The organism is Streptomyces sp. E11-3 (assembly GCF_046540415.1).
Lineage (GTDB): Bacteria > Actinomycetota > Actinomycetes > Streptomycetales > Streptomycetaceae > Streptomyces.
Genome location: NZ_JAZGRL010000001.1, coordinates 721,261 through 777,322, shown reverse-complemented (window position 1 = coordinate 777,322; position 56,062 = coordinate 721,261). Strand labels below are relative to the sequence as shown.

Sequence of the window (56,062 nt, the reverse complement as noted above, 5' to 3'; positions counted from 1 at the left end):
CGAGATAGGAGAGTTAGGTAAGGCTACTCTAACTAACAGGGCGTCTGGTGCGTTGACCCTGCGTGACGTATTCGGTTAGCCTTGCCTAACTAAATCCGTTGGTGTGGTGCCGCGTTGTGCCGTCATGTGGGGGGCGTTCCTTGTTGTCGGTCGACGCGAAGGCGGCACCCGGGAGCGAGGCGGGCGGGGCCCCGACGCGGTCGCCGCGCCGGGGTTCCGCGACGGCGCTACGCGGTCTGGGACTGCTCGTCGCCGTCGCCGCACTGGTCGTCATCGCGCTGGTCAGCGTGTGGGTCGGCACCCGCGGCATTCCGTTCACCTCGACGTGGAGCGTGCTGTGGCACCACGACGGGTCCAAGGCCGCCGTCGTCGTCCACGACTACCGCATCCCGCGCACCCTGCTCGGCCTCCTCGTGGGCGTGGCCCTGGGGGTGTCGGGCGCGCTGATGCAGGCCCTGACGCGCAATCCGCTCGCCGACCCCGGCCTGCTCGGGGTGAACCTGGGCGCGTCCACCGGCGTGGTGGTGGCCATCGGCTTCCTCGGCGTGGGATCACCGCTGGGCTATGTGTGGTTCGCCTTCGTCGGCGCGGCGCTCGCGTCGGTGGCCGTCTACCTGCTCAGCTCGGCCGGGCGTACCCCGGCCACGCCCGAACGGCTGGTCATCGCGGGAGCCGCGATGACCGCCGTGCTCTACGCCTTCAACTCGGCGGTGCTGCTGATCGATCCCGAGGCGTTCGACGCCTTCCGGTTCTGGACGGTGGGCACACTCGGTGGCCGGAACATCGAGGTCGTGTACGTGATCCTGCCGTTCGTCGCCGTAGGCCTGGTGATCACGCTGGCGCTGGCCCGGCCGCTCAACGCGCTGGCGCTCGGCGACCAGGTGGGCAAGGCACTCGGCGTCCGCGTCGGCCAGACCCGGGTGCTGGGCGCGGTCGCCGTGATGCTGCTGTGCGGCGCGGCCACCGCCGCGGCCGGACCGATCGGGTTCGTCGGCCTCGCGGTGCCGCACGTGGCCCGGTTCGTCGTCGGCCCCGACCAGCGGTGGGTACTCGCGTACTCGACACTCCTCGCCCCGATCCTGCTGCTCGGCGCGGACGTTCTGGGGCGGGTGATCGGCCGCCCCGGCGAGGTCCAGGTCGGCATCGTCACCGCCTTCCTCGGCGCGCCGCTGTTCATCGCGCTGTGCCGTCGCCGAAAGCTGGTCATGCTGTGAGCGCCCCGAAGCTCGCCTCTGACGCCGCCGCGGAGACCGCCTCGAACGCCGCCCCGGAGACCGTTTTGGACGCTGCGCCGAAGGGCACCGTCCGCGTGGTCCGCGGTCTCGTCGTACGGACGCGAGGCGGTTGGATCTCGCTGCGCGTCCAGGGCCGCGCGGTCGCCGTGTCGGCGGCCCTCCTCGCCACGTTCCTCGTCGTCGTCGGGATCACCCTGACCACAGGGGACTTCGAGCTGTCCATCGGCGAGGTCTTCCAGGCCCTGATCGGCAACGGGTCGGGCGGCGCGGACTTCATCGTCAACACCGTGCGCCTGCCACGGCTGCTGACCGCGCTCTTCGTCGGAGCGGCCCTGGCGGTCAGCGGAGGGATTCTGCAGAGCCTTTCGGGCAACTCGCTGGGCAGCCCGGACATCATCGGCTTCACCAACGGCGCGGCGACCGGCGCGCTGCTGGTCATCATCGTGCTGCACGGCAGCATGACCCAGATCGCGCTCGGCGCGCTGGTCGTCGGGCTGGCCACCGCGGTCGCCGTGTACTTGCTGGTGTTCACCGGTGGCCTGCAGGGATTCCGGCTGGTCGTCGTCGGTATCGGCGTGAGCGCCCTGCTGCTCGCCGTCAACTCGTATCTGATTACCAGGGCCAGCCTCCAGGAGGCCCTGGAAGCGCAGACCTGGCTGATCGGCAGCCTCAACAACCGTGGCTGGACCCAGGCGACCGGCGTGGGCATCGCCGTCGCGCTCCTGCTTCCGCTCGCCTTCCGCTACGCCCGCAGGCTGTCGATGCTGGAGATGGGCGGCGACACCGCCAAGGCGCTCGGCGTGGACGTAGAGCGCAGCCGGTTGATCCTGCTCGTCGTCAGCGTCGCGCTGGCCGCGTTCGCCACGGCGGCGACGGGTCCGATCTGGTTCGTGGCGCTGGCCGCCCCGCAGCTCGCCCGCCGGCTGACACGGTCGTCGGGGCCGGGGCTTGCCTCGGCCGCGCTCATGGGCGCCGTACTGCTGGCCGCGAGCGATCTCGCGGTGCAGCGGATCTTCGCACCCGCCATCCTCCCGGTGGGCACCGCGACCGGCACCATCGGCGGCCTCTACCTCATCTGGCTGCTGGTCACCGAGTCGCGAAAGAGCCGCACATGACCGAAGGGGGCCGCACATGACCGAGCCCACCCGCCTGACGACCGGCCCGACGACCGGCTCGACCGCCCGCCCGACGACCGGCCCGACACCCCGCCCGACAACCCGCCCGACAACCCGGCTGTGGGCCGAGGGCCTGACGCTGTCCTATGACCAGCGGACCGTGGCCACCGACCTCTCGGTCACCATCCCCGACGGCTCGTTCACCGTGATTCTCGGCCCGAACGCGTGCGGCAAATCCACCCTGCTCAAGGCGCTCGCCCGGATGATCAGGCCCAGAGCGGGCGAGGTACACCTGGACGGCGCCCCCATCTCCTCGTACCGGCCGCGCGAGATCGCCCGCAGGCTGGGCCTGCTCCCGCAGAGCTCCACCGCGCCGACCGGGATCACGGTGGGCGACCTAGTGGCCCGCGGCCGGTATCCGCACCAGCGGCTCCTGCGGCAGTGGTCCGTCGAGGACGAGGCCGCCGTCGCCGAGTCGATGCGGCAGACCGGCGTACTCGACCTCGCCGACCGGCCCGTCGAAGACCTCTCCGGCGGCCAGCGGCAACGCGTATGGCTGTCCATGGTGTTGGCGCAGCAGACCGCCATCCTGCTGCTCGACGAACCGACCACCTTCCTGGACATCGCGCACCAGATCGAGGTGCTCGACCTGTGCGCCGACCTCCACGAACAGCGGGCGCACACGATCGTCGCGGTGCTGCACGACCTCAACCAGGCCTGCCGCTACGCCACTCACCTGGTGGTGATGCGGGCCGGAGGGAGCATCGCCGCCGAAGGCGACCCGGCGACGGTGATGACCGCCGAGTTGGTCGAGGACGTGTTCGGCCTGCCGTGCCGGATCATCGACGACCCGGAGACCGGTACGCCGCTGGTCGTACCCGCCGCCCGCAAGCGCCCCGCAGCCCGCAGGCGCCCCGCCGCGGCGAGTGGCATGGCCGCGGCGGCCACCCCGTAGAAGGAACCCGAAGGGACCGCACTATGACTACACGCGCCGACGGCATCGAGGGCTACGCACACCTGTGGCAGGCCCCAGCGGGCCGGTATCGGTGGGTGCTGTGGACCACCGCCGAGGAGACCATGGTCTTCGACAAGGAGATCAACTGCCCTGAGGGCATTGACGAACCGGCCCTGAGTGAGGTCGTCCGCAGAATGCGCGAGGCAGGGGTGCCGGAGACCGACGCGTATCCGGGGCGCTCGTGCGGACAGGGGCGTTCGGACCGCCTGTGACGGGTGGGGCGCACCGGTTTGGCAGGTGACTTAGGTAAGGCTAACCTGAGTTGATCTGGTGTCCCCGGGTGCCACGGTGGCCGAGCCGCGCCCTGTGCACGGTGGGACCGAAGGAAGGGAAACCCTTGACCACGGCCGCCCCACGCCTCGCCGCAGCATCGTTCCGCGCCATCGCGCCCAGCTCAATCCCCGTACGGTCCGCGCATCGCACGGACGCCGCTCAACTTGCAGCCCTGTCCAGGCCGTTCGCGCGCACGGGAGCGCTGCGTGAACGGTCCTACGCCCGCTACGCCTCGGACGCCACCGACTTCCTGGTCGTGGACGCACAGGGCGGCGCCCTGGACGGCTGCCTGGGCCTGCGGGTGCACCCAGCCGAACCGGCCCGCGGCCACGGGCCCACGGGCGTCCTGTACAACTTCTGCGTCGCGCCGCGCAGCCGGGGCCGTGGTGTGGGCGCTCAACTCCTGCGCGCGGCACTGGCCCAGGCGGCCGCCCAGTCACTGCGCGCCCTCTTCACCGCCACGACCGGCGGTGGCGCGCTCTTCCTCCGCTACGGTTTCGCGCCCGCCGATGCCGGTCTCGCTCCTGCCTCCTGGGCGAACTCCCTCGACCCGCGCCGCAATTCGCGGGTACTCGGGCGCGTGCTGTGACAGCCGACAGGGGCTGGACCGCGCGTCGAAGACTCGCGGACCAGCCCCTGTGGTCGGCGGTGCGGCCAGCTTGTTCAGGCGCCGAGGATGCCCGGAAGCACCCCGGCCTGCACCGGCTCCGCCGGTGAAGGCGAGGTACGCGCGCCCGGACTCGTCCCACACCGTGCTGCCCTCACCCCTGACCAGAGCCAGCGGGGGAGTGCCGTAGGTGTCCACCATGACCGTCCGCTGCCTCGGCCTGGGCGGTCATACGTCGACCTCCTCGTCCGGAGCGTCCGGAGCATGCGGAGTGTCCGGGGCGTCCGGAACCACGGTGGTACCGGAGTGCTCGTCGCCGGTGAACACGCCCCGCAGCAGCGCGTGCGGCACGCGGCCGTCCAGTACCTGCGCCATGGGGACGCCCGCGCGGGCGGCCCGCAGGCAGCCCTCCATCTTGGGGAGCATCCCGCCCGCCAGCTCCGGCAGCAGCTTCTCCAACTCGGTGGCGGTCAGGCGGTCGATCACCTCGGTGCTGTGCGGCCAGTTCGCGTACAGCCCCGCCACATCGGTGAGCACCACCAGTCTGTCCGCGCCGACGGCCACCGCCATGGCCGCGGCCGCGAGATCGGCGTTGACGTTGTAGACCTGCCCGTCCGCGCCGCGCGCCACGGGGGAGACGACCGGGATACGGCCCTGGTCGAGGAGGGCCGCCACGGTGTCCGGGTTCACCTCGACGATGTCGCCGACCAGCCCGATGTCCACCGGCTCGCTGTCCACCCAGGCGGTCCGCCGTACGGCCGTCATGGTGTGCGCGTCCTCACCCGACATGCCCACCGCGAACGGCCCGTGGCTGTTGACGAGTCCCACCAGCTCCCGCTGGACCTGACCGGTCAGCACCATCCGGACCACGTCCATGACTTCGGGAGTGGTGACCCGCAGCCCCGCCTCGAAGCGGACCTCCAGGTCGAGCCGCGCGAGCAGCGCGCTGATCTGCGGCCCGCCGCCGTGTACGACGACCGGGCGCACTCCCGCGTGCCACAGTCCCACCACATCCCGGGCGAAGGCCCGCTTCAGGTCCTCGTCCACCATGGCGTTGCCGCCGAACTTGATCACGACCGTACGGCCCCGGAACTCCTCCAGCGCGTGGGGCGCGACCCGTGCCGTCTCCTGTGCCGCGACCCCGCTCACGAGCTGTACGCGCTGTTCTCGTGGACGTACTCGGCGGTGAGGTCGTTGGTCCAGATCATCGCGGACGCGCCGCCGGAGCGCAGATCGACCGTGACCGTGATCCGACGCCCCGACAGGTCGACCTGGTCGCGGGACTCGCCCGCCGCGCTGTCCCGGCACACCCAGACGCCGTTGATGGCCACATCCAGGCGGTCGGGGTCGAACACGGCCGCTGTCGTACCGATCTCCGACAACACTCGGCCCCAGTTCGGGTCTTCCCCGTGCAGCGCGCACTTGACCAGGTTGCTCCGGGCCACGGACCGGGCCACCGCCACCGCGTCCTCCTCGGACGCCGCGCCGACCACCTCCACCCCGATCTCCTTCGACGCGCCCTCCGCGTCCGCGACCAACTGCCGTGCGAGGTCCAGGCAGACTGTGTGTACGGCTTCCGTGAAGTCATCCGGGTCGGGTGCGACCCCGGAGGCTCCCGACGCGAGCAGCAGCACGGTGTCGTTGGTGGACATACAGCCGTCCGAATCCACCTGGTCGAAGGTGGTACGCACCGCTTCCCGCAGCGCCTTGTCGAGGCCGGGGCTGTCGACGGCCGCGTCGGTGGTCACGACGACCAGCATCGTGGCGAGACCTGGGGCCAGCATGCCCGCGCCCTTCGCCATCCCGCCCACGGTCCAGCCGCGTCCGGAACACACCGCCGTCTTGTGCACGGAGTCCGTCGTCTTGATCGCGACGGCCGCGTCCAGGCCGCCGTCGGGCGACAGCCGCCCGGCCGCGGCGTCGACTCCCGCGGTGACCCTGTCCATGGGCAGCGGGACACCGATGAGACCGGTGGAACAGACCGCGATCTCCTCCAGGTCCACTCCCACGGCTCGCGCGGTGTGCTCGGCCATCGCCCGGGTGTCCTCGGCGCCTTGGGGGCCCGTACACGCGTTGGCGCCGCCGGAGTTGAGGACGACCCCGGAGATCCGGCCGTCGGTCAGGGCGCGTCGGGACCAGCGGACCGGTGCGGCCTGGACCCGGTTGGAGGTGAACACGCCGGCAGCCGCACGCGACGGGCCGCGGTTCACCACCAAGGCCAGGTCGGGGTCACCGGATTCCTTGATCCCGGCGGCCACACCGCTCGCGAGGAATCCCTGGGCAGCGGTCACGGTCACGGAGCCACTCCATTCGTGGGCAGGCCACGGCCTTCCGGCAGGCCGAGGGCGATGTTCATGCTCTGCACCGCGCCGCCCGCGGTGCCCTTCGTCAGGTTGTCGAGCGCGCTGACAGCGATCAGCCGGTCGGTCTGCTCGTCCACGGCCACCTGCACCTGCGTGCTGTTGGAGCCCAGTACGGCGGCGGTCGACGGCCACTGTCCGGCAGGCAGCAGCCGGACGAACGGCTCGTCGGCGTAGGCGGCTTCGTACGCCGCCCGTACGCCGCGGGCGTCGACTCCCTGGTGCAGACGGGCGGAGCAGGTGGCGAGGATGCCGCGGGCCATCGGCGCCAGTGTCGGCGTGAACGACACGGCCACCGGCTCGCCCGCGACCCGCGACAGGTTCTGCGTCAGCTCCGGCGTGTGCCGGTGGCCGCCGCCGACTCCGTACGGGCTCATCGAACCCATCACCTCGGAGCCGAGCAGCCGCGTGCTGGCCGTACGGCCCGCTCCCGACGCTCCGCTCGCCGCGACGATCACGGCCTCCGGCTCCACCAGGCGCGCGGCGAAGGCCGGATACAGCGCCAGGGTGACCGCGGTCGGATAGCAGCCGGGCACGGCCACCCGGTCGGTGCCCTTCAACTCCTCGCGTGCTCCGGGAAGTTCGGGCAGTCCGTACGGCCAGGTTCCGGCATGAGGCGACCCGTAGAACCGCTTCCAGTCGGCCGGATCGCGCAGCCGGAAGTCCGCGCCGCAGTCCACGATCAGCGTCTCGCCGCCCAACTGCTCCGCGAGCGTCGCGGACTGGCCGTGCGGCAGGGCCAGGAACACCGCGTCATGCCCGCCGAGCGACGCGGCCGAGGTCTCCCTGAGCACCCGGTCCGCGAGCGCGGCCAGGTGGGGCTGCACTTCTGAGAGGGGCCGCCCCGCGCTGCTGTGCGCGGTGAGCGCCCCGATCTCCACGTCGGGATGCGATCGCAGCAGGCGCAGGATCTCCCCTCCGGCGTAGCCGCTCGCTCCGGCCACCGCGACTCGTACCGTCATGTTCTGCGCCTCTCCCTGCTGGTCAGTTAGCTTAGGCTAACCTAAGTGGTGAGGAATCTGGTTGTCCCGTGCGCGCGTCGCTGAGAGGGTCTCGGGCATGCCTACCTTCTCCTCATACGACGGAACCAAGCTCGCCTACCACGTCTCGGGCGGCGGCCCGCCGCTGGTCTGCCTGCCCGGCGGGCCGATGCAGGCTTCCGTATACCTGGGCGACCTCGGCGGCCTTTCCGCGCACCGGCAGTTGATCCTGCTCGACCTGCGCGGGACCGGCCTGTCGGCGACGCCGGACGACCCGGCCTCGTACCGCTGCGACCGCCTTGTCGACGACGTGGAGGCGTTGCGTGAGCATCTCGGCCTCGACTGCATGGACCTGCTCGCGCATTCGGCCGGTACGAATCTGGCCGCGCGCTATGTGGAGCGCCATCCCGAACGCGTCGGCAAGCTCGCGCTGATCACACCGAGTGCCGTGGGCGTCGGCATCACGGTGGACGGAGACGTCCGGCTCAAGACGGCCCGGCTCCGGCAGGACGAGCCGTGGTTCCCCGAGGCGTTCGCCGCCCTGGAGGACATCGTCGCCGGTTCGGGCAACGCCGACTCCTGGCAGGCCATCGCCCCGTTCGGCTACGGCCGCTGGGACGAGGCGGCCCAGGCCCACCAGGCCGTCAGGGACGAGCAGCGCGACAACGAGACGGCAGCCGCCTTCGGCGCCGACGGTGCCTTCGACCCGGACGCCACACGTGCGGCACTCGCCTCGTTCGGGCGCCCGGTGCTCCTGCTCGCGGGCGAATGCGACCTGAACTCCCCGCCCAGCGCGGTGGCCGAGCTGGCCGGGCTGTTTCCGCACGCCCAACTGGTCGTCCAGCCCGGCGCCGGACACTTCCCGTGGCTCGACGACGCCGACCCGTTCGTCGCGACGGCTGCGACGTTCCTGGCCTGACCGGCCTGACCGGCCTGACCGGCCTGACCGGCCTGACCGGCCTGACCGGCCTGACCGGCCTGACCGGCCTGACCGGCCTGACCGGCCTGACCGGCCTGACCGGCCCGACCGGCCCGACCTGATCGCGGTGTCACTGCTCAAGACCCGTGATCTGGGTCCGTGACGTGAGCCCCAGCTTGTTCAGGATGTGCTCCACATGCGCGTCCACCGTCCGCTTGGACACCACGAGTCGCTCCGCGATCTCCCGGTTGGTCAACCGCTCGGCGACCAGCGCGGCCACCTCGCGTTCCCGGTTGGTGAGCCTGCCCGGCCGTGCGGCGGCGGCCCGGTCCCGCGCCCGCGGAACGGCCGGGTCCGCCGTCGCGGACTGCTCATCCCCGAGGTCGGTCCCGGCCTCGGGGAGCAGGTCCGTGTCCGGCACCGCGAGTACGTCCGTGTCCCGCACCGCGTACGTCACCGCCTGCGTGAGGTCCAGGGTCGCCCCGCGCGCGTACAGCCGCTGATAGATCCCGTCGCCCAGTGCCGCCCGCGCCGTCGCGGCCGCCGCGCGCTGTTCCGCCTGCAGCGGCTCGACACCGAACAGTGCGCAGCCGATCTTGTCCCAGAGCGTCCGCGCGGCGCCCAGCAGCCAGGCGGCCCGCTCGAAGCGCCCGGACTCGGCCGCGGACCAGGCCAGCAGCTCCATGGCGATCCCCGCGCCGAGCCGGTCATCGACGGCCTGCTTGAGAGCGAGCACCTCGCGGCCGAGCCGGTCACGCTCCACAGCGCGATCCGCGGCCCGCGCCCTGGCCGGTCCGCTCGTATCGGCCTCCCGGTCACGGGACTGCCACAGCGCCAACTGCCGGTAGAGCAGGCAGTAGCTGCGGGTCCAGCACTCGCCGGGCACGGAGGCCAGCGCGTCAAGGCCCTCCCCGGACACCTCCCACGCGTGCTCGACGTCCCCAGCCAGCGCAGCGCCGAAGGCCTGCTCGAAGGCGGCGATCGCCAGGCCGTCCAGGTCGCCCAGCTCGCGGAAGCGGCGCCGCGCCTCGTCGAAGTCGCGGTGTGCGGAACGGAGTTGGAGCCGCACCAACGCGAGAGCGCCCCGGTACTGGATGGCATAGGCGGCACCGTGCTTGTCGCCGATTTCCTGGGCCATCGCCAGCGACTGCAGGATGCACGGCTCGGCCTCGTCGTACCGTCCCAGAATCATCAGCATCCAGCTGAGGCGGTGCAACGCCTCCACGCGTTCGGGGCACTCGTACTCCACTTGGGCCAGGGCGTCCCGCAGCCAGCGCACCCCCTCCTGAAAGCGCCCTGCCGTGACCCAGTGCGTCCACAGCCGGGTGGCGAGGGCGAGCCCCCGCAGCGCCAGCTGAGGGCTGCTGGATCCGATGGCGTAGTCCAGGGCGACGCGGAAGTCCTGCAGCCGCTGTCCGACGCCGTTCAGCAACCGCACCTGCTCATCGCAGTGGAAGTGGCTGTCGGCGCGGTACGCGAGCCTCTCCAGATGGGTGAGGTGCTGCATGCGGTACGTGTCCTCCTCGCCGCTCGCGGCCAGCCGCTCGGCGGCGTACTCGCGCAGGGTGTCGAGGAGCCGGTAGCGCGATGGCTGCGCGTCGACGCGGAGCAGCACCGACTTGTCGATCAGCCCGATGAGCGGCTCCAGCACCGCGTCGGACGGCAGCTCGCCGCCCCCGCACACGGCCTCCGCGGCCGCCACGTCGAAATCCCCCGCGAACACGGCGAGCCTTCGCCACAGCAGCCGCTCCTGGGGTGTGCACAGATCGTGACTCCAGTCGAGCGTGGCCCGGAGCGTCCGGTGGTGTCCAGGACCCGCGGCGCGACGGCAGCCGGTCAGCGCCTGGAGCCTGCCCTGCAGCCGGTCGGCCAACTCGCCCAGTGACAGCGCCCGCAGCCGTACGACGGCCAACTCGACGGCGAGTGGCATGCCTTCGAGCGAGCGGCACACGGAGACGACGTCGTCGTGGTTCGCCTCGGTGAGGGCGAAGCCGGGGACCACGGCGGCAGCCCGCTCGGCGAACAGCTGTACCGCCTCGTGGTCGGTGGGCAGCGGCCTGATCGGGAGCGCGAACTCGCCCGGCGCGTCCAGTGCCTGGCGGCTGGTCGCCAGCACCGTGGCACCCGGCGCCCTGCGCAGCAGCAGGTCGACGAGCATCGCGCAGGCGTCCAGCAGGTGCTCACAGGTGTCGAGGACGAGCAGCAGCCGTTTCTCGGCGAGGTAGCTGAGCAGCAGGCCCACGGGGTCCCGGTCACCCTGTTCGGAGAGCCCGAGCGCCGCGGCCACGGTGTGCGGCAGCAGCACCGGGTCGTGCAGTGACGACAGCTCGACGAAGCAGGTGCGGTCGGGATAGTACGGCTGCGCGGTACGGGCGGCCCGCAGCGCGAGCCGCGTCTTGCCGACCCCGGCGGGCCCCGTGAGCGACACCAGCCGGGCCTTGCCCAACAGCGCGCCGATCTCACGCAACTCCTGCGCACGTCCGACGAATCCCGTCACTTCGAGGGGCAGCTCGCCGGCACGTTCTCTGAGGTATCCCAGCCGCATCCTGCGCTCGCCCTCTGCCTGTCGCGCACGCCCGAGTGGTGTTCCCAGGCTACGCGGTGGCCCGCTTTGAGGGGATTGAAGATGTGGCCTCCGTGCCGAGATCCCCGCACGATGGCGGGAATTGACGATCACTCGGGGGCCGTCATGCGTCCGTGCCCCGCGGGTGTGCGGCAGCCCGAGCGTGCACAGGGCGGTGCGGCCAGTCGGTGGTCGCCGCCTGCCCGCACCGCCCTCTCGCCCGCGTGGGGCGTGACGTCAGTCCTCGACGAGCGCGATGTCCTGCTCATGCGCCGCGTGGAAGTACGGCAGCGGGAGGCTGCCACGGTTGCTCCGCAGTTCCATCAAGGTGGCCTTGATATGCGCGTCGCCCGGCGTGAAGGCGCCATCGACGCGACCCGAGTTGGTCCAGGGGTGTTCCGCGCCGTCGCAGACGGCGCGGGTGCCGCCGATGCCGTGGCGGACGCTGGAGTCGCCCTGGGACAGAGAGGAGGAGACGAAGACCGGGCCCGTCCCACCCGAGCAGCGGTAGGTGCCGGAGAGGGTGACCGTGCCGTCGGCCGCGAGACGCCCGGTCGGGTTGACGGTCACCTCCTCGAACGGGGCGGCGAACGCGTCGGCGGCGGGCGCGGTGAGCAGGAGCAGCGCGGTGCTCGCGCCGACACCGATGGCCTTACGCAGTGACATGGAGACCTCTTGGGGTGGGGCTGGAACGGAAAGATCCACGTATATCGGACTCCCGTCACGGTCGGCACCGTCGGTTGGCCGCCAAACGGGTGGCGCGGCACGGGGTTGACGTCCAGGGGTCGCCGCATGTGGTGCCAGGCCGCCGACGGATCGGCGCAATACGCTGGGGGCACCTGTCCACGTCCGCCGCGAAGCCCCGGGCCGACGCCTGCGCACCGGACGTCGGCCGCCGTCGAGCCGTACGCACCCGCTGGAGATCCTCATGGACTACTTCGACCTCGGGACCCTGACCCGGCCCGTGTCGACCCGCTCACCCGAAGCACAGCGCTGGTTCGACCGTGGTCTGGTGTGGAGCTACGCGTTCAACCACGAAGAGGCGGTCACCTGCTTCGAGTCGGCGGCGGCCGCGGACCCTGACTGCGCCATGGCGTACTGGGGTGTCGCGTACGCCCTGGGTCCCAACTACAACAAGCCCTGGGAGTTCTTCGACGACGACGATCTGCAGCGCACCGTGGAACGGACGCACGCCGCCGTCGAACGGGCGCACGCGCTGCGCGAGGGGGCCACACCGACCGAGCGGGCGCTGATCGAGGCGCTGCGCGAACGCTACCCGTCCGCGCGCGCCGCGAAGGACTGCTCGATCTGGAACGAGCCCTACGCCGACGCCATGCGCGCCGTGTACGAACTCGCGCCCGACGACCCGGACGTCGCCACGCTCTACGCGGACGCGCTGATGAACCTCACCCCGTGGCAACTGTGGGATCTGCGCACGGGCGAGCCCGCCACCGGTGCGCGCACGCTGGAGGCGAAGGCCGTACTCGACCGTGCGCTGCTGAGCGAGCCCGGCGCCCATCACCCGGGCATCCTGCACATGTACATCCACCTGCTGGAGATGTCGCCGACGCCGGAGCAGGCCCTCGCGGTCGCCGACCGCCTGCCGGGACTCGTACCGGACGCGGGACACCTGCGCCATATGCCCTCACACCTCGACGTGCTGTGCGGGGACTACCGACGCGTCGTGTCGGGCAACAGCGATGCGATCAAGGCCGACGAGAAGTATCTGCGGCGGGCCGGCGCGATGAACTTCTACACGCTGTACCGCTCGCACAACTTCCACTTCAAGATCTACGGCGCGATGTTCCTCGGCCAGTTCCGGACGGCGCTGGAGACGGCCGCGCACCTTGAGGCGTCCATCCCCGAGGAGCTGCTGCGGGTGGAGAGCCCGCCGATGGCCGACTGGCTGGAGGGGTTCCTCGCCATGCGGGTCCATGTGCTGGTCCGGTTCGGCCGGTGGCAGGACGTCCTCGCGCTGCCGGTGCCGCCGGACCCGACGCTGTACTGCGTCACCACGGCGATGCGCCACTACGCGCGCGCAGTGGCGTACTCCGCCACCGGCGCGATCGCCGAGGCCGAGGCCGAACGCGAGCTGTTCCGCCGCGCGGTCGCACGGGTCCCCGAGACACGGATGCTGTTCAACAACACCTGCCAGGACATCCTGGCGATCGCCTCCGCCATGCTCGACGGTGAACTCGAGTACCGCAGGGGCGCGTACGACCTGGCGTTCGCCTCCCTGGAGCGTTCCATCGAGCTCGACGACAGCCTCCCGTACGACGAACCGTGGGGCTGGATGCAGCCGACCCGCCACGCCTACGGGGCGCTCCTGCTGGAGCAGGGCCGAATCGAGGAGGCCGAAGCCGTCTACCGGGCCGACCTCGGACTCGACGCCACCCTGCCCAGGCCCCTGCAGCACCCCGGAAACGTCTGGGCCCTGCACGGCTTCCACGAGTGCCTGGTGCGGCTCGGCAAGACCGGTGAGGCCGCCATCGTGGGCCAGCAACTCACCGTGGCCACCGCGCTCGCGGACGTCCCCGTCGAGGCGTCGTGCTTCTGCCGCCTCGACACCATGGGCGTGCCGGGCGACGGCTGCTGCGCCGACTGACCGGCGCGGGGGCCCACCGCCTCGGAGCAGGTCAGCGCACCCGCCCCCGCGGCTTCAGCGCCACCGGCGGCAGTTCCGGCGCGGGCAGCGGGCCGCCGTCGTAGCCCGTGACCTCGCCGAAGCGGGTGCCCTCCATCCAGTCCCTGCGGGCCTCTTCGACCTCCTCGTGGGAACGGGCCACGAAGTTCCACCACATGACCAGCTCCTCCTCGAAGGGCTCGCCGCCGAGGAGCATCACGGACGCGTCGGACTCGGCGCGCAGCGGCAGCTCGGAGCGGCCGCAGCCGAGGTACAGCATGGAGCCGGGCAGTACCGGGACACCGTCGACGTGGACCTCGCCGGACATGGCCAGGACGGCGTACTCGAAGTCGGGTTCGAGTGGCAGGGCCGCCGACGTACCCCGCGCGAGCGTGAGGTCGGCGCCGACGATCGGGGTGTACGTCGTACCCGGTGACGTCGCTCCGTCGAGGGTGCCCAGGATGACCGTCGCGGTCAGGCCGGAGGCGGTGACAAGCGGCAGGTCCGCGTGGTGCTCGAACTTCGGGGCGGTGTGGCGGTGCGCGTCGGGCAGCGCCACCCACAGCTGCGCGCCGTGCAGAAAGCGCGCGTGGGACTTCGGGCTCTCCTCCGAATGGCTGATCGCCCGCCCCGACGTCATCAGCCCCAACTCGCGAGGGCGGATCGTCTGCAGACTGCCCGTGCTGTCACGGTGCAGCACCTCGCCCTGGTGCAGCCAGCTCACGGTCTGCAGACCCATGTGCGGATGCGGCGGCACCTGCATCCCGGGCTCGTCCGCGATGTCGTCGGGACCATAGTGGTCCACGAAAGCCCACCCGCCGACCATGCGCCGGCCGAGGTTGGGCAGCAGCCGCCGCACCTCCGTGGACTCGCCCAGCTTGACGTGCCGCGGGGACAGCAGTTCGCGCACCGGTTCCGCGACGACGAAACCGCGGCCACCGCAGACGGAGACCGTTGCCTGACGATCAAGATTGCTCATACCGCACAACCTAACGCCGCTCGTAGCGGAGAAACACCGTGCCGGACGCGAACGGCCGGTGCTCGGTCAGCCGCAGCGGGAGGTGCTGCCCGACGGGGAAGAACGGCTTGCCGCCGCCGACCGCCACCGGCACGACGAACAGCCGGAACTCGTCGATCAGGTCGAGCAGCGAGGCGGCCAGCTCGGGGCCGCCGAGGTCCAGGTCGCCGTCGGTCTCCCGCTTGAGGCGGGTCACCTCGGCCACCGCGTCCTTCCGGCGGACGAGCTGGACGCCCTCGGGGACGGTGGTGAGCGTGTCGGAGAACACGAACCGCGGCGTGTTCATGTACACCTCGGCGAACTCCGCCTCCACCTCGGGCAGGCCGTCCTGGTGCGCGGCGTTGGTCCAGTACTCCTCCATCATCTCGTACAGGCGCCGCCCGAACAGGAACGCCGCTGCCTGCCGCGCCTGCTCGTTCGCCGCCCGGTGCACCTCCGCGTCCGGTGCGGCGAACTCGATGCTGCCGTTCGGGTCCTCGACATAGCCGTCCAGCGACACACTCATCGAGCAGAAGACCTTGCCCATGGCGACTCCCTGAGTGGGGTGCGAAGAGGGTACGTAGAACGAGTAGCGCACAGGGATCCCCGTACGGGCCAGCAAGACGCGCCCGTCGCCGCCCGGCGCGCTGCAATGGACGGGTGACCGCGCCACCGGACGACTGCCTCGCGCGCAACGAGTGGATCTGCGGCGACTATCTGAGCACCCGCCGCCAGATCCTGGCCGACGCGGTCGTGCAGCACCTCCAGCTGACCACCGTCTCGGTCCTGATCGCGCTGCTGCTCGCCGTGCCGCTGGCGCTGCTCGCCCGCCGCTGGTCCGCCGCGGCGGGGCCGGTGCTGGCGCTCACCACGGTCCTCTACACGATCCCGTCCCTGGCGATGTTCTCGCTGCTGCTGCCGGTGTACGGGCTCTCCGCATCGCTGGTCGTGGCGGGCCTGGTGCTCTACTCGCTCACCCTGCTCGTCCGCAACATCCTGGCCGGTCTGCGCGCCGTGCCCGAGGAGACCCGGCAGGCCGCCCGAGGCATGGGGTACGGGCCGATCCGGCTGCTGCTCGCCGTGGAGCTGCCACTCGCCCTGCCCGCCGCCATGGCCGGGCTGCGGATCGCCACCGTGTCGGCGATCTCGCTCGTCACCATCGGCGCGATCGTCGGATACGGCGGCCTCGGCAACCTCATCTACGCGGGGATGAACACCTACTTCAAGGCCCAGGTACTCACCGCGTCCGTGCTGTGCGTGATCATCGCGATCGCCGCCGACCTGCTGCTCCTCGCCGTCCAGCGGCTGCTCACCCCCTGGCAGCGCGCATGACGACACTCGCCGACGCCTGGAGCTGGCTCACCGACGGCGCCCACTGGTCCGGCGCCGACGGCATCGGGCAGCGGCTCCTGGAACACCTCGTCCTCACCGTCGTCTGCCTGATCCTGAGCTGTCTGATCGCGCTGCCCGTCGCCCTCGTGCTCGGCCACCTCGGCAAGGGCGGCGCACTCGCCGTCAACCTCTCCAACGTGGGCCGCGCCGTCCCCACCTTCGCGGTACTCGTCCTGCTGCTGCTCACCCCGCTCGGCGAGATCGGCGAGGGCCCGACCGTGGTCGCACTCGTACTCTTCGCCGTACCGCCGCTGCTCACCAACGCCTATGTGGGGATGCGCGGTGTCGACCGCGGAGTCGTCCAGGCCGCGCGGGGCATGGGCATGACCGGGCGGCAGATGCTGTGGCGGGTCGAGCTGCCGCTCGCGCTGCCGATGGTCCTGAGCGGGGTGCGGATCGCGGCCGTACAGCTGGTGGCCACCGCCACCATCGCCGCACTCGCGGGCGGCGGCGGGCTCGGCCGCATCATCACCGCGGGCTTCAACCTCGCCTCGACCCCGCAGGTCGTGGCGGGCGCGGTGCTGGTCGCCGCGTTCGCGCTGCTGGTGGAGGGGCTGTTCGAGCTGGGCGAGCGGCTGGCGCCCGGCTGGGCGAAGGGGAGGGCCGCGGGATGAGCCGCCGACGTACCGCCGCGCGTATGGGACTGGCGCTGGCGGTGCTGCTGGTCGCCGGATGTGCCACCGGGCCCGCCCTTGAGGACCAGGGCGCGGTCACCGCCGAACCCGGCGACAGCCGCCGGCTGACCGTCGGATCCGCCGGATTCACCGAGAGCGATCTGCTCGCCCAGATGTACGCGCAGCTGCTGCGGAAGGCCGGATACCGTACGGAACTGCTGTCGGTCGCCAACCGGGAACTGTACGAACCGGCCCTGGAGAGCGGCCAGATCGACGTCGTCCCCGAGTACGCCGCCACCTTCGCCGACTGGTTGAACGCCAAGGCCAACGGAGCCGACGCGCAGCCCGTCGGCTCACCCGACCTGAACGCCACGATGACGGCTCTGCGCACCCTCGCCGAGCCGCGCGGTCTCGCCGTCCTCGCCCCCGGCCGGGCCGTCGACCAGAACGCCTTCGCGGTCACCGCCTCCTACGCGAAGCGGCACCGGCTCACCTCGCTCACCGACCTGGGCAGATCAGGCCTGAAGGTACGGCTCGCGGCGGGCGACGAGTGCGTCCAGCGCCCGTACTGCAAGCCGGGCCTGGAGAAGGTCTACGGCATCGATATCACCGGCATCGACCCGAAGGGCGTCGGCACCACCCAGGCGAAGCGGGCCGTACAGAGCGGCCAGGACCAGATGATGCTCACCACCACCACGGACGCGACGCTCGACGAGTTCGGCCTGGTGCTCCTTGAGGACGACCAGAAGCTGCAGAACGCGGACTACGTGGTGCCGGTCGTCAACCGCGCCCGCGCCGGGAGCGAGCCGGTCGCCGAGGCGCTGGGCAGGCTCAACTCCGTACTGACCACCGAGGATCTGGCGTCCATGAACCAGCAGGTGGACAGCTGGCGGCGGTTGCCGGAAGACGTGGCCGAGGCGTACCTGAGGGGGAAAGGGCTGATCTGAGCGGCCCCTTTCCGGACCACCGCAGGGCTACGCGTCGGCCACCGAGTCGAACTCCACCTGATCCCGCGCCACCCCCTGCGCGTCCGCGTCCACCGACCGCCGTAGCGCCTCGTGCAGCTTCGCGGGCGTCAGCACCCCGAGGAAGCGCGCCCCGTCCAGGACCGCCACCCAGCCCGCGTCATGCTGCAGCATCACCCCGAACGCCTGCTTGAGGGGCGCCCCCACCGGCACCCAGGAGTTCATCCGGTGTGCCAACTCCCCGACGGTGCCGCCTTCGCCCGCGAGCGCCAGTTCGTCGACCCCGGCCCAGCCGTGCAGCTCCCCGTCCTCGTCCAGTACGACGGCCCAGCGCGCCCCCTGCTCGCGCAGGCGCGCCGCGGCCTGCCGGGCCGGCTCGCGGAGCCGGGAGACCGGTGGCTCTTCCAGGTCGTCGGGCTCGATCGCGGTGACCGAGAGCCGCTTGAGGCCGCGGTCGGCGCCCACGAAATCGGCGACATACGAGGTCGCGGGGTTGCCGAGCACCGCGCCCGGCGTCTCGAACTGCTCGATCCGGCCCTGCCCGTACACCGCGACCCGGTCGCCGAGCCGGACCGCCTCCTCGATGTCATGGGTGACCAGGAGGACCGTCTTGCGCACCGCCGCCTGCATCTTCAGGAACTCCTCCTGCAACTGCTCGCGCACCACCGGGTCGACCGCGCCGAACGGCTCGTCCATCAGCAGTACGGGCGGATCGGCGGCCAGCGCGCGGGCCACCCCGACCCGCTGCCGCTGGCCACCGGAGAGCTGGTCCGGGTAGCGGGCCCCGTAGGTCGCCGGGTCCAGGCCGACCAGATCGAGCAGTTCCGCCGCCCGCGCCCTGGCCTTGGACCGCTTCCAGCCGATCAGCGCGGGCACGGTCGCGGTGTTGTCGAGGATGGTGCGGTGCGGGAACAGGCCGACCTGCTGGATCACATAGCCGATACGGCGGCGCAGCCGCACCGGGTCGACGCGCGCGATGTCCTCGCCGCCCACGAAGATGCGGCCCGCGGTCGGCTCGATCAGCCGGTTGACCATCATCATGGTGGTCGTCTTGCCGCAGCCGGACGGCCCGACGAGCGTGACCACCTCGCCCCCGTCGACCTCGAAGGAGAGGTCGTCCACGGCCGTCGTGCCGTCCGGATAGCGCTTGGTCACCTGCTCGAACCGGATCATTCCCTCACGCTAACCGCGCATGTCAGCCGCCGCACGGGTGCCTGAGCCAGGCGGCCCCTGCCGACCGCCGGTGTGATGAACTGGCCGCTGAACCGCACACCTCAGGAGCGCTCGTGACCCCGTACCGCCAGCCCGGTGTCGTCCTCGCCGACCGGCACTTCACTGTCCCCCTCGACCACGACCGGCCGGGCGGCGAGACGATCGAGCTCTTCGCCCGCGAGGTCGTCGCGAGCGACCAGACCGGCGCCGAGCTGCCCTGGCTGGTGTACCTGGAGGGCGGCCCCGGCTGCGCGGCCCGCCGCTTCGTCGGGGGACAGGCCTGGCTGGGGCGTGCCGTGCGCGACTACCGGGTACTCCTGCTCGACCAGCGCGGTACCGGCCGCTCCACCCCCGCGGGCCGGCAGACGCTTCCGCTGCGCGGCGGCCCGCAGGAGCAGGCGGACTACCTGACCCGCTTCCGGGCTGACTCCATCGTCCGCGACTGCGAGTTGATCCGCCCTCAGGTCACCGGCGGCGCCCCCTGGACCGTACTCGGGCAGAGCTTCGGCGGCTTCTGTGCCACCCACTACCTGTCCACCGTGCCCGACGGCCTGGACACGGTCCTCGTCACGGGCGGCCTGCCGTCCCTGGACGCCCACGCCGACGACGTCTACCGGGCCGCGTACCCGCGCATCGAGCGCAAGGTGGCCGCCCACTACGCCCGCTATCCGCAGGACGTCGAGCGCGCCCGCCGCATCGCCGTCCACCTGGTCGAGCACGACGGGGTCACCCTCAGTGGCGGCTACCGGCTGACCGTCGAGGCCTTCCAGTCCCTCGGCATCCTGCTCGGCACGGGCGACGGCAGCCACCGCCTGCACTACCTCCTGGAGAACGCCTTCGTCCGTACCCCGCAGGGCACCGCGCTCTCCGACGCCTTCCAGGAGGACGTCCAGGCCGCACTCTCCTACGCGGCCCGCCCCCTGTACGCCGTACTCCACGAGGCGATCTACACCCAGGACGCGCGGCCCACCGGCTGGGCGGCCGAGCGCGTGCGCGCCGAATTCCCGCAGTTCGACGCGGAGAAGACCCTGGCGTCCGACGCGCCGCTGCTCTTCACCGGCGAGTCCGTGCACCCCTGGGCCTTCGACTGCGACCCGGCGCTGCGCCCCCTGCGCGAGACCGCCGAACTCCTCGCCCAGCGCACCGACTTCACCCCGCTCTACGCTCCCGAGCGGCTCGCCGCCAACGAGGTACCCGTCGCCGCGGCGATCTACCACGACGACATGTACGTCGACACCGCGCACTCGCTGCACACCGCCCGCACCATCCGCGGACTGCGCACCTGGGTCACCGACGAGTACGAGCACGACGGCGTGCGGGCGAGTGGCGAGCACGTCGTCAACCGGCTGCTCGCGCTGGTCAGGGACGAGATCTGAAGGTCAACTCCCGGGTGTTCGGCGGCGGGAGCGATTAGTCTGCGGGCATGACGGATCAGCTCGAACCCATGCCCGAAGACTGGCAGCGTGCCCTGGCGGTCGTCGCCCACCCCGACGACCTCGAGTACGGCTGCTCCGGTGCCATCGCCGGATGGACCGACGGCGGCCGCGAGGTCGCCTACCTGCTCGCCACCCGCGGCGAGGCCGGAATCAACACGATCGAACCCGCCAAGTGCGCCCCGCTGCGCGAGCAGGAGCAGATCGACAGCGCCGCCGTGGTCGGCGTCTCCACCGTCGAGTTCCTCGACCACCAGGACGGGGTCATCGAGTACGGGCTCGGGCTGCGCCGCGACATCGCGGCGGCCATCCGCAGGCACCGGCCGGAGCTGCTGATCACCCTCAACCACCGGGACACCTGGGGCGGCGTCGCCTGGAACACCCCCGACCATGTGGCGGTCGGCCGGGCGACGCTGGACGCGGCGGCCGACGCGGGCAACCGCTGGATCTTCCCGGAACTCGCCGATGAGGGCCTTCAGCCGTGGGACGGGGTGCGCTGGGTCGCCATCGCCGGGTCCGCGTCGCCGACGCACGCCGTGGACGCCACCGCCGGGTTCGAGCGCGCGGTGCGGTCGCTGCTCGCCCACCGTCTGTACATCGAGGCGCTCACGGATGAGGACCCGGAGACGTACGTACGGAACTTCCTGCGGGGCAACGGGGCGCGGGCCGCCGAGCGCTTCCACGGGGAGTTCCCGGTGACGTTCGAGGTCTTCAGCCGCTGAGAGCCTGTCTTTGAACCCTCGCCTGCGCCCCGACGCCCGGCACGCGCTCTCGCCGCACGGCGTTGCAGGACAGGTGGCTCCTTCCCCAAGCTCTCGGCTTCTCCCCCACTCTCGGCTTCGCTCGAGCGGGAGGTGCCCCCCTCGCGGCGGGCGCTGCGCCCGCGCTCCGCGCGGACGACGGGGGTTCAAAGACAGGCTCTCCGAGCCTGTCTGAGCCCGACCGGGTGACCCGCGCGGGTCACCCGTGTCACCCCTGTCACCCCTGCGCCTCCGCCGCGCGGTCGAGGGCGCCGAGCAGCAGGTCGCCGTTGATCGCAGCCCCGGCGCGGTAGCCCGCACTCGCCGCGTTGATCACCTGCTCCATGGGGCCCGCCGCATTGCCCACCGCCCAGACGCCGGGCACGCTGGTCCGTCCCGTCGGGTCGACCGCCGGGTACGGGCCGAACGGCGTGTCCTGGGTTTCGGCGCCGAGCGCGGTCAGCGGGGTGTCGCGCGGTACGGGCCGGGGTCCGGCGAAGAGCACCGTACGCGGGATGACCCGGCCGTCGGCCATCCGTACCCCGGTCAGCCGGTCGTCCTCGACCACCAGCCCGCCGACCTCGCCCTCCACCACCGAGACTCCGGCCGCGTCGAGCCTGCGCAGGTCCTGCTCCGGCAGCTCGCGCACGGTGTGCAGGAAGAGCGTCACGTCCTTGGACCACTGGGTGACCATCAGCGCCTGGTGGGCGCCGACGAAGGGCGAGGCGAGCACCCCGAAGGCCTGATCCCGTACCTCCCATCCGTGGCAGTACGGGCAGTGCAGCACATCGCGGCCCCAGCGCTCGGCGAAGCCCGGCAGGTCCGGCAGCTCGTCGACGAGGCCGGTGGCCACCACGATCCGGCGGGCACGCACCACGCGCCCCTCGTCGACGGTGACCTCGAACTCGCCCTCGCCATGGCCGTCCTGGCGTACGGCCGTCACCCGGCCCTGGACGACCTCGACGCCGTACGCCTTCACCTCCCGTCGCCCCTCGGCGAGGAACTCGGCGGGCGGCATACCGTCCCGCGACAGATAGCCCTGTATATGGGCGGCCGGGGCGTTGCGGGGCTCGCCCGCGTCGACGACGAGCACGCTGCGCCGGGCGCGGCCGAGTACCAGGGCCGCGCTCAGGCCCGCCGTGCCGCCGCCGACGACGACCACCTCGTACGAGCTGCCGCCGTTTCCACTGGTTGCCTGGGTCATGGGGACCACCTCCACCACGACTGTCACGCCGGGCAGGCCAGATTGACAAACCTCTTTGCCGATCCTGCAATAAGGGGATGGAGCAGACAGAGGAAATCGACGAAGTGCTGGTCGGTGTCGGCCCGCGGCTGCGGCGGATCAGGAAGGAGCGCGGCGCGACCCTGACCGGCCTGAGCGAGGCGACCGGTATCTCGGTGAGCACCCTGTCCCGCCTGGAGTCCGGGCTGCGCAAGCCCAGTCTGGAACTGCTGCTGCCGATCGCCCGCGCCCATCAGGTCCCGCTCGACGAACTGGTCGGCGCGCCGCCCGTCGGCGATCCGCGGGTGCGCGCGAAGCCGATCGTCAGAAACGGCCGGACGATGGTGCCGCTGACCCGCCAGCCGGGCGGCCTCCAGGCCTACAAGGTGATCATTCCGGCCGGTGACACCGAACCGGATCCGCGTGTCCACGACGGCTATGAGTGGCTGTACGTGCTCTCCGGGCGGCTGCGGCTGATCCTCGCCGACCATGATGTGGTGCTCACGCCCGGTGAGGCGGCGGAGTTCGACACCCGGGTGCCGCACTGGTTCGGGTCCACGGGGGAGGCTCCGGTGGAGTTCATGAGCCTGTTCGGGCCGCAGGGGGAGCGGATGCACGTACGGGCCCGGCCGTCACAGAAGCGGAAAGTGAGCTGACCCTACGGTTCCCTTCGCTACAAGCGACCGCTTAGTATGCGGCCAGCTCAGTTCTACGACACCTCCGTGGAGGCCCCGCATGCAGGCATGGCGAGTGCACCAGAACGGCGAGCCGGGAGAGGTGATGCGGCTCGAAGAGACGGACCGGCCCACGCCGGGTGACGGGCAGCTGCTGCTCAGGGTGCGGGCCGCGAACATCAACTTCCCGGACGCGCTGCTCTGCCGCGGCCAGTACCAGGTGCGGCCGCCGCTGCCGTTCACGCCGGGCGTGGAGATCTGCGGCGAGACCGAGGACGGCCGCCGCGTGCTCGCCAACCCCGCGCTGCCGTACGGCGGCTTCGCCGAGTACGCGGTCGCGGACGAAGCCGCGCTGCTGCCCGCGCCCGAGGCGCTGGACGACGCGGAGGCCGCCGCGCTGCACATCGGCTACCAGACCGGCATGTTCGGACTGCACCGCAGGGGCCAGCTCAAGGAGGGCGAGACCCTGCTGGTGCACGCGGCGGCGGGAGGCGTCGGCAGCGCGGCCGTCCAGCTGGGCAAGGCCGCGGGCGCGCAGGTGATCGGCGTGGTCGGCGGCGCCGAGAAGGCGCGCGTCGCCCGGGAACTGGGCTGCGATCTCGTCATCGACCGCCGCACGGACGACCTCGTGGCCGCCGTGAAGGACGCCACCGGCGGCCGGGGCGCGGACGTGATCTACGACCCCGTGGGCGGCGACGCGTACACCAAGTCCACCAAGTGCGTGGCCTTCGAGGGCCGCATCGTGGTCGTCGGCTTCGCCAGCGGCGTCATCCCGACCGCCGCGCTCAACCACGCCCTGGTGAAGAACTACTCGGTCGTCGGACTGCACTGGGGCCTGTACAACACCAAGGACCCGCGGGCCGTACGCCAGTGCCACGAGCAGCTCACCGAACTCGCAGCCAAGGGCGCCATCAAGCCGCTGATCAGCGAACGCGTACCGCTCAAGGATGCCGCGGCCGCCGTGCAGCGGGTCGCCGACGGCACCACCACGGGCCGCGTCGCCGTAGTACCCGAGGGAGTCACCGCATGACGGACGCCGCCGAACTGCGCAGCCGCACCCAGGAGTTCCTGCGCGCCAACCCCCCGGCCGCCACTGATCGGGCGGACTTCCTGCGGGCCCGCTTCGACGCCGGGCTCGCGTGGGTGCACTACCCCGAAGGCCTCGGCGGGCTCGGCGCGCCGCGCGCCCTGCAGGCCGTCGTGGACGCCGAGTTGGAGACCGCGGGCGCGCCTGACAACGACCCGCGCCGGATCGGCATCGGTCTTGGCATGGCCGCGCCCACGGTCCTGGCGTACGGCACCGACGCGCAACGGCAGCGCTGGCTGCGGCCGTTGTGGACCGGAGACGAGGTGTGGTGCCAGCTGTTCAGCGAGCCCGGCGCGGGCTCCGACCTCGCCGCTCTCGGCACCAGAGCCGTACGAGACGGCGACAGCGGCGACTGGATCGTCAACGGGCAGAAGGTGTGGACCTCCAGCGCGCACAACGCCCGCTGGGCCATCCTGATCGCCCGCACCGACCCGGACCTGCCCAAGCACCGCGGCATCACGTACTTCGTCTGCGATATGACCGACCCCGGTGTCGAGGTGCGCCCGCTGCGCCAGATCACCGGCGAGGCCGAGTTCAACGAGGTGTTCCTCACCGACGTACGCATCCCCGACGCGCACCGCCTGGGCGAGGTCGGCGACGGCTGGAAGGTCGCGCAGACGACGCTGATGAACGAGCGCGTCGCGATCGGCGGCATGCGGCTGCCGCGCGAGGGCGGCATGATTGCCCCGGCCTGCGAGACCTGGCGTACCCGCCCCGAACTGCGCACCCACGACCTGCACCAGCGCCTGCTCGGCCTGTGGGTCGAGGCCGAGGTGGCCCGGCTCACCGGCGAGCGGCTGCGGCAGCAGCTCGCGCTCGGCCAGCCGGGCCCCGAGGGTTCCGGGATGAAGCTCGCCTTCGCCCGCCTCAACCAGCAGATCAGCGGCCTGGAGGTGGAACTGCTCGGCGACGAGGGCCTGTTGTACGACGACTGGACGATGCGCCGCCCCGAGCACGTCGACTTCACCGGCCGCGAGGCGGGCTACCGCTATCTGCGCTCCAAGGGCAACAGCATCGAGGGCGGGACCAGCGAGGTCCTGCTGAACATCGTCGCCGAGCGGGTCCTGGGCCTGCCGTCCGAGCCGCGCACCGACAAGGACATCGCCTGGAAGGACCTCGCCCGATGACCGCACCAGCCACCGCCTCCACGGACCTCCTCTACTCGGAGGCCGAGGACGACCTGCGCGCCGCCGTACGCGCCCTGCTCGCCGACCGCTGCGACGCCGTGACCGTACTGGCCCGGATCGAGTCAGGCCAGCCGCACGACAGCGAACTGTGGAAGGCGCTCGCCGCGGACATGGGCCTGGCCGGGCTCCTGGTACCGGAGGACCTCGGCGGCCAGGGCGCCTCGCACCGCGAAGCGGCCGTGGTCCTGGAGGAGTTGGGGCGGGCGGTCGCGCCGGTGCCGTACCTGACGAGCGCGGTGGTGGCGACTGAGGCGCTGCTCGCGTGCGGTGGCTCGGGCGAGGTCGCCGAACTGCTCGGCGCACTGGCCTCCGGGCGCACCGTGGGGGCGCTCGCCCTACCGCTGTCGCTCGCTCCCGGCGCGCCGTACGACGTCGTACGCGAAGAGGGCGGCCGACTGCACGGCACGATCAGCGGTGTCGCGGACGCGGCGGCGGCCGACGTCCTGCTGGTGGTGGCGGACACCGGCCTGTACGCCGTGGACACCACACAAGACGGCGTCACCGTCGACCCGCTGACCGCCCTGGACCTCACCAGACCCCTCGCGGCGATCACCCTGAACGGCGCCCGGGGGCGTGCCCTGACCGCCGACGCGGACACCGCCGTACGCCGCGGCCTGCTGGCCGGAGCGGGCCTGCTCGCATCCGAACAGCTCGGCCTCGCCGACTGGTGCCTGACCGAGACCGTCGCGCACACTCGCCAGCGCTACCAGTTCAACCGCCCCGTGGGCTCCTTCCAAGCGCTCAAGCACCGGCTCGCCGAACTCTGGCTGTCGGTCGCGGGCGCCCGCGCGGCAGCCCGCAACGCCGCGGACGCCCTGGCGACGGACAGCGCGGAAGCACCGCTGGCCGTGGCACTCGCCCAGTCCTACTGCGCCCCCGTCGCCGTACACGCCGCCGAGGAAGCGCTCCAACTGCACGGCGGCATCGGCATGACCTGGGAACACCCCGTCCACCTCTACCTCAAGCGCGCCAAGTCCGACTCGATCGCCCTCGGCACCGCGGGCCGCCACCGCGAGGCACTGGCCGAACTGGTGGACCTCCAGGCGCCGTAGCGGGACCGACCCGCGGATACAGACCTCCTGTACGGACCCCAGGTCTGACACACCCATTACATGCGGCATAATTGCGAGCTGTTTGCAATAGCTGTTGATCTTCAGTAGGGGTGTGGAGCATGAGGGCCCGATCGATACGGGGAACCGGCGCACTGGCGGCGGCGGCCGCACTGGCGGTCGCCGCCTCGGCCTGTTCGGCGCCCGGTGACAGCGGTGGGGGCTCCGGGGGAGCGAAGGACTCGGCCGTGGTCGGGATCGCGTACGAGCCGGAGAGCCTGAGCCCGCTGCTCGGGTACGGCAAGGACGGCAACTCCAAGATATTCGACGGCCTGCTCACCCACGACGCCGACATGAAGCTTCAGCCCGCCCTCGCCAAGGCGCTGCCCAAGGTGAGCGACGACGGGCTGACGTACACGTACCAGCTGCGCGAGGGCGTGAAGTTCAGCGACGGCAAGCCGTTCACCGCGGGGGACGTCGTCTTCACGTACGAGACGATCCTCGACAAGAAGACCAACAACGCCTCGAAGGGCGAACTGGACGCGCTCAAGAGCGTCGCGACCAAGGGGGACGACACGGTCGTCTTCCGCCTCAAGTACCCCTACGCGCCGTTCGCCGAGCGCACCGTCCTGCCCATCGCCCCCGCGCACATCGCGGGCAAGCAGGACGTGAACAACGGGGACTTCACCACCAAGCCGATCGGCACCGGACCGTACAAGCTCGTCAACTGGTCCAAGGGCGAGAAGCTCACCTTCACCGCCAACCCCGGCTACTGGGGCGGCGCGCCGAAGGTGAAGGACCTCACCATGGCGATCATCGAGGACGACGACATCCGCGCCACCCGGCTGCGCGCCGGAGACCTGGACGGCGCGATCCTGCCGCCCAACCTGGCCAGGACCTTCGCCGCGGACAAGAACCGCACCACCTACGCGGCCACCAGCTTCGACTACCGCGTGGTGACCCTGCCGACCCACAACAAGGTCGCGGGCGACGCCGCCGTACGGCGCGCCCTGGACGTCGCCGTCGACCGTAAGGCGATGGTCGACTCCATCCTGGACGGCGCGGGCAAGGAGGCCTACGGCCCGGTGCCCACCGACAGCGAGTGGTTCACCAAGGGCACCGAGCGTACCCACGACCTGGCCAAGGCCAAGAAGATCCTCGACGACGCGGGCTGGAAGCCGGGCAAGAACGGCATCCGCGAGAAGGACGGCGTCAAGGCGAGCTTCCCGCTCTGGTACAAGTCCGGCGACAAGCTCCGCCAGGACCACGCCCTGGCCTACGCCTCGGACGCCAAGAAGGCCGGAATCGAGATCAAGGTCCAGGCCGGCACCTGGGAGGTCATCGAGCCCCGGATGAAGACCGGCGCCGTACTCGCCGGCGGCGGCGCGCCCGCCGACCCCGACTTCGACCAGTACACGCTGCTCACGTCGGACCTCGCGGGCGACGGCTTCAACAACATGGCCTGGTACGACAACCCGGCCGTGGACAAGGCCGTCGATGACGGCCGCAAGACCGATGACCGGACCAAGCGGAAGGCCGCGTACGACACCGTCCAGCGCGAGCTGGTGAAGAACCCGGGCTACACCTTCCTCACCCACATCGACCACCTGTACGTGGTCGACGCCAAGTTCGGCGACCTCACCACGCAGGTCGAGCCGCACGACCACGGACTCGCCGCCGGGCCGTGGTGGAACGTCGAGGACTGGCAGCCGAAGAAGTGACGCTCAGCAAGACCGCCGCGGCCCCCGGGCGCATCCCCTGGGGGCCGATGGCACGCATGGCGGGACGGCGGCTGCTGTTCGCCGCCCCGGTGCTGCTCGTGGTGACCTTCGGGGTCTTCGCGATCGCCGCGGCCTCGCCCTTCGACCCGGTCAAGGCGTACGCGGGCACCGCGGGGCTCACCGCGTCGCAGGAGAACCTGGACCAGCTGCGCGCCAACCTCGGCGTCGACCAGCCGCTCATCGGGCGCTGGTGGCAGTGGCTGACCCACGCGCTGAGCGGCGACCTCGGCGACTCCAGCGTGATGCGGCAGCCGGTCGCCCAGGTCATCGGCGAGCGGCTCGGCTGGTCGGTGCTGCTCGCCGCGGTCGCGTTCACCGTCGCGGTCCTCGTCGGCACCGCGCTCGGGGTCGTGGCCGCGCGGCGCACGGGCGGCTGGTTCGACCGGACCGTCACCTCACTCGCGTACACCCTGGAGGCCGCGCCGCCGTTCTGGCTGGGGCTGCTCGCCGTCTGGATCTTCGCGCTGAAGCTTGGGGTGCTGCCCGCGGGCGGTCTCACCGACACCGGGAGCAGCGAGGTGACCGCGCACCAGGTGCTGCGCCATCTGGCCCTGCCCGCCGCCGTGCTCGCCGTGTCCCAGCTGCCGTGGTTCGTGCTGTACGTACGCCAAGGGGTCGCCGACGCGCTCGAAGAGGACCCCGTACGCGGGGCACGCGCGCGTGGCCTCGCGCCCCGCACGGTGCTGCTCGGGCACGCGCTGCGCTCCGGGATGCTGCCGGTGCTGACCCTGATCGGCTCCCGGGTGCCCGAACTGATCACCGGGGCGCTGCTGGTGGAGACCGTGTTCAGCTGGCCCGGCATCGCGGCCGCGACCGTAGAGGCCGCGACCGCCGTGGACTTCCCGCTGCTGGCCGCGCTCACCGCGCTCGCCACGGTCGCGGTGCTGCTCGGCAATCTCCTCGCCGACCTGCTGTACGGGCTGGCCGATCCGAGAGTGGGCTTCGATGGCTGACCAGACGACAACCGGGCGCTCCGTGGCCGAGGGGCCCGTCTGGCACCGTACCGGTGTCGTACGTCGCTCCACGCGCGCGTGGCGAGTACGCGGCTCCGCCGTGATCGTGGCGGCCGTGGTGCTCGCCGTGCTCCTCGTACCGCCGCTGGCGCAACTCGACGAGCAGGTGGTCGACCTGTCCGCCAAGCTGCTGCCGCCGTCGCTCGCACACCCCTTCGGGACGGACGACGTCGGCCGCGACCTGCTGCTGCGCTGTGTGTACGGGCTGCGGGTCTCGCTGCTGGTCGGTCTGGTGGCCGCGCTGGTCGCGACCGTCATCGGCACCGCGGTGGGCGCGTGCGCGGCGGCGTTCGGCGGCTGGACCGACCGCGTCGTGATGCGGCTCGTCGACGTCTTCGCGTCCGTGCCGCACCTGCTCCTCGGCATCTTCATCGTGGCGATGTTCCAGCCCGGCGTCTGGCCCGTGGTGGTGTCCGTGGCGCTCACCCACTGGCTGTCCACGGCCCGTATCGTGCGCGCTGAAGTGCTCTCGCTGCGCTCACGGCCGTACATCGACGCGGCCGTCTCCGGGGGCGCGTCGCGGTGGCGGGTCACCGTACGGCACCTGGTGCCCGGGGTGCTGCCGCAGGCCGGGCTCGCCGCGGTGCTCATGGTGCCGCACGCGATCTGGCACGAGTCGGCGCTGTCCTTCCTCGGCCTCGGCCTGCCCACCCACCAGGCCAGCCTCGGCACGCTGGTGCAGAGCGCCCGCGGCTCGCTGCTCGCGGGCGACTGGTGGCCGACGCTGTTCCCCGGTTTGTTCATCATCGTGCCGACCCTGGCGATCGCGGGCCTCGCGGGCGCCTGGCGGGAACGGCTCAACCCGCGCCGCCGATCGGAGCTGACGCTGTGAGCCGTACACCCGCCGGAGTCGACGCTGTGAGCAGCACGCCCGAGCCCCTTCTCGCGGTACGCGGCCTGTCCGTCCGCTTCCGGATGCGCGGGGACCGGCACATCGCCGCCGTCACGGACGCACACTTCGACCTCGCCGCGGGCCAGTGCCTCGCCCTGGTCGGTGAGAGCGGCTGCGGCAAGTCCGTACTCGCGTCGGCGCTGCTCGGACTGCTGCCAGGCAACGCCGAGACCGCGGGCTCGGCCCACCTGGACGGCCTCGACCTGCTCACGGCAGACGAGGCGACGCTGGCGCGTACGGTGCGCGGGCGCCGGATCGGACTCGTACCGCAGAGCCCGGCCGCGCATCTGACGCCCGTACGGACCGTGCGCTCCCAACTGGAGGAGACCGTACGGGAACTGACCGGCATCCGCAGGCGCGAGGTGCGCACGGCGGCGGAGGCGGCGGCCGAACGCGCGGCGTTCCCCGTGGACCACCTCGACCGCTACCCGCACGAACTGTCCGGCGGGCTCGCCCAGCGTGCGGCCACCGCGCTCGCGCTGATCGGCGACGCCCCACTCCTGCTGGCCGACGAGCCCACCACCGGCCTCGACCGCGACCTGGTGGAACGCACCGTGGACGAACTCAAGCGGCACACCGGGGACGACCGCGCACTGCTGATGATCACCCACGACCTGGCGGCCGCCGAGCGCATCGCCGACCGGATCGCGGTGATGTACGCGGGCCGGATCGTCGAACTCGCCACGGCCGCCGACTTCTTCGGCGCACCAGGACCCCGCCACCCATACGCCCGAGGCCTGCTGAACGCCCTCCCGGAAAGGGAGTTCACCCCCATCCCGGGCATGCCACCCGAGCTCGGGGCACTGCCCGCGGGCTGCGCGTTCGCTCCACGCTGCGCACGAGCGACGACGACCTGCGCCGGACTGCCCGCCCTTGGCTCCGGGGTGGCCTGCCACCACCCGGTGCCCGAACCGGTAGCGATCGTCAAGGAGCAGGAGGCAACCCATGCTTGACCTCGAAGCGATCACCGCGGGATACGACCGCCGCGCCCCCGTCCTGCGCGGCGTCAGCCTCTCCATCGCGCCCGGCGAGGCCGTCGGGCTGCTCGGCCCCAGCGGCTGCGGCAAATCGACGCTCGCCCGCGTGGCCGCGCTGCTGCACCGGCCGGACGCCGGACGCGTTCTCATCGACGGCGAGCCCGCACGCGGCTGGCGGCACCGGGCACCACGAGCCCAACGCACCGCTTTCGGCGTGGTCTTCCAGCAGCCGCGGCTCTCCGCCGACCCGCGCCTCCGCCTCACCGACCTGATAGCGGAGCCACTGCGAGCGAACGGCCGGGCTTCTGAAGTCGCCGCACAAGTACCGGAGTTGGCGGAAACCGTCGGCCTCGGAGGCGAGCTGCTCGGCCGCCGTCCGCACGAGGTCAGCGACGGCCAGCTGCAACGCGCCTGCCTGGCCCGCGCCCTGGTGCTGCGCCCGCGCTGGCTGGTCTGCGACGAGATGACGGCGATGCTGGACGCCTCGACCACGGCGGCGCTGGTACACGCCGTAGAGGACTACCGCCGGGAAAGCGGCGCAGGACTCCTGGCCGTCGGCCACGACCAGCACCTCCTCAACCGCTGGTGCGGCCGTACCGTGCACTTCGGCGAGTTGGCCGGTACGGGGTGAACGCACCGCGTCAATAGCGCCAACTCCTGGCAGGACACTGCCGTTTGACATGGGCAGGGCCGCATACTCACCAAGGCCCCGCCCTTCGTCGTATCCGCAGCCGAGTCCTTCCGGGAGGCACCATGGCCCTGGTCACCCGCCGTAGAGCCGTCACCACCCTCGCCGCCGCCCTCACCGCCGTCGCCGTCCCCTCGTACGCCCTGGCCGGTGAACGCACCCCGCACCCGCGGCCGCTCAGACGCGCCCACGCGCACAACGACTATCTGCACACCCGGCCACTGCTCGACGCGCTCGACCACCGCTTCACCAGCGTCGAGGCGGACGTCTTCCTGGTCGACGGAGACCTCCTGGTCGCCCACGACCCCTGGGACCTGGACCCCGCCCGCACCCTCAGGTCCCTCTACCTCGACCCGCTCCTCGCCCGCGTCAGGGCCCACCACGGCTCGGTCTACCCCGGCTACCGCAAGCCCGTACAATTGCTGATCGACATCAAGGCGGACGGCGCGGCGGCGTATCTCGAACTCCACCGCCAACTACGCGGCTACCGCCGCCTCTTCACCACCTACGTCCACGGGAAGGTACGCCCCGGACCCGTCACCGCGGTGGTATCGGGCGACCGCGCGGCCCGTGCGCCGATGGAGTCCCAGCGGGTGCGGTACGCCTTCTACGACGGGCGGCTCTCCGATCTGGGCTCCCCGGCCCCGGCCTCCCTCATCCCGCTGATCAGTGACAACTGGTTCCAGCACTTCACCTGGCAGGGCGTGGGCCCGATGCCCACCGCCGAACGCGACAAGCTGCGCTCCATCGTCGCCACCGCCCACTCCCGAGGCCAGCGCGTCCGCTTCTGGGCGACACCGGACCTGCCGGGTCAGGCGCGCGGCGCGGTCTGGAGCGAGCTGATCGACGCCGACACCGACCACATCAACACCGACGACCTGCGGGCACTCGAAGCGTTCCTGGACGCGTACGACCGGCCCTGACGGTCACGGGCAGTCAACACACGTTCGGCGGACATGCCACTCGCCCGGATGAACCCTCCCCTCCGCCACACTGGCGACCGAAAGCCACGGTGCTGATGTGGCGGAGGAGGGCGACGATGGCCATTTCGATCTCTGTGGTGCTGCTGCTACTGATCCTCGCGGTGGTCTTCCTGCGCAACGGCGCGCTGAAGCTCCCGCACGCCGTGGTCTGCGTCCTGCTGGGGTTCTATCTGGCGAGTTCCAGCATGGCGCCGACCATCCACGACGGGCTGACGGCGACCGCGGACATCGTGAGCAGCCTGCAGCCCTAGGTATCGAGATCGGCCGCGTCCAGGGCGGCCGCCAGAACGTTCAGCCGGGTGCGCAGGTCGCGGATCTCGTCCAGCGGGAGGCCGGTGGCCGTCGCGATGCGGCGCGGAATCGCGAGGGCACGCGCGCGTAGGGCGGTGCCGGTCTCGGTGGGGCGGACGGTGACCGAGCGTTCGTCGTCGGGGCTGCGGTGGCGCTCGACCAGGTCGGCCGACTCCAGGCGCTTCAGCAAGGGCGACAGGGTGCCGGAGTCGAGGCGCAGATACTCGCCGATCTTCTTGACCGGCAGCTCGCCGTGCTCCCAGAGCACCAGCATCACCAGGTACTGGGGGTAGGTCAGCCCCAGGTCCTTCAGCGCGGTGCGGTACGCGGCGTTGAAGGCGCGCGCCGCGGAGTGCAGCGAGAAGCAGACCTGCAGGTCGAGCCGGAGGAAGTCCTCGTCCGCGACAGAGCCCAGTGAGTCCGTGGTGTGCATGGCTCCAGGGTAGCGCGAGCGCGACATTAAGTTGTGCACAACTTAATTGTGTGCTCTAGTTATGGCTATCAGGTTTCCCCAGAGCTGAGAAGGACCGAAGCCATGAACGCGCTGTACACCGCTGTAGCCACCGCTAACGGACGTGAAGGCCGGGCCGTCAGCTCCGACGGCCAGGTCGACCTGCCGCTCGCCCTCCCCAAGGCGCTGGGCGGCAACGGCGAGGGCACCAACCCCGAGCAGCTCTTCGCCGCCGGGTACGCGGCCTGCTTCGCGAGCGCGATGAGCTCCGTCGCCCGCACGGCGAAGATCGACGTCAAGGACGTGTCGGTGACCGCGGAGGTCGGCATCGGCAAGGACACCGACGGCGGCTTCGGACTCGCCGTGATCATGCGGGTCGAGCTGCCGGACCACCTGGAGGGCGAGCCGGGCCGCCAGCTCGTCGAGCAGACGCACGCGTACTGCCCGTACTCGAAGGCCACCCGCGGCAACATCGACGTGGAGATCGTCATCGAGTGACGCCGACGTAGGGCCTGTACTGGGAATCCCGGTCCAGGCCCTACGCGCCGACAACCCGCGACCGGATCAGAAACCGCACACCTTCCGGCGCCTCAAGCGAGAACCCGCCCCCTCGCCCCTCCACCACGTCGACGATCAGCCGGGTATGGCTCCACAGCTCGTACTGACTACGCGACATCCAGAACCCGACCGGCTCCTCGACCCCCTCCACGGACAGGGACGCGAGCAGCACATCGGAGTCGCCGGTACGGAAGTCACCCTCCGGGTAGCACATGGGTGAACTGCCGTCGCAGCAGCCGCCGGACTGGTGGAACATCAGCGGACCGTGGGCCTCCCGCAACTTCCGGACCAGACGAGCGGCCGCGGGGGTCAGCTCCACACGCGCAGCGGTGTCACCCATGGGCTCCGCCCTTCGATCCTTCGGCCGGACAGCGGCCGAGCGTCTACGACCAACTCAGCCTGCCGCGAAGGAGGTTGCAGAAAGGTTGCACGTGGGACGGCCCCCACCCTTCGCGCGCCGACCTCGCAGGGTGTTGCCCTTCGGGCTTGGTGGAAACCGGTGCCCCGTAGCGAGGGGTTGTGCCCACCCTCCCCCACTCTCGACTTCGCTCGAGCGGGAGGTGCCCCCCTCGCCCTGCGGAACGCCTGTCCACAACCGGGGGGGTAGCCGCCATACCGACGTGAGGGGGCGTGGTGGCGGGTGCGCGCGCAGCGCTTAGGGTTCCCGCGCTACCGGATGCGCAATCTGCACCGGGGAGCGCGAGCACGTACCCCCCCACCGCGCCCCCGCCCCACAACGAACAGAACGCACCCAGCGGCCCAGGGGTCGGGAGCCAGCCCAGTCCAGGTCAGCCCAGATCAGCGGTGCCCGAACCAACTCGCCGCGGGCAGCAGCCTGTCGTCGTAACCGAACAGGAGGCGACCAGGGCCGAGNAGGGGATCGAGGGGATCGGGGGGATCGGGGAGAGTCGGCGGGCGCTCGGCGGCTTTCTGCGAGCCCGCCGCGGGCGCGTCGCGCCGGAGCACGTGGGGCTGGTCGGCGGGCGTCGCCGCCGGGTGCGCGGGCTGCGCCGCGAGGAGCTGGCCCAACTCGCCGGGATCAGCGTGGACTACTACGTACGCCTCGAACAGGGCCGGGCCACCCAGCCGTCCCCCGAGGTGCTCGACGCGCTCGCCCGTGCCCTCGGCCTCGACGCGGCAGAGCGCGGGCACCTCGCCACCCTGGCCGGTGCCCCGCGCGGACCCGTGCCGAGGGCCCGGGTCAGCCCCCTGCTGCAGCGGGTCATGGACACGCTGGCCAACTTCCCGGCCTTCGCGACCAACCACCGCCTGGACGTGGTGGCTTGGAACAGCCTGGGCGCCGAACTGATCGGCGGCCTTTCCGAGCCGTGCCGCCGCGACGCGAACAACGCCAGGTACCTCTTCCTGGACTCCGCCTCCCGGACCGTCCACCCCGAGTGGGAGGACCGGGCGACCGAGGCCGTGGGGCAGCTGCGGGTCTCCGCGGGGCGCTACCCCGACGACGCGGAGCTGACCGCGCTCATCGCCGAACTGTCCGCGCACAGCGCCGAGTTCCGGGAGATCTGGGCCACCGGCGAAGTCGTGGCGTGCGCGGCCGGGCGCAAGCGGCTTCGGCATCCGGAGGCCGGGCTGCTCACCCTGGACTACGAGACCCTGCACGTACCGGCCGCGCCCGGCGAGACAGGCCTGGTGGTGCACGTGTTCAGCGCCGACGAGGGCAGCGAGGCGGCCGTCGGCCTCGCCCGGGTGCACAAGGCGTCATCGGAGGCAGCCCCGACAGCCGATGAGCTGCGCCTTGGGCCGAGACCAGGGCGCTGGACCACCTCGGTAAGCTCACCACGCTCATCGTGAACGTCGACCTTGCCGACACGCTGGCAGGAGTCGACGATCAGGCGCGAGGCGTTTCACCTGTGGGAGGGGTAGCTGTGTCCGATATCAAGGCCGAGCTCGACCAGTTGATGTCCGTGTTCCTCGGTTCGTTCACCAACACCGGCGGAAGTCGGCCGAACGTCGACATGATTCGTGAGGTGTTCATTTCGCAAGGAATGATCATCAGCAACGTCGGGGGCGAGCCTGTGATCTACGACCTCGACGCCTTTATCGAGCCCCGCGAGAAGATCCTCACCGATGGGACGCTGACGGAGTTCTCCGAATGGGAGGTCGCCGAGCGCACCGAGATATTCGGGTCGATCGCGCACCGCTTCAGCGAGTACCACAAGTCCGGTTACCTCGAAGGCGAGTGGTTCGAGGGCGCCGGCCACAAGACCACCCAGTTCGTCCGGACGCCTGGCGGCTGGAGGATGAGCTCGATGGCCTGGGACGACGTGTAAGGGCTCCCTGACGAGACGGCATACCTGGGAGAGCCTCCCGATGCTCCCCGGGTACCCCACCGGTTCTACGATCCTGCTCCCGTCGGCCGATCGGTCGCGCTTGTGTCCTGTGGAGAGTGTTGGGGTGGCGTGCGTTGCGTTCCTGCCGGGCGGTCCTGGCCCTCGTTCCCGTCGCGTTCGCCCTCGTCGCCTGCGGCAGGCTGGCCTTCCCGCCGGTCCCTGACGGCAAGCCGACCGAGCTGCCCCGAACCCGGACAGCGACCACGTGGACCGATGCCGCGGGCGGCACGCTGGAGTTGAAGCCGGACGGAACGTTTACCGCCCATGGAGTCTGCGGCAACTACGACATCGATGCCTACGGGCCGGAGAACGATCCCAGGTCGGGGTCGGGCACCTGGACCGTCGCGGACTGGCAGGAGGAGCAGACCAGCCTCACGGTGTCGTTCCAAGGCAATGGCGTGAGCTCCAACTACAAGGCCTTGCGAGACGGCAGGACACTGAAGCTGTGGACTTACGTCGGTGACCCCGACGAAGGGCATCCGCTCTGCATCCTGACCGCTCCCACGGAGTGAACCGCTCCCACGGAGTGAACCGCTCCCACGGAGTCAGTGCGGTCCCACGGAGTCAGTGCGGTGCCCGTAGTCCCGCGATGAGGAGCTCGACCAGTCGACGGGCGTCGTAGCGGGGATCGTTGTCCGCGCCGATGCAGAGGTTCCCGACGCCACGCATGAGTGCGTAGGCATCCAGGTCGGAGCGGATCTCACCGGCGACGGCCGCGGCTTCGAGCAGCTGGGCGCACACGGGCACGAGCCGGTCGAGGAAGTAGGCGTGCAGCGTGTCGAATCCGGCGTCGTCGGACCGAAGTACGGCGGCGAGTCCGTGCTTGGTGACCAGGAAGTCGACGAAGAGGTCGATCCATCGCCCCAGTGCGGCGTGCGGGGTCGCGCTGGACGCCAGCAGGTCTTGACCCGCCTCGGCGCAGGCGTCGACCTGGTGCCGGTAGACGGCGATGATGAGATCCGCCCGTGTCGGGAAGTGGCGGTAGATCGTGCCCAGCCCGACACCGGCCTTGGCCGCGATGTCGCGGACCGGCGCTTCCACGCCTGACGTGACGAACACCGCGGCGGCCGCGTCCAGCAGCGTTTCCTTGTTGCGCCGCGCGTCCTTCCGCTTGGACTGGGCCGCCTGCCCCGCGCCCTCGCCGCTTTCGTTCACCGCGCCGCTTCCTCTTTCGTTCACCGCGCGCTTCCTCCGCTACCGAGCTTGCTAAACGGAACACTGTTCCGTATCGTTCCGGAACGAGGTTCCGTTTGCTCATGATGCCAGAGCAGGGGCCCGGCATCCAAGCCATGCGCTGCCACCACGCTTCATCCGCAATGGAGGAACACGGTCATGCACTACCGCACCTTGGGCCGCACCGGCGTGCAGGTCAGCTCCCTCGCGCTCGGCGCGATGAACTTCGGCGAGATCGGGCGCACCACCCAGGACGAGGCCACCGCCATCGTCGATGCCGCTCTCGAAGGCGGCGTCAACCTCATCGACACCGCCGACATGTACAGCGGCGGCGCGTCGGAAGAGATGGTCGGCAAGGCCATCGCCGGTCGCCGCGACGACATCGTGCTGGCCACGAAGGCGGGCATGCCGATGGGAGGCGAGCGCAACCATCAGGGCAGCTCGCGCCGCTGGTTGGTCACCGAACTGGACAACAGTCTGCGCCGTCTCGGTGTCGACCACGTCGATCTTTACCAGATCCACCGGTGGGACCCGAGCACCAGCGACGAGGAAACCCTGTCGGCGCTGACCGACCTGCAACGCGCGGGAAAGATCCGCTACTTCGGCTCCTCGACCTTCCCGGCGTACCGCATCGTGCAAGGCCAGTGGGCCGCCCGTGAGTACCACCTGAGCCGCTACGTCACCGAACAGCCCAGCTACTCGATCCTGCAGCGCGGGATCGAGGCCCATGTACTGCCCGTGGCCGAGGAGTACGGACTCGGTGTGCTGGTGTGGAGCCCGTTGGCCTCGGGCTGGCTGTCGGGCGCGATCCGCGAGGGCCGGGAAGTCACCACCAGCCGCTCCCTGTTCATGCCGGAACGCTTCGACACCTCCATCCCCGCCAACCGGGCCAGGCTTGACGCTGTCGAGCAGCTGGCCGAGCTCGCCGACGAAGCAGGCCTGACCATGATCCAGCTCGCGCTCGGATTCGTGACCGCGCACCCCGCCGTGACCAGCGCGCTCATCGGCCCTCGCACGCTGGACCACCTACACGCGCAACTCGCCGCCGCCGACACCGTGCTCTCCGCCGACGTACTCGACGCGATGGACGCGATCGTCGCGCCCGGCACCGACCTGGCCGCGCACGAGAAGTACGACACTCCGCCCGCGCTCCTCGACCCGTCACTGCGCCGCCGCTGATCCCCCAAGTGGGTCTCGAAAGGACCAGAAGCCCCATGCCGCATTTACCTCATACACCTCGGAATGCACCTCGGACTCGTTTCGGGATCATGACCGCCCCCTCGCAGGTCGACTACCACGACGTCCTGCGGGTCTGGCGCGAGGCGGACACGATCCCGGAGATCGAGCACGCGTGGTTGTTCGACCACCTCATGCCGATCGGCGGCGACCCGGACGGACCGACCTACGAAAGCTGGACGCTGCTCTCGGCCCTCGCCGCCCACACCCGACGGCTGCGGCTCGGCGTGCTGGTGACCAGTAACCGGTTCCGGCCGCCCGCGATGCTGGCCAAGATCGCCACGACCGTCGACATCGTCTCCGGCGGACGGCTCGACTTCGGCATCGGCGCCGGCTCACGACCCAGCCATCCCCTGGCCCGGCGCGAGTACGAAGCCCACGGCCTGCCCTTCCACGACGCCGCGCACGCCGTGGGGAGCCTCGCCGAAGCCTGCACGGTGATCCGGCGGTTGTGGACCGAGACCGAACCGTTCGACGTCCACGGCACCTACCACCACCTCACCGGCGCCTTCGGCAACCCCAAACCCGTCCAGCGCCCGCATCCGCCGATCCTCATCGGTGGACGCGCGTCCCCGACGCTGCGTGTGGCCGCCGAGCACGCCGACCTGTGGAACATCCCGGGCGGCGACATCGACGACGCCGTCCGCCGCAGCGCACTGCTGGACCGCTACTGCGCCGAGCTCGGCCGCGACCCCGCCTCGATCACCCGCTCGATCCACCTGCCCGTCTCCTACGACCAGCCCAGCCTCACCCGGCACGCGATCGGCGAAGCGATCGACGCCGGCTTCGGGCACATCGTCCTCGGACTGCCCGAGCCCTACCCCGCCGACGTCGCACGGTGGGTCACCGACGAGCTCATCAGCACGTCGGGCTGAACTCGGGCTTTCACGACGGCCGCTGTCCGGTAGGTGATCGACACGTCATCAACTGCTTGGCGTTGTGTGGTCGGAAGCTACGGAGGGGGCTTCCCGGTGTGGTCGGTCAAGGCAGGATCTCGACGTACCCGTCGGTTCCGTGCACGCGGATCCGCTGCCCGTCCCGGATCAGCCGGGTGGCCTGCTCCACGCCCACGACGGCCGGCAAGCCGTACTCCCGGGCGATCACCGCGCCATGGGTCATCAGGCCGCCCACCTCCGTCACCAGGCCCGCGATTCCGACGAACAGCGGCGACCAGCTGGGGTCCGTGAAGGGCGTGACCAGGATGTCGCCCGCTTCGAGATCGGCCTCCGCCATGTCGAGGATGACGCGGGCCCGTCCCTCGACGGTCCCGGCGGAAACCGGTACGCCGACCAGGGCGCCGGCCGGCACGTCGTCGCGCCGGTACGCCCCGGTGACGGCCTCACCATCCGATGTGAGCACCCGGGGCGGGGTGAGCGCGTGGTACGACCGGAACGCGTCCTTGCGCTGCTGGATGAGCTGGTCATCCACCTGGTTCGAGCGCACGACGTCGTGGAGTTCCTGGAACGTGAGGTAGAAGACGTCCTCCTTCTCGGAAAGCACGCCTGCCCGCACGAGGCGCTCGGCCTCCTCCAGCAGGGCCTGCTTGTAGACGAAGGAGCGGCTGACGATGTCGTACTTCGGGTACTCCCGGTACCCGATGAAGGTTCTGACCCGGTCGATCATCCGCTTGGCCTCGTCGGCTTTCCGGTCGCCGTCCGGCAGGGCCCGCAAGCGGGACAGTACGTCCTGTTCCTTCTTCCGCGCCTTCTGCCGCCCTTGCTCGAAGCGCCGCTCGGCCCCGCCCGGCTCGAAGTTCCTGACGTTGTCGAGGATCACGGGCACGAGTGCGGTGGGGCGCTCGCGCCAACGTGGCCTCGTGATGTCGATCTCGCCAACGCAGCGCATGCCGTACCGGTCGAGGTAGGCCTCGATGGCGTCGCGCGCTTCGGTCCCGCCCGCGAGCTTGGCCAGCTCGTCAAGGAAGCCCTCGTCCTCGACGCCCTGCAGGAACGCCACCACCTCCGACCGCGGGCGGATCACGTCCGCGACGTCGAGCAGGGCCAGTCCCATCTCCGACGTGACGTTGTCGGGGGCGGACAGCGTGAGCGTGTCAGCCGCGTTCTTCTCGCCCAGCCACTCCTGGAGCTTGTCGTTGAGCCACCAGGTGGCCTCCATCCCCGCCATGATCGCCTGATGGTTCAGCGGGTCGCTGAGGACTCGCTTGTGCTCCTGGAAGGCATCCAGCAGGAAGTCGAACAGCGCCGGTCCGGTCTTCGTCCGGATGTCGCGCTCCAGGGCGGCGATGGACGCCCGGCTGTGCTCGATCAGCTCGGTGATGATGGCCGGATCGGTCTCGGTCGGGGCGGGCGCACCGCCGGCAGGTGGCCCGCCGGGACCCGCGTCCGGGAGCGACGGGACGAAATCGTCGCGGTCGAGGACGGTCTCCAGAGCGTCCCTGATCAGCGGATCGCCTCTCCCGATGGCGTCCAGGAGCCCGGCGCGGCTCGCGGGCGAGGCCAGGCGCCGGGTGACGTCGACGAACAGCCTCCCGCCGGCCTCGTGCATCGGCACCAGGGCCGTCAGCTGCCACATGGAGAGCCCCAGGGGCTTCATGGGGTCGGTCATCATCTGCCCATGGCCAACGGAGACGTAGACGTGATTCCCCTGGTCACCGGTGTCGGGGGTCTCGCCTGTCTCGGGGGTCTCGCCGGTCTCGGGGATGGGGAACAGCGTCGTGATCGGCCGGCTCTGAACGATCTGGAAGCCATCATCGACCAGGCACCATTCGATGTCCTGCGGGCGGCCGAAGTGCGCTTCGATCCGCCGCCCGAGCTGTACGAGCCGCACGACCTGCGCATCCGTCAGCGCCGGCTGCTCCTGCTGCTGCGAGCCGATCGACACTTCCCGCGTACCGCCAGCCGGAAGGGCGTGAACGGCACGCTGTTTGGCGCCGATCGCCTTGGCGACGACTTCGCCGTCCCGCACCTTGAAGACGTCCGGGTTCACCAGGCCGGAGACCAGGGCCTCGCCGAGGCCGAAGCCGGCGTCCACGGTGGCGACCTTCCGGTTGCCCGTGACGGGGTCGGCCGTGAACAGGATGCCGGACGCATGCGGGAAGACCATCTGCTGCACGACCACGGCCATGTGGACCGTACGGTGGTCGATGCCGTTGCGCTGGCGGTACGTCACGGCCCGCTCCGTGAACAGTGAGGCCCAGCACCGGCTGACGTGCTGGAGGATCGCCGTCGGCCCCACGACGTTCAGGTACGTGTCCTGCTGACCGGCAAAGGAGGCCGTCGGCAGGTCCTCCGCCGTCGCGCTGGACCGGACGGCGTAGGCGGCCTGCTCGCCGAGTTGGGCAAGCGCGCGGGTGATCGCCGCCGCGAGGTCATCCGGGATGGCAATCCCCTCGATGGTCCGGCGAATCTGCGCGCTGAGCGTGCGGATCGTCTCCCGGTCGTCCGGGTTCAGGCGCGCCAACTCATCGAGCCGATCGTCGATCGACGGCGCTTCCGCCATGATCCGCCGGAAGGCGTCCGTCGTCACGCAGAAGCCCTCCGGCACGCGGATGCCCTCGATCCGCGACAGGCCGCCCAGGTGCGCGCCCTTGCCGCCAACGTCCGCGACCCGCGTCTCGTCGACCTCTTGAAGGTCCAGCACGTACTGCTCAATCATTGCGATACCTCCGAGGCCGCCGTGCCCCGTACGTCGACAACAGCACACGCACGTCGTGCCCCCCATTTCCGCAGGTAGTGGCTTCGGTCGACGATTCTGCGCCATGCCCCGGGTCTTGCGGCAAGCCCCTCAGCGCGCTATAAGTTGAGAGTGGCAAGGAGAGAGGGCTCTCCTTGCCTTTGTTTTTTGCATCGGCCTACGGACGTAGCTGTGTGCCGGGCGCGGTTCGAGTCTCCTAGGGCGTGTGTCGGAAGTCCCTCCTGCCCCGCGACGCGCGGACGGAGGGACTTCCGACACACGCCCTAGGGTGGGGTCGCCTGCGACGCCTGCCATGGAGGCCAGATGATCACTGTTGTCGGAGAGAGCCTTGTCGACGTGGTGCGCCCGGCCGGGGCAACGCGGGACAGCGCGGCGCACCCTGGCGGCTCGCCCGCCAATGTCGCGGTGGGTCTCGCCCGCCTCGGGACGCCAGTCACGCTGATCACGCAGTTCGGCGAGGACGACCCAGGCCGACTGCTCCGCGACCATCTGACCGGCTCGGACGTTCTGCTGCGGCTGGTGCCCGGCAGCCCCCGCACCAGCACGGCGACGGCGGTCCTCGACGAACAGGGCGCGGCACGCTACGAGTTCCAGATCAGCTGGGACCTTCAGGCGCCGCCCGAACCGGCACCCGGAACCCGGTGTCTGCACACCGGCTCGCTCGCCACATCGCTGGACCCGGGTGCCCGAGCCGTGGAGGACCTGCTCGCCCGGCAGCGCGCCGAAGGCGCCGTCACCATCAGCCTCGATCCCAACATCCGCCCCGCGCTGCTGCCTTCACGGGAGCAGGCCCGCGCCCGCACCGAGCGCCAGGTCGCCCTCGCCGACATCGTGAAGGTCAGCGAAGAGGACCTCGCGTGGCTGTACCCCGGCCGTACGGCCGAAGACATCGCCACGGCCTGGCAGCGCACCGGTCCCGCCCTGGTGATCGTGACGCTCGGGGGAGCCGGCAGCCTGGCCGTCACCCGTGCGGGCATCACGCGCCACCCCGCCCCCGAGATCCAGGTCACGGACACCGTCGGGGCCGGGGACGCGTTCACCGCCGGCATGCTCCACTGGCTGTACGGCGCCGACCTGCTCGGCGGTGATCGTCGGGACGCCCTGCACGGCATCACGCGGCTGGACGTGCTCCAGCTGCTGGACATGGCGACGACCGCGGCCGCCGTGACGTGCACCCGCCCCGGCGCCGACCCGCCGACGCTGTCCGAGCTGCGCGCCTTGATGGACGGAGACGGCGAGTTGTCGGACAGCGCCGCCACCGTACGGGCGCCCAGCCCCGCCACCGTACGGGCGTCCGTCAGTGAACTGGTCGAACGCGCCCGCGCACTCGCCGACCGCGGCGGGCAGCGCGTCATCCTCGGCATCACCGGCGCACCGGGTGCGGGCAAGTCGACCCTGGCCCGCCAGCTGGTCGAGGCGCTGGGCCCGAAGACCGCCGTGCTGATCCCGATGGACGGCTTCCATCTGTCCAACGCCGTGCTGCACACCCTGGGACGCGGCGACCGCAAGGGCGCCCAGGACACTTTCGACGCCGACGGCTACGTCCACTTGCTGCGAAGACTCCGCGCCCGCGACGAACCGGTCGTCTACGCGCCCGACTTCGACCGTGACATCGAGGAGTCCATCGGCTCGGCCCTGCCCGTACCGCGCGAGATCCCCTTGATCGTCACCGAGGGCAACTACCTGCTGTGCGAGACAGGTTCGTGGAGCCGCGTGGCCGGACTTCTCGACGAGAGCTGGTACGTGGAGGTCGAAGACGCCCTCAGGCGGCGACGGCTCGTGGCCCGTCACGCGGCACACGGCAAGCCGCGTGACGAGGCCGCAGCCTGGGCCGACGGGAGCGACCAGACGAACGCCGAACTGGTGGCCCGCGGCCGGTCCCGCGCCGGTCTCGTCGTCACGGTCGACCTCCCTGAGCTCCCCGAGCTCCCTGACACCCCTCCGCACGCACCGCCTACCGCGTCCTACGGGGTCGGCGCGACGGACTGATTGACGGTGTACTCGCCAGTTCTTTGGCCGATTGCACCAGAACCACGCAGGTCGCCGACTCCTACGGTTCTCGGAACTGCGGAGCCCCGCTCAGGGGCTTACCAGCGCCGGTTTCTCCGGGCTGGAAGAAAGGGATCGCAATGGTTCAGAGTCAAGGACTGCGGCCTGCACTCGAGAATGTCCAGTTTCTGGCCGAGGAGGCGGAAGACGGTCTCCTCGGGACGATAGAGAAAAAGATCAACTCGGTCTTTGATCCGGTTGCCACCGGCCTCGGAGACTTTGTTTTCGGAGAGGTTTCGCTGTTCGGGATCACCTTCCCATGGATTGTGGCCTGGCTCGTCCTCGCCGGTGCGGTCTTCACCATCTATTTCGGCTTCATTCAGGTACGCGGGCTCAAGCTGGCCCTCCAGGTACTCCGCGGCAAGCACAGCAAGCCCGATGACCCGGGCGAGATCACCCACTTCCAGGCGCTGACCTCGGCCGTCTCCGGAACGGTCGGGCTCGGCAACATCGCCGGTGTGGGTGTCGCGGTCACCATCGGCGGTGCGGGCGCCACCTTCTGGATGGTGCTCTGCGGCCTGCTCGGCATGAGCACCAAGTTCGTCGAGTGCACGCTCGGTGTCCGCTACCGCGACCAGCACCCCGACGGCACGGTGTCCGGCGGCCCCATGCAGTACCTGAGCAAGGGCGTCGCGGAGAAGCTCCCCGGAGCTCCCGGCAAGGCCATCGGCAAGATCCTCGCCGCGCTCGCCGCCATCATGATCCTGTTCTTCGGGATCGGCGGCGGCAACATGTTCCAGGCGAACCAGACCGTCACCCAGATCCGCAACATCACCGGAGGCGACGACAGCCCGTTCTCCGGCGACGGCACGGCGCTGATCCTGGGGATCGTGCTCGCCGTCATCGTCGGCGCCGTGATCATCGGCGGCATCAAGTCGATCGGCAAGGTGACCAGCCGCCTGGTCCCCTCCATGGGCATCATCTACATCAGCGCGTGCGCGATCGTCATCCTGTTCAACGCCACCGAGGTTCCCTCGGCGGTCAGCTCGATCTTCTCGGGTGCCTTCACGGGCGAAGGAGTGGTCGGCGGCGTCATCGGTGCGCTGATCGTCGGCTTCACCCGCGCCGCGTTCTCCAACGAGGCGGGGCTGGGATCGGCCCCGATCGCGCACTCCGCCGTGAAGACCAAGTACCCGGCGACCGAGGGCCTCGTCGCGCTCCTCGAACCGTTCATCGACACGGTCGTCGTTTGCACGATGACCGCGCTGACCATCGTCATCGCCGACACCACCCTCTGGAACGACGCCAAGGCGGACTACGCCGCAGACGGCACGACCGTCGACGGCGTCACGGTCACCTCATCGGCCTTCGAGACGGCACTGCCCTGGTTCCCGCACATCCTCACCGTGGCCGTGGTGCTCTTCGCCATCTCCACCATGATCACCTGGGCCTACTACGGGCAGAAGGCCTGGACCCACCTGTTCGGGCGGAGCAAGAGCAGTGAGCGCGTCTACCAGCTGGTGTTCTGCGCGTTCATCGTGATCGGCGCGGTGCTGAGCTTCGGCAGCGTGCTCGCGTTCACCGACGCGGTGCTGTTCCTGCTCGCACTGATCAACATCATCGGCCTCTACCTGCTCGCCCCCTTCGTCAAGCGGGAGCTCGCCCGCTTCCAGCAGTCGCTGCGCTCGCGCGGCGGCGGCGACGGCGACGGCGACGACAAGGAACTGGCAGCGGTGGAAGAAGTCAGGTAGTCGGACCGGAAGCCGGACCGGATCCACGCCCGCGCCGCACGGGCATGGATCCGGTTTCCAGCAGCAGTTGCAGGTAAGAGAAGAGGCATTGGTACGGGTCGGTGAGATCGATCCCGGTGATCGCGTTCGCTCTCTTCAGGCGGTAGCGGAGGGTGTTCGTATGCATGTGCAGCGATCGAGCCGCCGCGCGCGCGTTGCCCAGTGTGCCGAGATAGGCGAGTACGGCCGTCACGAGGCCCGTGTCGTGCTCCGCGTCGTACGCGAGAAGAGCGGTGATCCGCGGGTCCCTCAGGCGCGGGTTCTTCTCAAGCAGCGCCAGGGTCTCGCTGACGAGGACCTCCGAGCGGACGTCGGCGATCGTGGCCACGCGCTGCTCCCCGCCGCGCGTCAGGATGTCGAGCACACAGTCGGCCTCGGCTCTCGACTCGGCGATCGAGTCCAGGCTGCCGACCGCGGACCCGACAGCCGCGCAGACGTCGAGCTGCAGCCGCTGATTGGCCGCCCGTACGATCTCGTTGGCCAGGCTGAGGGCGATGCTCTCGGCGGAGTGCTCCGGCAGCCCCGGAAGCAGCATGTAGAAGCGGGGGTCGCCGTTGGTCACCAGCGCCCGGCGGCGGTAGGCGGCGGCGTGCACGGAGATCAGACTCGTCAGCGCCGACCTGCGCAGCTCGAACTTCGGACGGTCGGCCTCGGCGTCGGGATCCGCCGCGGCGTCGGCGCCGGGCAGGTTTCCGTTCAGGGAGAACGCCGTGATCACCGCCGGCTTCGTCAGCTCGGCCCCGATGTTGTCGGCGAACGTACGCGGATCGATGTGCCCTTCGAGTAGCCGGCTCAGCAGGCTCTGCTCCAACTGCAGGCCGGGGGGCGCGCCCGTACGCCGCCGAACCAGCTGCAGAGCCGCGGCCCGGGCGGCGCCGATCAACGCGCTCTCGGCGTTGTCCGCCAGCTTGTGCTTGCCCTCCTGCACCCAGATCGACCCCAGGAGCTGCTCGTCGACACGGATGCCGATCGCCAGCCGCTTCCTGATGCCCCGTTCCGGACGTTCGTCGACATGCACCACGTCGTCACCGGCGCGTAGCCGCTCGATGACGCCCCACTCGCGCAGCAGCGCGAGGTAGTCGGCGGGTCCCTGCCACCCCAGGATCGACAGCCTGCGCAGCTCGTCGACCTCGTCGTCCGAGCGGGAGTAGGCCAGCACACGGTTGCTGCTGTCCTCGATGCTGACGATGCCACCGGTGAGGGCGGCGACCGTCTGGGCCAGCGCGAAGAGATCCGCCGGCTGGCCCGCTTCCGGTACGACGGCGACGCGTGCGTCCTCCACCACGCCTCTGGCCAGCGAGTCGAGCTGCCCCCAGCGGACCTCCGGGCGTACCCCGAGCACGACCACCCCCATGTCGGCGGCGACGCGCTTCAGCTCGTCGAGATCATCACCGTGGTCGATCTTGACGGCCACCGCGGCGGCGCCCTGCCGTGCCACGGCGCGGATCAGTCGGAGCGCTCTGTGGCCACGGGCGCCGATGATCAGTACGAGATCGCCGCGGCAGGGGTCAGGCTCGTCGTCGGCGTCGAAGATCACCACGTCGTTGATCTCGATGTCGAGGCCGGCGGGTGCCGCGACCAGACCGATGACCGGCTCCCCGAGCGCGAGCAGCAGCTGCCCTATGCCCGCGCTGTCGGTGCTGCCTGTCTGCTCCACTTGCCCACTCCAGATCTGGCCGCAAAAGCGGATCAATCGCGATGAACCGAAGGATTACTAACAAAACTACGAGGCTGCCGCGGTCACGGGAAGTGCGGCGACCTATAACTGTCTGCTGACTCTCTGTCCCCGGTCGTCATCTGTTTGAACAAGGCAGGCGGCGATACACCGGTAATTCGCACAAACTTCGGCGGCGGGCGGTTGCGTACGGTCAGTGGGAGCGGCGAGAAGATCTTCGAAACGATCTCTGAGGAGAGCTGGTGCTTGCCCCCGAACCGGGTGACGATCTCGAGAGCAGGCACCTGCTGCTTCTTGGTGAGGACGATCTGGCCGAGGCCGTGGCGCTGTTCGCGACCGCGTGGGGAGCGCGGATCAGCCGATTGTCCGCGCCGTCGGCCAAGGCGGTCAATGACGCGCTGACCGCGGATGTCGACGTCGTGGTGATCGTGTCCCGTGAGGACATCTGGGCGCTCCGTTACGCACTGCTCGTCGAGCATGCCCGTCCCGGGATTTCACTGCTCGTGACGCTGTTCGACAAGACGGTGGCCAGTGAGGTCGTGCGTTCGGTGCCCAACTGCACGGTGATCAGCATGACGGACGCCCTCGTCCCGGCGCTGCTCGGCCCGTGCGTCGCGGAGCGGCTGCTGACCCTGTGCCCGTCCCCCAAGGGGGACTACCTCGGCGTGGCCCATACGCCGGACGGTCTGCGGGTGGAGTCGTCCCCCCAGGTCAGGACCGGCAGCGGGCGAAGGGTGTGGCACTGGTTCCATGCGCAGATCCGTCCGGTCGACGGTTCCACACGCGCCCTGCTGGTGGGCCTGGTGGGGCTGCTGGGTGTGTTCCTGCTGGACACGGTGCTGGGTGCGGTCGTCCTGGGCGAACCGCTCGTCGCCGCCGCCTGGCACTCCGCGATGGTGCTGACCACGGTGGACGGAGGTACGGCGGACGGCCACGCGCCGGTCTGGTACCTGGTGCTGTCCACCTTCAGCCTGCTGTGTGTGCTCGGCTTCTCGGCTCTGTTCACCGCGGGCCTGGTAGACCGGATGACCTCGATCCGCTTCACCGGCATCGTGGGCGCACGGGCGGTGCCCCGCCGCGGTCACGTCATCGTGGTCGGCCTCGGCCAGGTGGGGGTGCGGCTGTGCCTGGAGCTCCAGCGGCTCGGCATCGGTGTCGTGGCGGTGGAACGCGATCACGGGGCGGCCTGTGTGCCGCTGGCGAAGTCGCTGGGGATACCCGTGATGTTCGGGCGGGCGGGCGACCGCTTCCTGCTGCGCAAGCTCGCGCTGCCCCGCGCGCGGGCGATCGTCGCCGTGTCGTCGGACGTACTGGAGAACATCGCGGTCGCCGTCGCGGCCCGTGCGGTCGCCCCCGACCAGCGGATCGTGCTCCGCGCGGGCGGCGAAGAGGACGTGACATCGGAGTCGCAGTCGCTGTTCCGGATCGCGACCGCCTGTGACATCAACCAGGTGGGCGGCTCCTATATCGCGGCCACCGCGTTGGGCCTGGGGCCCCTGGCCACCTTCGCGCTCGGGCACCGCGTGCACGTACTGCACGCGGACGGGCGTGTGCACGACGCCGCGGAGTGCGTGGACCTGTGCCCGCCGCCGCGCGCTCAGCGGTAGAGCGGCGGGGCCGCTCTCACCTCGCTCACCCCGCTGCCCGTGCCGAAGTGATCCGCTGTTCACACCAGATGGTCTTGCCGCGGTGGGAATGGCGGGTTCCCCATTGGTCGGTGAGCTGCGCGACCAGCATCAGTCCGCGGCCTCTTTCGTCGAAGACCTGAGCGTGTCGAAGGTGGGGTGCGGTGCTGTTGCCGTCGAAGACCTCGACGATCAGCATCGTGTCGCGCAGGACGCGGAGCTGGACGGGCGGGTGGCCGTAGCGGATGGCGTTGGTCACGAGTTCGCTCACGACGAGTTCGGTGACGAAGGCCAGGTCGTCGAGGCCCCAGGTCGCGAGGAGACGTCCGGTCCACGCGCGGGCGTCGGCGACCGCCGCCGGATCATGCGGGAGATCCAGGGTGGCGACCTGGTTCTCGTCCATACCGTGGGTACGCGCCACGAGGAGTGCGATGTCGTCCACCGGCGGCTCCTTGACCAGTGTGTCGATGACGATGTCGCAGATCTCCCCGGATGACGCGGGCGGCGAGCGCAACACCCCGCGCAGCCTGCCGTACGACTGTTCGCGGCCCTCGTCGAGGTTCGTGAGCAGGCTGTCGCTGTAGAGGAGGAGGGTGCTGCCCTCCGCGAGCGCCAACTCGGTGGCCTCGTACGGCAGCTGGGCCTGTCCGAGCGGCGGACCGGCCGGGATGTCGAGATCGGCCAGTACGCCGTCGCCGCCGTCGGGGGACAGGAGTGCGGGCGGCGGGTGGCCGGCCCGTGCTCCGCTCAGGGTCCGGAGCACGGGGTCGTAGACGACGAAGAGGCAGCTGGCTCCGATGCGCGAGGTGTCGGCGTCCGCGTCGTCGCGGCCGGCTGTGCCGTAGCGGCGTACCAGGTCGTCCAGGTTGGTGAGCAGGTCTTCGGGGGGCAGGTCCAGGTCGGCCAGGGTGCGTACGGCGCTGCGCAGGCGCCCCATCGCGGCGGCCGCGGTGAGGCCGTGGCCGGCGGTGTTGCCGCTCACGAGGGCGACGCGGGCGCCCGACAAGGAGATGACGTCGATCCAGTCGCCCCCGACGCCGGGTCGGGCGGCGGACGGGATGTGGCGGAACGCGGCGTCGACGGCCGTCTGATGGGGGACACCGGCGGGCAGCAGGCTCCGCTGCCGCATGAGCGCGGCCACCCGCTGGTCGGCGGATGTGGCCGCGTACGGATCGCCGTGCCGGGGGCGGGCACGCGCGATCTGGACATGCTGCGTACGGCCGGAACCGTCGGTGACGGGTATGCACTGCAGCGTCACCGGTATGCGACTGCCGTCCCGGTGGCGCAGCGTGGTCGCCTCGGCGGCAGTGGTGCGGACCGGGGACGGGGCGGGGTCGATGTCCGCGGCCAGGAGGGCGCTGAGGTGCCACCCGACGGCCTCTCGCCCCGTATAGCCCAGGAGTTGCTGGGCGCCGGGACTCCACGCCACGATCCGCCCACGTACGTCGGTGACGATGACGGGCGTGCTCTGTCTCGTCCCGGAGGCCTGCGGGATCGCCGGGATCGGATCGGTGGCCTTCATCGCACCCTCCTCTCCCAATGTAGTGCCTGAGGTGCGGAGTTTCCGGGCGACCAGGTCGCGCAGCGTCCGGACACCCGGGTATCGGCCTGAGTGTCCGGACGATGCGCGGCCTCACGCGGTCACCGGACCGCGATCAGCGTGCGGGGTGGTCATGCGCCCAGAGCTGCATGGTCAGCGGGCGCCCCTTGTTGACCTTGCTGACCTGCGGCTCGTTCGTGAGGAGATACCCCGCGGCGCGCGCGACCGCGACGCTGGCGCCGTTCTCCGCCGCGATGCTCAGCGTCACCCGGGGCATGTCGGCGGTGTGATGGGCGTACTCCGTCATCACCTTCAAGGCCCTGGATCCCAGACGCTTACCGCGGTGGGCGGCTCCCACGGTGTAACCGAGGCTTGCCGTACGGTCGTTGGCGTCCTGGCGGAACAGGAGGATCTCACCCAGCGGCAGCTGACCGTCCGTGGTGATGGCCAGTTGGATCGACAGGTCGTCGACGCGCTTCTGCCGGGCTCGGCTCAGGTAGCCGCGTGCTGCGGGCGCGTCGAACGGCGAGGCGAGCGGAGTCCAGCACGCCACATCGGGGTCCTCGAAGAGTTCGACCATGGCGGGGAGGTCGTCGTCGGACCACTCCCGCAGGACGAGCCCCTCGCCGGACAGCCGCAGCCGCGAAGGGAAGCGCGGGTGGTTGATGTCGCCGTTGGCCATCGATCGTGCCCCGTCTCTGCTTGGCGTCGCCGCATGTCGACGAGCACGGTAGCCGGTGCGACTGAGGCGCTCCGTGGGGTGTGATCCACCTTACGTCCAGCGCACGTCCAGAAACTTGACCATCTCAAATATCAACGTCTACCGTCAGGGGGTTGCTTGATGTTCTCAAGTGTCTACGTTCTTAAGTAGTGGGGAAGGTTTCCGTGTCTCACGCGCAGCGCACGGCGTCCGCAGGGCCCTCCGGACAGACCGCGGTCGTCCTGGTGCTCGGGCTCGCCGCGATGGTCGTCTCGATGATGCAGACGCTGGTCGTCCCGATCCTGGGGATCATCCAGAACGAGCTGGACGTCACCACCGCCAACGCCAGCTGGGTGACCACGGCCACGCTGCTGTCCGCCGCAGTCTTCACCCCCCTTCTCGGCCGCTTCGGCGACCAGCACGGCAAGAAGCCCACCCTCGTCGGCGTGCTCCTCGTGATGATCGCGGGCTCGGTGCTCGCCGCCACCACGACCTCGCTGACCTGGCTCATCGTCGGCCGCGTGTTGCAGGGCGCCGCGACCGCGATCTTCCCGCTCGCCCTGTCCGTGCTGCGCGAGGAGATCAAGCCGGAGAAGCTCCACAGCGCGATGGCCCTGGTCAGCGGCACGCTCGCCTTCGGAAGCGGACTCGCGCTCGTCGGCGCGGGCCTCCTCACCCAGGGCTCCGACCCCGACTACCACCGGGTCTTCTGGCTCGCGGTCGTCCTCGCCGTGGTGGCGCTCGTCGGCGTGCTGTTCGTCGTGCCCGCATCGCGTACGAAGACGGGGGGAAGGACCGACTGGCTGGGCGGGCTCACCCTGGCGATGGTCCTCGTCCTGCTGCTTCTGCCGATCTCGCAGGGGCACGAGTGGGGCTGGACGTCCGGTCGTACGCTCGGCAGCTTCGCCGCCGCGGTCGTCATGGCGGGGGTGTGGGTCTTCACCGAGGCGCGGGTCGGGGAGCCGATGGTGGACATGAAGATGTTCACGCACCGCCCCGTGCTCTTCACCAACCTGGCCGGCCTGCTGCTCGGCTTCGCGATGTTCGCCCAGTTCATCGGCATCTCGTACCTGGTGCAGATCCCCGAGGACCTGGCCGGCTACGGCTTCGGCGCCTCCGTGCTCGGCGCCTCGGTCGTGTACCTGCTGCCGGCCACGCTTGTCTCGCTGGTGGGCGCCCAGTTCGGCGGTGTGCTGGTGCGCCGGATCGGGGCACGCGTCACGCTGGCCGCCGGAGCCTGTTTCGGTGTGCTCGGCTTCGCCTGGCTGACCCTGGCGCACGACACCAGCGCCTCGGTGATCGGCGCGGGCATGGTCGGCGGTCTGGCGATCAGTTTCGGGTACGCCGCCATGCCGGCGCTCATCGTCGCCAGCGTCCCGGCCCACCAGACCGGCATCGCCAACGGCATCAACTCCATCTCCCGCTCGGTCGGTAGCGCCATCGCCAGCGCGACGATCACCTCACTCCTCGCGTCGAAGACCATCGAGCTTCCGGCCGGAATGCCCGTGCTGCCCGAGGAAAGTCAATTCACCCTCAGCTTCGCCATCGCCGGAGCGGCGTTCGTGCTGGTCGTGGTGGTCGCCCTGGTCGGACTCAAGGCGGCACGCGCGCCTCGTACGCCCGCCTGGAAGAAGGCGGCGGCAACGGTGACACCCCAGCGCGTCGGGGTCTGAACCAGAAACGGCATGCGGCCCTGCCATCCGTAGGTGGCAGGGCCGCACGCACGTCGTGAGGTCAGCTGGCCGTCTGGTCGATGAAGACTCGCTCCAGCAGGGTGTAGAGGCGGTCCCGGTCCTGGTCGCTGAGCTTGTCCAGGCCATCCCGTGTGGCGCGCATCTTCGTACGAATCGCGTCGGCGACACGCTCGCCCTCGGCCGTGAGGACGACGTTCTTGACGCGTCGATCGGATGCACTGGCCTCGCGGCTCACCAGGCCGCGCTTCTCCAGCCGGTCGACGATCCCGGTCATGTTGGAGGCGTCGCAGGTCATGGTGTCGGCCAGGGCACGCATCGCGGCGGGGCCGCGGCGCAGCACGGTCAGTACCTTGCCTTGGCTCGCTGTGAGGTTCTCGGTCGCCGCCGCGACCGTGAAGTCGCCGTGGTAGGCGCCGAGCGACACCGAAAGCAGCTCCATGAGCTGGGCCGTGTCGACGCGGGGAGTTCCTGTCATGGGAGTCACTTTACCCCAGAAAACTTGACGATCTTAAATATCTACGTTTACCGTCTCCTCGTTGCTTGAAGTTCTCAAGCGTTCAGGTTGTCAAGTAATTGAGAGAGAGTTGCCGTGTCTCACGCACGTCCCGTGGTGCCCCCGCAGGCTTCCGGACAGACCGGGGCGGCCGCCGCCTCCCGCGCGGCCGCGATCCTGTCCCGCCCCGTCGCGCTGAACGGCCTGACCGTCCCGAACCGCATCGTGATGGCGCCCATGACCCGCATGTTCTCCCCGGGCGGTGTCCCCGGCGAGGACGTGCGGTCGTACTACGCCCGTCGCGCCGCGGCGGGTGTGGGCCTGATCGTCACCGAGGGGACCTACGTCGGCCACGATTCGGCCGGGCAGAGTGACCGGGTGCCGCGGTTCCACGGCGAGGAGCAGCTGGCGGGGTGGGCGAAGGTCGCCGAGGCCGTTCACGCGGCGGGCGGCACGATCATGCCGCAGCTGTGGCACATCGGCATGGTGCGCAAGCAGGGCGAGCCGCCCTACGCCGACGCCCCTGCCGTCGGCCCCTCCGGTATCCGCGTCGACGGCACCGAGAACGCCGGCAAGGCGATGACCCGGAGCGACCTGGACGACGTCATCGGCGCCTTCGTCGAGGCCGCAGCGGCCGCCGAGCGCATCGGCTTCGACGGCGTCGAACTGCACGGCGCTCACGGCTACCTCCTCGACCAGTTCCTGTGGGCCGGCACGAACCGCCGTACCGACGCCTACGGCGGCGACCCCGTGGCCCGTACGAAGTTCGCGGCCGAGATAGTGGCCGCGGTCCGCGAGGCCGTCTCGTCCGAGTTCCCGGTGATCTTCCGCTACTCGCAGTGGAAGCAGGAGGCCTACGACGCGAGGCTCGCCGAGACGCCTCAGGAGCTGGAGGCGATCCTGAGCCCGCTCGCCGCGGCCGGCGTCGACGCCTTTCACGCCTCGACCCGCCGCTACTGGCTCCCGGAGTTCGAGGACTCCGACCTGAACCTGGCGGGCTGGACCAAGAAGCTCACCGGCAGGCCCACCATCACCGTCGGCTCGGTCGGCCTCGACGGCGACTTCATCCGCGCCTTCACGGGCGAGGGCGCCCCGCTCCAGACGATCGACAACCTCCTCGACCGCCTGGAGCGCGACGAGTTCGACCTGGTCGCCGTCGGCCGCGCCCTGCTCCAGGACCCGGAGTGGGCGGCGAAGGTCCTTGAGGACCGGTTCGAGGAGCTGAAGCCGTACGACGCGGCGGCGCTGAAGACGCTCAGCTAGGCCCTGTCCGCCGAACAGGCCCCAGGCGGACCTTGAGGGGCTCACGGTCCTCTTCCCGCGCGGGCTGACGCCGCGGTCTCCGCCCGTTCCGGAGTAAGTGCCGTCTGATCGCACGCTTTTCGCCAATTCCGGGCTCGCGGCCCGGCATGTCCGAACTGTCGCCGGTCAATGCGCTCCGCAATTGTCCGGTGACGTGAATTGCGCCTCGATGGGTGCGGCCGGGTGCCGCACCCATCGGTATGTGAAGGGACTGTGACGCCTCGTCAAGTAACCCTCTTCTCCCAGGAATCTGCACACCGAATGCTCAGGGCGCACACGGTCGGCCCGATTCCACTTCGTGGTCTGACCTGCAGTTATCTGCCTCTGTGCGGGAATGTCCCGTTCGCCGGTGTGGCGCGGTGCACCGGCCTGGCCCGGCATCGGGCGATCGTGTGACGAAGATGGCGCCACTTCATGGAGACATGTGCACACCGGGGTAATACGGGGGCCGGTCACCGGGCGATTGCCGGTCCTGCCGTCCCCGTGCGATTGGCTGCTCAACGCGCTTACGTGCTTTGATCCTTCGCATCGCGGGATTCGACAAGGGTTCTCGTATCCGGGAATCCCCCCACACCCGCTGGGCGACCGGCAAGCTCCATTGCGCAACCGGGCGCTGTCATTTGCGAAATAGCCATCCGAAGGGAAGCTTCTTATGAACTTCGTCCCCACCCAGGAGATCTCCGACAGCGAGCTGGACAACGTGGCCGGTGGTCTCCACAGCGCCACGGTGAGCAACGCCACCGCCGCGCTTGACATGATCGCCCCGGTTTCGGGCACCGTCGGCGCCGTGACCGGCGTCGTCGAGGGCGCCACCGGCATCAACACCGCCGCCATCACCGGCCCGGTGAACGGTCTCGTCGCCGGTCTGTAAGACCTCCGCGGCTCGCCGGCCCGCTCTGCCGGCCTTGCCGAGCCGTGGGGGCGCGGCCCCCCCCCGGCCCCGG

At 70.6% G+C, this 56,062-nt stretch carries 53 protein-coding genes; 36 read left to right on the top strand and 17 right to left on the bottom strand.

From position 1 onward, the window contains the following. The first annotated feature begins 143 nt into the window (after positions 1–143). The 5 genes from U9R90_RS03450 to U9R90_RS03430 all read left to right on the top strand — a co-directional run bounded on the left by U9R90_RS03450 (position 144) and on the right by U9R90_RS03430 (position 4,227). On the top strand, positions 144–1,214 hold the full coding sequence (locus U9R90_RS03450) for a FecCD family ABC transporter permease (RefSeq protein WP_411057624.1): 1,071 nt from the start codon (positions 144–146) through the stop codon (positions 1,212–1,214). Between the two features lie 65 nt (positions 1,215–1,279). After that, the gene (locus tag U9R90_RS03445) at positions 1,280–2,350 is read left to right on the top strand and encodes a FecCD family ABC transporter permease (RefSeq protein WP_411057623.1); all 1,071 of its coding nucleotides are present in this window, start codon (positions 1,280–1,282) and stop codon (positions 2,348–2,350) included. A 16-nt stretch (positions 2,351–2,366) separates the two neighbouring features. Continuing rightward, positions 2,367–3,305: an ABC transporter ATP-binding protein gene (locus U9R90_RS03440; RefSeq protein WP_411054868.1), complete on the top strand. Its 939-nt coding sequence runs from the start codon at positions 2,367–2,369 to the stop codon at positions 3,303–3,305. Positions 3,306–3,328: 23 nt separating this feature from the next. Beyond that, positions 3,329–3,577 carry a hypothetical protein gene (locus tag U9R90_RS03435; RefSeq protein WP_411054867.1) on the top strand — a complete coding sequence of 83 codons (249 nt, stop codon included), beginning with the start codon at positions 3,329–3,331 and terminating at the stop codon, positions 3,575–3,577. A gap of 125 nt (positions 3,578–3,702) precedes the next feature. Beyond that, the gene (locus U9R90_RS03430) at positions 3,703–4,227 is read left to right on the top strand and encodes a GNAT family N-acetyltransferase (RefSeq protein WP_411054866.1); all 525 of its coding nucleotides are present in this window, start codon (positions 3,703–3,705) and stop codon (positions 4,225–4,227) included. A gap of 246 nt (positions 4,228–4,473) precedes the next feature. On the opposite strand, the gene argB is transcribed toward U9R90_RS03430, so the two are convergent. Genes argB through argC form a run of 3 tightly spaced genes read right to left on the bottom strand, consistent with a single transcriptional unit; the run spans position 4,474 to position 7,567 of the window. After that, positions 4,474–5,394, bottom strand: a complete 921-nt coding sequence (argB, locus tag U9R90_RS03425) for an acetylglutamate kinase (protein ID WP_411054865.1) — start codon at positions 5,392–5,394, stop codon at positions 4,474–4,476. Further along, complete coding sequence (gene argJ, locus U9R90_RS03420; protein ID WP_411054864.1) at positions 5,391–6,542, bottom strand: bifunctional glutamate N-acetyltransferase/amino-acid acetyltransferase ArgJ; 1,152 nt, start codon at positions 6,540–6,542, stop codon at positions 5,391–5,393. The genes argB and argJ overlap by 4 nt, the downstream gene beginning before the upstream one ends. Further along, positions 6,539–7,567, bottom strand: coding sequence for an N-acetyl-gamma-glutamyl-phosphate reductase (gene argC / locus U9R90_RS03415; RefSeq protein ID WP_411054863.1), 1,029 nt, complete (start codon positions 7,565–7,567; stop codon positions 6,539–6,541). Before argC ends, argJ begins: the two co-directional genes overlap by 4 nt. A gap of 97 nt (positions 7,568–7,664) precedes the next feature. Between argC and U9R90_RS03410 the strand changes: the two genes are divergently transcribed. Both U9R90_RS03410 and U9R90_RS03405 read left to right on the top strand, forming a co-directional pair. Beyond that, positions 7,665–8,504, top strand: coding sequence for an alpha/beta fold hydrolase (locus U9R90_RS03410; RefSeq protein WP_411054862.1), 840 nt, complete (start codon positions 7,665–7,667; stop codon positions 8,502–8,504). After that, the gene (locus tag U9R90_RS03405) at positions 8,450–8,626 is read left to right on the top strand and encodes a hypothetical protein (RefSeq protein WP_411054861.1); all 177 of its coding nucleotides are present in this window, start codon (positions 8,450–8,452) and stop codon (positions 8,624–8,626) included. Before U9R90_RS03410 ends, U9R90_RS03405 begins: the two co-directional genes overlap by 55 nt. Positions 8,627–8,634: 8 nt before the next feature. Here the strand turns inward: U9R90_RS03405 and U9R90_RS03400 are convergent, their stop codons facing one another. Both U9R90_RS03400 and U9R90_RS03395 read right to left on the bottom strand, forming a co-directional pair. After that, positions 8,635–11,049 (bottom strand): LuxR C-terminal-related transcriptional regulator, encoded by a 2,415-nt coding sequence (locus U9R90_RS03400; RefSeq protein WP_411054860.1) that lies wholly within the window; start codon positions 11,047–11,049, stop codon positions 8,635–8,637. 255 nt (positions 11,050–11,304) lie between these two features. After that, positions 11,305–11,733, bottom strand: coding sequence for a DUF6299 family protein (locus U9R90_RS03395; RefSeq protein WP_411054859.1), 429 nt, complete (start codon positions 11,731–11,733; stop codon positions 11,305–11,307). Positions 11,734–11,995: 262 nt separating this feature from the next. Here U9R90_RS03395 and U9R90_RS03390 point away from each other — a divergent pair, with 262 nt between their 5' ends. Next, positions 11,996–13,672, top strand: coding sequence for a hypothetical protein (locus U9R90_RS03390; RefSeq protein ID WP_411054858.1), 1,677 nt, complete (start codon positions 11,996–11,998; stop codon positions 13,670–13,672). A gap of 31 nt (positions 13,673–13,703) precedes the next feature. Here U9R90_RS03390 and U9R90_RS03385 read toward each other — a convergent pair whose 3' ends face one another. After that, the gene (locus U9R90_RS03385; RefSeq protein WP_411054857.1) at positions 13,704–14,669 is read right to left on the bottom strand and encodes a pirin family protein; all 966 of its coding nucleotides are present in this window, start codon (positions 14,667–14,669) and stop codon (positions 13,704–13,706) included. Between the two features lie 10 nt (positions 14,670–14,679). Further along, complete coding sequence (locus U9R90_RS03380) at positions 14,680–15,234, bottom strand: dihydrofolate reductase family protein (protein WP_411054856.1); 555 nt, start codon at positions 15,232–15,234, stop codon at positions 14,680–14,682. Positions 15,235–15,347: 113 nt separating this feature from the next. On the opposite strand from U9R90_RS03380, the gene U9R90_RS03375 reads away from it, so the two are divergent. The 3 genes from U9R90_RS03375 to U9R90_RS03365 are packed head-to-tail and all read left to right on the top strand — an operon-like array spanning position 15,348 to position 17,640. Continuing rightward, the gene (locus tag U9R90_RS03375; protein WP_411054855.1) at positions 15,348–16,019 is read left to right on the top strand and encodes an ABC transporter permease; all 672 of its coding nucleotides are present in this window, start codon (positions 15,348–15,350) and stop codon (positions 16,017–16,019) included. Next, entirely contained in the window at positions 16,016–16,693 is a 678-nt protein-coding gene (locus tag U9R90_RS03370) for an ABC transporter permease (RefSeq protein ID WP_411054854.1), read from the top strand. The genes U9R90_RS03375 and U9R90_RS03370 overlap by 4 nt, the downstream gene beginning before the upstream one ends. After that, the gene (locus U9R90_RS03365; RefSeq protein WP_411054853.1) at positions 16,690–17,640 is read left to right on the top strand and encodes an ABC transporter substrate-binding protein; all 951 of its coding nucleotides are present in this window, start codon (positions 16,690–16,692) and stop codon (positions 17,638–17,640) included. The genes U9R90_RS03370 and U9R90_RS03365 overlap by 4 nt, the downstream gene beginning before the upstream one ends. Before the next feature lie 27 nt (positions 17,641–17,667). On the opposite strand, the gene U9R90_RS03360 is transcribed toward U9R90_RS03365, so the two are convergent. Next, positions 17,668–18,831 (bottom strand): ABC transporter ATP-binding protein, encoded by a 1,164-nt coding sequence (locus U9R90_RS03360; protein ID WP_411054852.1) that lies wholly within the window; start codon positions 18,829–18,831, stop codon positions 17,668–17,670. Between the two features lie 113 nt (positions 18,832–18,944). Between U9R90_RS03360 and U9R90_RS03355 the strand changes: the two genes are divergently transcribed. Then, positions 18,945–20,246: an alpha/beta fold hydrolase gene (locus U9R90_RS03355; protein ID WP_411054851.1), complete on the top strand. Its 1,302-nt coding sequence runs from the start codon at positions 18,945–18,947 to the stop codon at positions 20,244–20,246. 47 nt (positions 20,247–20,293) lie between these two features. After that, a complete protein-coding gene (locus tag U9R90_RS03350) occupies positions 20,294–21,025 on the top strand; it encodes a PIG-L deacetylase family protein (protein ID WP_411054850.1) in 732 nt (243 codons plus the stop codon). Positions 21,026–21,281: 256 nt separating this feature from the next. On the opposite strand, the gene U9R90_RS03345 is transcribed toward U9R90_RS03350, so the two are convergent. Further along, on the bottom strand, positions 21,282–22,247 hold the full coding sequence (locus U9R90_RS03345) for an NAD(P)/FAD-dependent oxidoreductase (protein ID WP_411054849.1): 966 nt from the start codon (positions 22,245–22,247) through the stop codon (positions 21,282–21,284). Positions 22,248–22,324: 77 nt separating this feature from the next. Between U9R90_RS03345 and U9R90_RS03340 the strand changes: the two genes are divergently transcribed. The 11 genes from U9R90_RS03340 (at position 22,325) to U9R90_RS03290 (ending at position 32,847) form a co-directional block, all read left to right on the top strand. Further along, on the top strand, positions 22,325–22,921 hold the full coding sequence (locus U9R90_RS03340) for a helix-turn-helix domain-containing protein (RefSeq protein WP_411054848.1): 597 nt from the start codon (positions 22,325–22,327) through the stop codon (positions 22,919–22,921). Between the two features lie 79 nt (positions 22,922–23,000). After that, entirely contained in the window at positions 23,001–23,969 is a 969-nt protein-coding gene (locus tag U9R90_RS03335) for an NADPH:quinone oxidoreductase family protein (protein ID WP_411054847.1), read from the top strand. After that, positions 23,966–25,153 carry an acyl-CoA dehydrogenase family protein gene (locus U9R90_RS03330; protein WP_411054846.1) on the top strand — a complete coding sequence of 396 codons (1,188 nt, stop codon included), beginning with the start codon at positions 23,966–23,968 and terminating at the stop codon, positions 25,151–25,153. Before U9R90_RS03335 ends, U9R90_RS03330 begins: the two co-directional genes overlap by 4 nt. Continuing rightward, complete coding sequence (locus U9R90_RS03325; protein WP_411054845.1) at positions 25,150–26,265, top strand: acyl-CoA dehydrogenase family protein; 1,116 nt, start codon at positions 25,150–25,152, stop codon at positions 26,263–26,265. Before U9R90_RS03330 ends, U9R90_RS03325 begins: the two co-directional genes overlap by 4 nt. A 119-nt stretch (positions 26,266–26,384) precedes the next feature. Next, positions 26,385–27,983 carry an ABC transporter substrate-binding protein gene (locus tag U9R90_RS03320; protein ID WP_411054844.1) on the top strand — a complete coding sequence of 533 codons (1,599 nt, stop codon included), beginning with the start codon at positions 26,385–26,387 and terminating at the stop codon, positions 27,981–27,983. A gap of 47 nt (positions 27,984–28,030) precedes the next feature. After that, positions 28,031–28,996: an ABC transporter permease gene (locus tag U9R90_RS03315; RefSeq protein ID WP_411057622.1), complete on the top strand. Its 966-nt coding sequence runs from the start codon at positions 28,031–28,033 to the stop codon at positions 28,994–28,996. Then, positions 28,989–29,888, top strand: coding sequence for an ABC transporter permease (locus tag U9R90_RS03310; protein WP_411054843.1), 900 nt, complete (start codon positions 28,989–28,991; stop codon positions 29,886–29,888). Before U9R90_RS03315 ends, U9R90_RS03310 begins: the two co-directional genes overlap by 8 nt. An 83-nt stretch (positions 29,889–29,971) precedes the next feature. Continuing rightward, positions 29,972–30,901 carry an ABC transporter ATP-binding protein gene (locus U9R90_RS03305; protein WP_411057621.1) on the top strand — a complete coding sequence of 310 codons (930 nt, stop codon included), beginning with the start codon at positions 29,972–29,974 and terminating at the stop codon, positions 30,899–30,901. Beyond that, a complete protein-coding gene (locus U9R90_RS03300; RefSeq protein WP_411054842.1) occupies positions 30,894–31,556 on the top strand; it encodes an ABC transporter ATP-binding protein in 663 nt (220 codons plus the stop codon). Before U9R90_RS03305 ends, U9R90_RS03300 begins: the two co-directional genes overlap by 8 nt. A gap of 122 nt (positions 31,557–31,678) precedes the next feature. Next, positions 31,679–32,536, top strand: coding sequence for a phosphatidylinositol-specific phospholipase C/glycerophosphodiester phosphodiesterase family protein (locus tag U9R90_RS03295; RefSeq protein ID WP_411054841.1), 858 nt, complete (start codon positions 31,679–31,681; stop codon positions 32,534–32,536). Between the two features lie 116 nt (positions 32,537–32,652). After that, positions 32,653–32,847 carry a hypothetical protein gene (locus U9R90_RS03290; RefSeq protein WP_411054840.1) on the top strand — a complete coding sequence of 65 codons (195 nt, stop codon included), beginning with the start codon at positions 32,653–32,655 and terminating at the stop codon, positions 32,845–32,847. Here U9R90_RS03290 and U9R90_RS03285 read toward each other — a convergent pair. Further along, on the bottom strand, positions 32,844–33,320 hold the full coding sequence (locus tag U9R90_RS03285) for a MarR family winged helix-turn-helix transcriptional regulator (protein ID WP_411054839.1): 477 nt from the start codon (positions 33,318–33,320) through the stop codon (positions 32,844–32,846). The two genes, U9R90_RS03290 and U9R90_RS03285, sit on opposite strands and share 4 nt — an antisense overlap. 102 nt (positions 33,321–33,422) lie before the next feature. Between U9R90_RS03285 and U9R90_RS03280 the strand changes: the two genes are divergently transcribed. Next, entirely contained in the window at positions 33,423–33,836 is a 414-nt protein-coding gene (locus U9R90_RS03280) for an organic hydroperoxide resistance protein (protein WP_411054838.1), read from the top strand. A 40-nt stretch (positions 33,837–33,876) separates the two neighbouring features. Here U9R90_RS03280 and U9R90_RS03275 read toward each other — a convergent pair whose 3' ends face one another. After that, entirely contained in the window at positions 33,877–34,236 is a 360-nt protein-coding gene (locus U9R90_RS03275) for a DUF779 domain-containing protein (protein WP_411054837.1), read from the bottom strand. 464 nt (positions 34,237–34,700) lie between these two features. On the opposite strand from U9R90_RS03275, the gene U9R90_RS03270 reads away from it, so the two are divergent. The 3 genes from U9R90_RS03270 (at position 34,701) to U9R90_RS03260 (ending at position 36,759) form a co-directional block, all read left to right on the top strand. Continuing rightward, complete coding sequence (locus tag U9R90_RS03270; protein WP_411054836.1) at positions 34,701–35,708, top strand: helix-turn-helix domain-containing protein; 1,008 nt, start codon at positions 34,701–34,703, stop codon at positions 35,706–35,708. Next, the gene (locus U9R90_RS03265; RefSeq protein WP_411054835.1) at positions 35,705–36,187 is read left to right on the top strand and encodes a DUF4440 domain-containing protein; all 483 of its coding nucleotides are present in this window, start codon (positions 35,705–35,707) and stop codon (positions 36,185–36,187) included. The genes U9R90_RS03270 and U9R90_RS03265 overlap by 4 nt, the downstream gene beginning before the upstream one ends. A gap of 134 nt (positions 36,188–36,321) precedes the next feature. Further along, positions 36,322–36,759: a hypothetical protein gene (locus tag U9R90_RS03260; protein ID WP_411054834.1), complete on the top strand. Its 438-nt coding sequence runs from the start codon at positions 36,322–36,324 to the stop codon at positions 36,757–36,759. 52 nt (positions 36,760–36,811) lie between these two features. On the opposite strand, the gene U9R90_RS03255 is transcribed toward U9R90_RS03260, so the two are convergent. Beyond that, positions 36,812–37,402 (bottom strand): TetR/AcrR family transcriptional regulator, encoded by a 591-nt coding sequence (locus U9R90_RS03255; RefSeq protein WP_411057620.1) that lies wholly within the window; start codon positions 37,400–37,402, stop codon positions 36,812–36,814. A 177-nt stretch (positions 37,403–37,579) separates the two neighbouring features. Here U9R90_RS03255 and U9R90_RS03250 point away from each other — a divergent pair, with 177 nt between their 5' ends. Both U9R90_RS03250 and U9R90_RS03245 read left to right on the top strand, forming a co-directional pair. Next, positions 37,580–38,599 carry an aldo/keto reductase gene (locus U9R90_RS03250; protein WP_411054833.1) on the top strand — a complete coding sequence of 340 codons (1,020 nt, stop codon included), beginning with the start codon at positions 37,580–37,582 and terminating at the stop codon, positions 38,597–38,599. A gap of 89 nt (positions 38,600–38,688) precedes the next feature. Then, positions 38,689–39,531, top strand: coding sequence for an LLM class flavin-dependent oxidoreductase (locus U9R90_RS03245; protein WP_411054832.1), 843 nt, complete (start codon positions 38,689–38,691; stop codon positions 39,529–39,531). A gap of 106 nt (positions 39,532–39,637) precedes the next feature. Here the strand turns inward: U9R90_RS03245 and rph are convergent, their stop codons facing one another. Then, complete coding sequence (gene rph / locus U9R90_RS03240; RefSeq protein WP_411054831.1) at positions 39,638–42,271, bottom strand: rifamycin-inactivating phosphotransferase; 2,634 nt, start codon at positions 42,269–42,271, stop codon at positions 39,638–39,640. Positions 42,272–42,613: 342 nt separating this feature from the next. On the opposite strand from rph, the gene U9R90_RS03235 reads away from it, so the two are divergent. Both U9R90_RS03235 and U9R90_RS03230 read left to right on the top strand, forming a co-directional pair. After that, a complete protein-coding gene (locus U9R90_RS03235; protein ID WP_411054830.1) occupies positions 42,614–44,299 on the top strand; it encodes a nucleoside/nucleotide kinase family protein in 1,686 nt (561 codons plus the stop codon). Positions 44,300–44,487: 188 nt separating this feature from the next. After that, complete coding sequence (locus tag U9R90_RS03230; RefSeq protein ID WP_411057619.1) at positions 44,488–46,050, top strand: alanine/glycine:cation symporter family protein; 1,563 nt, start codon at positions 44,488–44,490, stop codon at positions 46,048–46,050. Here U9R90_RS03230 and U9R90_RS03225 read toward each other — a convergent pair. After that, positions 46,043–47,746, bottom strand: coding sequence for a helix-turn-helix domain-containing protein (locus U9R90_RS03225; RefSeq protein WP_411054829.1), 1,704 nt, complete (start codon positions 47,744–47,746; stop codon positions 46,043–46,045). The two genes, U9R90_RS03230 and U9R90_RS03225, sit on opposite strands and share 8 nt — an antisense overlap. A gap of 260 nt (positions 47,747–48,006) precedes the next feature. On the opposite strand from U9R90_RS03225, the gene U9R90_RS03220 reads away from it, so the two are divergent. Next, a complete protein-coding gene (locus tag U9R90_RS03220) occupies positions 48,007–49,371 on the top strand; it encodes an NAD-binding protein (RefSeq protein ID WP_411054828.1) in 1,365 nt (454 codons plus the stop codon). A 25-nt stretch (positions 49,372–49,396) separates the two neighbouring features. Here U9R90_RS03220 and U9R90_RS03215 read toward each other — a convergent pair whose 3' ends face one another. Beyond that, positions 49,397–50,911 carry a SpoIIE family protein phosphatase gene (locus U9R90_RS03215; RefSeq protein WP_411054827.1) on the bottom strand — a complete coding sequence of 505 codons (1,515 nt, stop codon included), beginning with the start codon at positions 50,909–50,911 and terminating at the stop codon, positions 49,397–49,399. Between the two features lie 133 nt (positions 50,912–51,044). Then, complete coding sequence (locus tag U9R90_RS03210) at positions 51,045–51,611, bottom strand: GNAT family N-acetyltransferase (protein ID WP_411054826.1); 567 nt, start codon at positions 51,609–51,611, stop codon at positions 51,045–51,047. Between the two features lie 203 nt (positions 51,612–51,814). On the opposite strand from U9R90_RS03210, the gene U9R90_RS03205 reads away from it, so the two are divergent. Beyond that, on the top strand, positions 51,815–53,302 hold the full coding sequence (locus tag U9R90_RS03205; RefSeq protein ID WP_411054825.1) for an MFS transporter: 1,488 nt from the start codon (positions 51,815–51,817) through the stop codon (positions 53,300–53,302). A 61-nt stretch (positions 53,303–53,363) separates the two neighbouring features. On the opposite strand, the gene U9R90_RS03200 is transcribed toward U9R90_RS03205, so the two are convergent. Continuing rightward, complete coding sequence (locus U9R90_RS03200) at positions 53,364–53,798, bottom strand: MarR family winged helix-turn-helix transcriptional regulator (protein WP_411054824.1); 435 nt, start codon at positions 53,796–53,798, stop codon at positions 53,364–53,366. Positions 53,799–53,912: 114 nt separating this feature from the next. On the opposite strand from U9R90_RS03200, the gene U9R90_RS03195 reads away from it, so the two are divergent. Next, positions 53,913–55,079: an NADH:flavin oxidoreductase gene (locus tag U9R90_RS03195; protein WP_411054823.1), complete on the top strand. Its 1,167-nt coding sequence runs from the start codon at positions 53,913–53,915 to the stop codon at positions 55,077–55,079. Positions 55,080–55,770: 691 nt separating this feature from the next. Further along, positions 55,771–55,989, top strand: coding sequence for a type A2 lantipeptide (locus tag U9R90_RS03190; protein WP_411054822.1), 219 nt, complete (start codon positions 55,771–55,773; stop codon positions 55,987–55,989). Positions 55,990–56,062: the final 73 nt, after the last annotated feature.

What these genes read in the sequence shown, in the direction of transcription:
- U9R90_RS03440 (WP_411054868.1), top strand. Translation starts at nt 2,367, where the DNA reads ATGACCGAGCCCACCCGCCTGACGACCGGCCCGACGACCGGCTCGACC.
- U9R90_RS03435 (WP_411054867.1), top strand. Translation starts at nt 3,329, where the DNA reads ATGACTACACGCGCCGACGGCATCGAGGGCTACGCACACCTGTGGCAG.
- argC (WP_411054863.1), bottom strand. Translation starts at nt 7,567, where the DNA reads ATGACGGTACGAGTCGCGGTGGCCGGAGCGAGCGGCTACGCCGGAGGG.
- U9R90_RS03410 (WP_411054862.1), top strand. Translation starts at nt 7,665, where the DNA reads ATGCCTACCTTCTCCTCATACGACGGAACCAAGCTCGCCTACCACGTC.
- U9R90_RS03400 (WP_411054860.1), bottom strand. Translation starts at nt 11,049, where the DNA reads ATGCGGCTGGGATACCTCAGAGAACGTGCCGGCGAGCTGCCCCTCGAA.
- U9R90_RS03395 (WP_411054859.1), bottom strand. Translation starts at nt 11,733, where the DNA reads ATGTCACTGCGTAAGGCCATCGGTGTCGGCGCGAGCACCGCGCTGCTC.
- U9R90_RS03390 (WP_411054858.1), top strand. Translation starts at nt 11,996, where the DNA reads ATGGACTACTTCGACCTCGGGACCCTGACCCGGCCCGTGTCGACCCGC.
- U9R90_RS03385 (WP_411054857.1), bottom strand. Translation starts at nt 14,669, where the DNA reads ATGAGCAATCTTGATCGTCAGGCAACGGTCTCCGTCTGCGGTGGCCGC.
- U9R90_RS03380 (WP_411054856.1), bottom strand. Translation starts at nt 15,234, where the DNA reads ATGGGCAAGGTCTTCTGCTCGATGAGTGTGTCGCTGGACGGCTATGTC.
- U9R90_RS03370 (WP_411054854.1), top strand. Translation starts at nt 16,016, where the DNA reads ATGACGACACTCGCCGACGCCTGGAGCTGGCTCACCGACGGCGCCCAC.
- U9R90_RS03365 (WP_411054853.1), top strand. Translation starts at nt 16,690, where the DNA reads ATGAGCCGCCGACGTACCGCCGCGCGTATGGGACTGGCGCTGGCGGTG.
- U9R90_RS03360 (WP_411054852.1), bottom strand. Translation starts at nt 18,831, where the DNA reads ATGATCCGGTTCGAGCAGGTGACCAAGCGCTATCCGGACGGCACGACG.
- U9R90_RS03350 (WP_411054850.1), top strand. Translation starts at nt 20,294, where the DNA reads ATGACGGATCAGCTCGAACCCATGCCCGAAGACTGGCAGCGTGCCCTG.
- U9R90_RS03345 (WP_411054849.1), bottom strand. Translation starts at nt 22,247, where the DNA reads ATGACCCAGGCAACCAGTGGAAACGGCGGCAGCTCGTACGAGGTGGTC.
- U9R90_RS03340 (WP_411054848.1), top strand. Translation starts at nt 22,325, where the DNA reads ATGGAGCAGACAGAGGAAATCGACGAAGTGCTGGTCGGTGTCGGCCCG.
- U9R90_RS03335 (WP_411054847.1), top strand. Translation starts at nt 23,001, where the DNA reads ATGCAGGCATGGCGAGTGCACCAGAACGGCGAGCCGGGAGAGGTGATG.
- U9R90_RS03330 (WP_411054846.1), top strand. Translation starts at nt 23,966, where the DNA reads ATGACGGACGCCGCCGAACTGCGCAGCCGCACCCAGGAGTTCCTGCGC.
- U9R90_RS03325 (WP_411054845.1), top strand. Translation starts at nt 25,150, where the DNA reads ATGACCGCACCAGCCACCGCCTCCACGGACCTCCTCTACTCGGAGGCC.
- U9R90_RS03320 (WP_411054844.1), top strand. Translation starts at nt 26,385, where the DNA reads ATGAGGGCCCGATCGATACGGGGAACCGGCGCACTGGCGGCGGCGGCC.
- U9R90_RS03315 (WP_411057622.1), top strand. Translation starts at nt 28,031, where the DNA reads ATGGCACGCATGGCGGGACGGCGGCTGCTGTTCGCCGCCCCGGTGCTG.
- U9R90_RS03310 (WP_411054843.1), top strand. Translation starts at nt 28,989, where the DNA reads ATGGCTGACCAGACGACAACCGGGCGCTCCGTGGCCGAGGGGCCCGTC.
- U9R90_RS03305 (WP_411057621.1), top strand. Translation starts at nt 29,972, where the DNA reads ATGCGCGGGGACCGGCACATCGCCGCCGTCACGGACGCACACTTCGAC.
- U9R90_RS03300 (WP_411054842.1), top strand. Translation starts at nt 30,894, where the DNA reads ATGCTTGACCTCGAAGCGATCACCGCGGGATACGACCGCCGCGCCCCC.
- U9R90_RS03295 (WP_411054841.1), top strand. Translation starts at nt 31,679, where the DNA reads ATGGCCCTGGTCACCCGCCGTAGAGCCGTCACCACCCTCGCCGCCGCC.
- U9R90_RS03290 (WP_411054840.1), top strand. Translation starts at nt 32,653, where the DNA reads ATGGCCATTTCGATCTCTGTGGTGCTGCTGCTACTGATCCTCGCGGTG.
- U9R90_RS03285 (WP_411054839.1), bottom strand. Translation starts at nt 33,320, where the DNA reads ATGCACACCACGGACTCACTGGGCTCTGTCGCGGACGAGGACTTCCTC.
- U9R90_RS03280 (WP_411054838.1), top strand. Translation starts at nt 33,423, where the DNA reads ATGAACGCGCTGTACACCGCTGTAGCCACCGCTAACGGACGTGAAGGC.
- U9R90_RS03275 (WP_411054837.1), bottom strand. Translation starts at nt 34,236, where the DNA reads ATGGGTGACACCGCTGCGCGTGTGGAGCTGACCCCCGCGGCCGCTCGT.
- U9R90_RS03250 (WP_411054833.1), top strand. Translation starts at nt 37,580, where the DNA reads ATGCACTACCGCACCTTGGGCCGCACCGGCGTGCAGGTCAGCTCCCTC.
- U9R90_RS03245 (WP_411054832.1), top strand. Translation starts at nt 38,689, where the DNA reads ATGACCGCCCCCTCGCAGGTCGACTACCACGACGTCCTGCGGGTCTGG.
- rph (WP_411054831.1), bottom strand. Translation starts at nt 42,271, where the DNA reads ATGATTGAGCAGTACGTGCTGGACCTTCAAGAGGTCGACGAGACGCGG.
- U9R90_RS03235 (WP_411054830.1), top strand. Translation starts at nt 42,614, where the DNA reads ATGATCACTGTTGTCGGAGAGAGCCTTGTCGACGTGGTGCGCCCGGCC.
- U9R90_RS03215 (WP_411054827.1), bottom strand. Translation starts at nt 50,911, where the DNA reads ATGAAGGCCACCGATCCGATCCCGGCGATCCCGCAGGCCTCCGGGACG.
- U9R90_RS03210 (WP_411054826.1), bottom strand. Translation starts at nt 51,611, where the DNA reads ATGGCCAACGGCGACATCAACCACCCGCGCTTCCCTTCGCGGCTGCGG.
- U9R90_RS03200 (WP_411054824.1), bottom strand. Translation starts at nt 53,798, where the DNA reads ATGACAGGAACTCCCCGCGTCGACACGGCCCAGCTCATGGAGCTGCTT.
- U9R90_RS03190 (WP_411054822.1), top strand. Translation starts at nt 55,771, where the DNA reads ATGAACTTCGTCCCCACCCAGGAGATCTCCGACAGCGAGCTGGACAAC.